At 66.4% G+C, this 42,099-nt stretch carries 44 protein-coding genes; 20 read left to right on the top strand and 24 right to left on the bottom strand.

Features of this window, described 5'->3' with window-relative positions; genetic code table 11:
- The coding region (locus tag P3H15_RS42920) for an acyl-CoA dehydrogenase family protein (protein WP_276142864.1) at positions 1 to 92 on the top strand (92 nt) is incomplete at its 5' end.
- Between the two features lie 145 nt (positions 93 to 237).
- Here the strand turns inward: P3H15_RS42920 and P3H15_RS42915 are convergent.
- From P3H15_RS42915 to P3H15_RS42885, 7 genes are all read right to left on the bottom strand, one after another.
- On the bottom strand, positions 238 to 567 hold the full coding sequence (locus P3H15_RS42915) for a VOC family protein (protein WP_276142861.1): 330 nt from the start codon (positions 565 to 567) through the stop codon (positions 238 to 240).
- A 116-nt stretch (positions 568 to 683) separates the two neighbouring features.
- Positions 684 to 1,385, bottom strand: coding sequence for a thioesterase II family protein (locus P3H15_RS42910; protein WP_276142860.1), 702 nt, complete (start codon positions 1,383 to 1,385; stop codon positions 684 to 686).
- Between the two features lie 141 nt (positions 1,386 to 1,526).
- Positions 1,527 to 1,907, bottom strand: coding sequence for a VOC family protein (locus tag P3H15_RS42905; protein ID WP_276142863.1), 381 nt, complete (start codon positions 1,905 to 1,907; stop codon positions 1,527 to 1,529).
- Positions 1,908 to 1,923: 16 nt separating this feature from the next.
- Positions 1,924 to 2,682, bottom strand: a complete 759-nt coding sequence (locus P3H15_RS42900) for an ArsR family transcriptional regulator (protein WP_276142859.1) — start codon at positions 2,680 to 2,682, stop codon at positions 1,924 to 1,926.
- A gap of 55 nt (positions 2,683 to 2,737) precedes the next feature.
- Positions 2,738 to 3,622 carry an aldo/keto reductase gene (locus P3H15_RS42895; RefSeq protein WP_276142858.1) on the bottom strand — a complete coding sequence of 295 codons (885 nt, stop codon included), beginning with the start codon at positions 3,620 to 3,622 and terminating at the stop codon, positions 2,738 to 2,740.
- Positions 3,619 to 5,085 (bottom strand): MFS transporter, encoded by a 1,467-nt coding sequence (locus P3H15_RS42890; protein WP_276142857.1) that lies wholly within the window; start codon positions 5,083 to 5,085, stop codon positions 3,619 to 3,621. Before P3H15_RS42890 ends, P3H15_RS42895 begins: the two co-directional genes overlap by 4 nt.
- The gene (locus tag P3H15_RS42885; protein ID WP_276142856.1) at positions 5,082 to 6,131 is read right to left on the bottom strand and encodes an alcohol dehydrogenase catalytic domain-containing protein; all 1,050 of its coding nucleotides are present in this window, start codon (positions 6,129 to 6,131) and stop codon (positions 5,082 to 5,084) included. Before P3H15_RS42885 ends, P3H15_RS42890 begins: the two co-directional genes overlap by 4 nt.
- 101 nt (positions 6,132 to 6,232) lie before the next feature.
- On the opposite strand from P3H15_RS42885, the gene P3H15_RS42880 reads away from it, so the two are divergent.
- On the top strand, positions 6,233 to 7,132 hold the full coding sequence (locus P3H15_RS42880; protein ID WP_276142855.1) for a helix-turn-helix transcriptional regulator: 900 nt from the start codon (positions 6,233 to 6,235) through the stop codon (positions 7,130 to 7,132).
- Between the two features lie 67 nt (positions 7,133 to 7,199).
- Here P3H15_RS42880 and P3H15_RS42875 read toward each other — a convergent pair whose 3' ends face one another.
- On the bottom strand, positions 7,200 to 8,027 hold the full coding sequence (locus P3H15_RS42875; RefSeq protein WP_276142854.1) for an LLM class flavin-dependent oxidoreductase: 828 nt from the start codon (positions 8,025 to 8,027) through the stop codon (positions 7,200 to 7,202).
- Between the two features lie 173 nt (positions 8,028 to 8,200).
- On the opposite strand from P3H15_RS42875, the gene P3H15_RS42870 reads away from it, so the two are divergent.
- Positions 8,201 to 8,902 carry an MspA family porin gene (locus tag P3H15_RS42870; RefSeq protein WP_276142853.1) on the top strand — a complete coding sequence of 234 codons (702 nt, stop codon included), beginning with the start codon at positions 8,201 to 8,203 and terminating at the stop codon, positions 8,900 to 8,902.
- A gap of 419 nt (positions 8,903 to 9,321) precedes the next feature.
- Here P3H15_RS42870 and P3H15_RS42865 read toward each other — a convergent pair whose 3' ends face one another.
- The gene (locus tag P3H15_RS42865; RefSeq protein ID WP_072943351.1) at positions 9,322 to 9,759 is read right to left on the bottom strand and encodes a carboxymuconolactone decarboxylase family protein; all 438 of its coding nucleotides are present in this window, start codon (positions 9,757 to 9,759) and stop codon (positions 9,322 to 9,324) included.
- Positions 9,760 to 9,791: 32 nt separating this feature from the next.
- Positions 9,792 to 10,430 (bottom strand): HD domain-containing protein, encoded by a 639-nt coding sequence (locus P3H15_RS42860; protein ID WP_276142852.1) that lies wholly within the window; start codon positions 10,428 to 10,430, stop codon positions 9,792 to 9,794.
- 130 nt (positions 10,431 to 10,560) lie between these two features.
- On the opposite strand from P3H15_RS42860, the gene P3H15_RS42855 reads away from it, so the two are divergent.
- On the top strand, positions 10,561 to 11,541 hold the full coding sequence (locus tag P3H15_RS42855) for a GlxA family transcriptional regulator (protein ID WP_276142851.1): 981 nt from the start codon (positions 10,561 to 10,563) through the stop codon (positions 11,539 to 11,541).
- Between the two features lie 48 nt (positions 11,542 to 11,589).
- On the opposite strand, the gene P3H15_RS42850 is transcribed toward P3H15_RS42855, so the two are convergent.
- Positions 11,590 to 11,841, bottom strand: coding sequence for a hypothetical protein (locus P3H15_RS42850; protein ID WP_276142850.1), 252 nt, complete (start codon positions 11,839 to 11,841; stop codon positions 11,590 to 11,592).
- Between the two features lie 266 nt (positions 11,842 to 12,107).
- Here P3H15_RS42850 and P3H15_RS42845 point away from each other — a divergent pair, with 266 nt between their 5' ends.
- From P3H15_RS42845 to P3H15_RS42830, 4 genes are all read left to right on the top strand, one after another.
- Positions 12,108 to 12,239 carry a hypothetical protein gene (locus P3H15_RS42845; protein WP_276142849.1) on the top strand — a complete coding sequence of 44 codons (132 nt, stop codon included), beginning with the start codon at positions 12,108 to 12,110 and terminating at the stop codon, positions 12,237 to 12,239.
- A gap of 164 nt (positions 12,240 to 12,403) precedes the next feature.
- Positions 12,404 to 12,784: a hypothetical protein gene (locus tag P3H15_RS42840; protein ID WP_276142848.1), complete on the top strand. Its 381-nt coding sequence runs from the start codon at positions 12,404 to 12,406 to the stop codon at positions 12,782 to 12,784.
- Between the two features lie 169 nt (positions 12,785 to 12,953).
- On the top strand, positions 12,954 to 14,429 hold the full coding sequence (locus P3H15_RS42835; RefSeq protein WP_276142847.1) for an MFS transporter: 1,476 nt from the start codon (positions 12,954 to 12,956) through the stop codon (positions 14,427 to 14,429).
- An 8-nt stretch (positions 14,430 to 14,437) separates the two neighbouring features.
- Positions 14,438 to 15,070, top strand: a complete 633-nt coding sequence (locus P3H15_RS42830; protein WP_276142846.1) for a TetR/AcrR family transcriptional regulator — start codon at positions 14,438 to 14,440, stop codon at positions 15,068 to 15,070.
- Between the two features lie 21 nt (positions 15,071 to 15,091).
- Here the strand turns inward: P3H15_RS42830 and P3H15_RS42825 are convergent, their stop codons facing one another.
- The 6 genes from P3H15_RS42825 to P3H15_RS42800 all read right to left on the bottom strand — a co-directional run bounded on the left by P3H15_RS42825 (position 15,092) and on the right by P3H15_RS42800 (position 19,891).
- Positions 15,092 to 16,393, bottom strand: a complete 1,302-nt coding sequence (locus P3H15_RS42825) for a S9 family peptidase (protein ID WP_276142845.1) — start codon at positions 16,391 to 16,393, stop codon at positions 15,092 to 15,094.
- Positions 16,394 to 16,515: 122 nt separating this feature from the next.
- Positions 16,516 to 17,001: an SRPBCC domain-containing protein gene (locus P3H15_RS42820; RefSeq protein ID WP_276142844.1), complete on the bottom strand. Its 486-nt coding sequence runs from the start codon at positions 16,999 to 17,001 to the stop codon at positions 16,516 to 16,518.
- A 3-nt stretch (positions 17,002 to 17,004) separates the two neighbouring features.
- Positions 17,005 to 17,346, bottom strand: a complete 342-nt coding sequence (locus P3H15_RS42815; protein ID WP_276142843.1) for a helix-turn-helix transcriptional regulator — start codon at positions 17,344 to 17,346, stop codon at positions 17,005 to 17,007.
- Between the two features lie 393 nt (positions 17,347 to 17,739).
- Positions 17,740 to 18,018, bottom strand: coding sequence for a hypothetical protein (locus P3H15_RS42810; protein WP_276142842.1), 279 nt, complete (start codon positions 18,016 to 18,018; stop codon positions 17,740 to 17,742).
- A 171-nt stretch (positions 18,019 to 18,189) separates the two neighbouring features.
- Positions 18,190 to 18,330 (bottom strand): hypothetical protein, encoded by a 141-nt coding sequence (locus P3H15_RS42805; RefSeq protein ID WP_276142841.1) that lies wholly within the window; start codon positions 18,328 to 18,330, stop codon positions 18,190 to 18,192.
- Positions 18,331 to 18,868: 538 nt separating this feature from the next.
- Positions 18,869 to 19,891 (bottom strand): AraC family transcriptional regulator, encoded by a 1,023-nt coding sequence (locus tag P3H15_RS42800; RefSeq protein ID WP_276142840.1) that lies wholly within the window; start codon positions 19,889 to 19,891, stop codon positions 18,869 to 18,871.
- Positions 19,892 to 20,096: 205 nt separating this feature from the next.
- Between P3H15_RS42800 and P3H15_RS42795 the strand changes: the two genes are divergently transcribed.
- From P3H15_RS42795 to P3H15_RS42780, 4 genes are read left to right on the top strand one after another with little or no spacing between them, the layout of a single operon-like run.
- Complete coding sequence (locus P3H15_RS42795) at positions 20,097 to 21,704, top strand: bifunctional 3-(3-hydroxy-phenyl)propionate/3-hydroxycinnamic acid hydroxylase (RefSeq protein ID WP_276142839.1); 1,608 nt, start codon at positions 20,097 to 20,099, stop codon at positions 21,702 to 21,704.
- Positions 21,701 to 22,804, top strand: coding sequence for an alpha/beta hydrolase (locus P3H15_RS42790; protein ID WP_276142838.1), 1,104 nt, complete (start codon positions 21,701 to 21,703; stop codon positions 22,802 to 22,804). Before P3H15_RS42795 ends, P3H15_RS42790 begins: the two co-directional genes overlap by 4 nt.
- The gene (locus P3H15_RS42785; protein WP_276142837.1) at positions 22,794 to 23,885 is read left to right on the top strand and encodes a maleylacetate reductase; all 1,092 of its coding nucleotides are present in this window, start codon (positions 22,794 to 22,796) and stop codon (positions 23,883 to 23,885) included. Before P3H15_RS42790 ends, P3H15_RS42785 begins: the two co-directional genes overlap by 11 nt.
- Positions 23,882 to 24,808 (top strand): dioxygenase, encoded by a 927-nt coding sequence (locus tag P3H15_RS42780; RefSeq protein WP_276142836.1) that lies wholly within the window; start codon positions 23,882 to 23,884, stop codon positions 24,806 to 24,808. The genes P3H15_RS42785 and P3H15_RS42780 overlap by 4 nt, the downstream gene beginning before the upstream one ends.
- Here the strand turns inward: P3H15_RS42780 and P3H15_RS42775 are convergent.
- Positions 24,805 to 25,401, bottom strand: a complete 597-nt coding sequence (locus tag P3H15_RS42775; RefSeq protein WP_346348844.1) for a histone-like nucleoid-structuring protein Lsr2 — start codon at positions 25,399 to 25,401, stop codon at positions 24,805 to 24,807. The two genes, P3H15_RS42780 and P3H15_RS42775, sit on opposite strands and share 4 nt — an antisense overlap.
- Before the next feature lie 246 nt (positions 25,402 to 25,647).
- Here P3H15_RS42775 and P3H15_RS42770 point away from each other — a divergent pair, with 246 nt between their 5' ends.
- A complete protein-coding gene (locus P3H15_RS42770; RefSeq protein WP_276142835.1) occupies positions 25,648 to 26,559 on the top strand; it encodes a MurR/RpiR family transcriptional regulator in 912 nt (303 codons plus the stop codon).
- Between the two features lie 79 nt (positions 26,560 to 26,638).
- Here P3H15_RS42770 and P3H15_RS42765 read toward each other — a convergent pair whose 3' ends face one another.
- On the bottom strand, positions 26,639 to 28,054 hold the full coding sequence (locus P3H15_RS42765; protein WP_276142834.1) for an amino acid permease: 1,416 nt from the start codon (positions 28,052 to 28,054) through the stop codon (positions 26,639 to 26,641).
- A gap of 453 nt (positions 28,055 to 28,507) precedes the next feature.
- On the opposite strand from P3H15_RS42765, the gene P3H15_RS42760 reads away from it, so the two are divergent.
- From P3H15_RS42760 to P3H15_RS42740, 5 genes are all read left to right on the top strand, one after another.
- The gene (locus P3H15_RS42760) at positions 28,508 to 29,281 is read left to right on the top strand and encodes an enoyl-CoA hydratase/isomerase family protein (protein ID WP_276142833.1); all 774 of its coding nucleotides are present in this window, start codon (positions 28,508 to 28,510) and stop codon (positions 29,279 to 29,281) included.
- A 2-nt stretch (positions 29,282 to 29,283) separates the two neighbouring features.
- Positions 29,284 to 31,470, top strand: coding sequence for an acetate--CoA ligase family protein (locus P3H15_RS42755; RefSeq protein ID WP_276142832.1), 2,187 nt, complete (start codon positions 29,284 to 29,286; stop codon positions 31,468 to 31,470).
- Positions 31,467 to 32,267 carry a crotonase/enoyl-CoA hydratase family protein gene (locus P3H15_RS42750; protein WP_276142831.1) on the top strand — a complete coding sequence of 267 codons (801 nt, stop codon included), beginning with the start codon at positions 31,467 to 31,469 and terminating at the stop codon, positions 32,265 to 32,267. Before P3H15_RS42755 ends, P3H15_RS42750 begins: the two co-directional genes overlap by 4 nt.
- A complete protein-coding gene (locus P3H15_RS42745) occupies positions 32,264 to 33,385 on the top strand; it encodes a C45 family peptidase (protein ID WP_276142829.1) in 1,122 nt (373 codons plus the stop codon). Before P3H15_RS42750 ends, P3H15_RS42745 begins: the two co-directional genes overlap by 4 nt.
- Before the next feature lie 110 nt (positions 33,386 to 33,495).
- Entirely contained in the window at positions 33,496 to 34,692 is a 1,197-nt protein-coding gene (locus P3H15_RS42740; RefSeq protein ID WP_276142828.1) for an MFS transporter, read from the top strand.
- Between the two features lie 542 nt (positions 34,693 to 35,234).
- Here P3H15_RS42740 and P3H15_RS42735 read toward each other — a convergent pair.
- From P3H15_RS42735 to P3H15_RS42720, 4 genes are all read right to left on the bottom strand, one after another.
- Entirely contained in the window at positions 35,235 to 35,360 is a 126-nt protein-coding gene (locus tag P3H15_RS42735) for a hypothetical protein (RefSeq protein ID WP_276142827.1), read from the bottom strand.
- A gap of 536 nt (positions 35,361 to 35,896) precedes the next feature.
- A complete protein-coding gene (locus tag P3H15_RS42730) occupies positions 35,897 to 36,244 on the bottom strand; it encodes a hypothetical protein (protein ID WP_276142826.1) in 348 nt (115 codons plus the stop codon).
- Between the two features lie 811 nt (positions 36,245 to 37,055).
- On the bottom strand, positions 37,056 to 37,271 hold the full coding sequence (locus P3H15_RS42725; protein ID WP_276142825.1) for a hypothetical protein: 216 nt from the start codon (positions 37,269 to 37,271) through the stop codon (positions 37,056 to 37,058).
- Positions 37,272 to 37,827: 556 nt separating this feature from the next.
- Complete coding sequence (locus P3H15_RS42720; protein ID WP_276142824.1) at positions 37,828 to 38,103, bottom strand: hypothetical protein; 276 nt, start codon at positions 38,101 to 38,103, stop codon at positions 37,828 to 37,830.
- A gap of 43 nt (positions 38,104 to 38,146) precedes the next feature.
- On the opposite strand from P3H15_RS42720, the gene P3H15_RS42715 reads away from it, so the two are divergent.
- Positions 38,147 to 39,346 (top strand): Fic family protein, encoded by a 1,200-nt coding sequence (locus P3H15_RS42715; RefSeq protein ID WP_276142823.1) that lies wholly within the window; start codon positions 38,147 to 38,149, stop codon positions 39,344 to 39,346.
- A 461-nt stretch (positions 39,347 to 39,807) separates the two neighbouring features.
- Positions 39,808 to 41,058 carry a pitrilysin family protein gene (locus P3H15_RS42710; protein WP_276142822.1) on the top strand — a complete coding sequence of 417 codons (1,251 nt, stop codon included), beginning with the start codon at positions 39,808 to 39,810 and terminating at the stop codon, positions 41,056 to 41,058.
- Between the two features lie 280 nt (positions 41,059 to 41,338).
- Here the strand turns inward: P3H15_RS42710 and P3H15_RS42705 are convergent, their stop codons facing one another.
- A complete protein-coding gene (locus P3H15_RS42705) occupies positions 41,339 to 41,821 on the bottom strand; it encodes a cupin domain-containing protein (protein WP_072943200.1) in 483 nt (160 codons plus the stop codon).
- Between the last annotated feature and the right edge of the window lie 278 nt (positions 41,822 to 42,099).

Below are 42,099 nucleotides of genomic sequence, written 5' to 3'. Positions count from 1 at the left end.
GGCGTGATGCCCGGTTGACGAAGATTTTCGAGGGCACCAGCGAGATCCAGATGCGCATCATCGCCGACGAACTACTGGGCGCCGCAAGGTAATCGTGGTGCGGGATCTGGTTCCCTCGTGCTGTACCTGCGTCGACTGAGCGAACGCCGTGCCCACCAGCCGATTCGGGCATCCCCATGCTCCAGCGATGACGGCCGGGACCGCCGAATACGGTGACGGTCCCGGCCACGCCGACTGCTACTTGCCGCGCAGACCGATCGAGTTGCCGTCGGCGTCGGCAAGCACGCACACTCGCGCCTCCGGGGCGACCTGGCGCGGGGCGCTCCGCTCGGTCGCACCCGCCGCGAGCAGGGTCGCACGGGCCGCATCGAGATCCTCGACATCGGCGAAGGCCACCGGTCCCCCGCCTTCTTCGCCTGGATTGAGGGCGACCTCGAAGCCGTCGACGTTGTATCCGACGTAGTAGGGCTGGTCGGTGTGCGGTTCGCCGAGCAGCGCGGTGTAGACCGCCTTCGCGGCGTCCAGGTCGGACACCGGAATCACCAGGCTGCGGATCGTGGCACTCATACTCGTCTCCTCAGGGTCCGGCGGCCGCGTCGGCGACCGCTCGGTGTCCACGCTAAGGGCAGTCCTGGGACCGGCGCTTCTTTATTCCTGATCGGTCTGCTACCTGTTCGTCCGGCTCAGTTGAACCGCGAGCCGACCAGGGAAGCGATCTCGTTCGCGTGATCATCGATATAGAAATGGCCGCCGGAGAATTCGCAGGTGTCGAAGGTCCCGGTCGTGAATTCGCTCCAGAGCCGGATGTCGGTGTCGGTCACCGACGGGTCGGCGTCGCCGCGAAGGGCAACGATCGGACATGACACGTCCGGCCCGGACTGGTACCTGTAGGTCTCCACGGCCTTGTAGTCGTTACGGACGCTGGGCAGCACCAGCTCTGCAAGGTCGGGGTTCTCGACCAGTATCTGCACCACATTCGAGTCCGCACCCCCGAGCCGGCGCATGTCGTCGAGCAAGGCCTGATCGCTTGCCAAGTGCAACGCCGTCGGCTGGACGACACTCGGTGCTGTTCGACCAGAGACGAACAATGCTGCGAGCGCCTGACCTCGCTGCTCGAAACGCCGCGCCGCCTCGAACGCAATCGTGGCACCCATGCTGTGACCGAATACTCCAAGGCGCCTGCCCGCGGGCGGAGTCGACTCGCGCACAACTTGCTCCGCGATAGCGCCGACGTCGGACATCATCTCCTCGCTGAGGCGATCCTGCCGACCCGGATACTGCACCGCCAGCAACTCGATCCGCGGGAACAGTGCTTCGGCCAACTTCCGATAGGCGCTCGCTGTACCACCACCATGCGGAAAGCACAGCAGCACCCCGGATGCCATCGGGGATTCCTGGAAACACCTGATCCACATCTTCACTCACCACTCCCCGTTGTCGAGATCACGGTGGACGGCGTTCACGGTAGCGCGTCGCCTCGTGCGCTATCGGCGAGACGTCGCCGGGCAGCCGATGTCGCCGGCTCCTCAGGCGACGGGCTGGAACAGTTCGATCAGGTTGCCTGCCGGGTCGGCGATCAGGATCTGACGCCCGCCCGGACCGGTGACCACATCGCCGCGAAACGCGACACCGGCACCACGCAGGCGGGCGCTTTCGGCGTCGAGGTCGCCGACGATGAGGTGAATGCGGTTTCTCCCCGGACCGGCATTGTCGGCCGGGGTTGCGCGAGCCCCCGAACTGGCCGGCCCCGACAGCAGGAGCCTCAGCGAGCCGCGGATCACGTCGGCGAAGGCCGGGGCAGGATTCGTGTGCAGGGTGAAGCCGAGGTGGCGGGTGTAGAAGTCGATGGCTGCGGGCACATCGTCCACCAGGTAGCGGACGCTGACGTAGTCGTCGTTTGAGGTCATCATCGCAAGCTCCTTTTCACGTTTCGGCGGTGAGGTTCGGCACCAGGTACCGGATGCGGGTGTCGATGTCGGCTGCGGTCGCCAGGAAGGCCGGGTAGGTGTCCTCGTCGGTGCCGCCTGCTTCCGACGGGTCGGGGATGCTCCAGTGGATCCAGCGCGTGCCCTCACCGAACTCCGGACAGACTTCACGGGCCTTGTCGCACAGGGTGATTACCGCGTCGAAGCGGCGGTCTGCGAGTGCGTCGAGGTGGCGGGGATCCTGGCCGGAGATGTCGATCCCGAACTCTTCTCGCAGCACCCGCACCGCATTCGGGTGCATTATCGGCCCAGGGCGGGTGCCGGCACTGAGTGCCTCGACCCGGCCGTCGGTGCGCTGCCGCAGCAGAGCTTCCGCGATCACGGAACGAGCACTGTTACCGGTACACACGAACAGCACCGACGCAGGTGCCTGCGAATCGAACTGCGGGGCAGTGGGAATCAACCCGAGCGCCGGGTGCAGCGCGGCGCCCGCGCCGGTCAGCATCTCGGCACAGGAGTCCAGATCCAGGTGGTAGTAGCTGTCGCGGCCGTCGAAGCTGCTGCGGGTAGCCCTCACCAGCCCGCCGTCGCGCAGCAGGCGCAGGTGGTAGGAGATGAGGTTCTGCGACTCACCCAGCAGAGTCACCATCTCCCGGACCCGGTAATCGCCGCCGGACAGCGCTGCCAGCAGCTGCCACCGCAACGGATGAGCGGCCAGCTTCACGAACGCCGGGACGGGTTGACGCACCAACACCACAACACCAGACTACCACCGGATACATCAAATGAGTTTGATGTATCCGGTGGATTCCTCAGGCTTCGGAAATTTCGAGACCGAATGTCTCGCGAGTGATGCGGTCGGGCTCCGGCCCGCCACGCACACCGGTGTCGAGAGCGTCGATCGCGGCGAGTTGGTCCTCGGTGAGATCGAAGTCGAAGACGTCGAAGTTCTCGGTGATACGCGACGGGGTGACCGACTTCGGAATCACCTGGCGGCCCTGCTGCAGGTGCCACCGCAGCATCGTCTGGGCCGGCGACTTGCCGTGCGCCGCTGCGATGCTCTTGATGGTGGGGTCGTCGAGAGTGGAGCCGTGGGAACCGTCGCGGTAGAAGGTGATACCACCGATCGGCGACCATGCCTGGGACACGATGCCGTGTTCGGCGTTGGCGGTGAGCACGTCGGATTGCCGGAAGTACGGGTGCACCTCGATTTGGTTGATCGCCGGCACCACCGATGTTTCGTCACGCAGTCGCGCGAGGTGGTCGGGCATGAAGTTGCTGACACCGATGGCACGGACGCGGCCGTCCGCGAGCAGCGTCTCGAGTGCCTTGTAGGCCTCGATGGTGAGCGTGAACTCGCCGGGCAGCGCCTGGTGCAGTATCAGCAGGTCGATTTGGCCGACTCCGAGTTTGCGGGCGCTCTTGTCGAAGGCGTGCAGAGTCGCGTCGTAGCCGTAATCGGTAATCCAGATCTTGGTCTCGATGAAGACGTCCGCGCGATCGACACCCGACCGGCGTATCGCTTCGCCGACCTCGCGTTCGTTCTGATAGGCAGCAGCGGTGTCGATGTGCCGGTATCCGGTTTGCAGCGCCGCCTCGACCGCGGCAATCGTGGCATCGGGCGGCGTCTGGAACACACCGAAACCCAGTGCCGGCATGGTTGTTTCATTGTTCAGTGTCAGTAGTGGGATGGTCATGCTTCAACCTTGGGGTCGGTCACCGGATGCTGAGTGTGTTTGTCGGACGAGGTGCCCGGGCCGGCAGCGCGGTGTCGTGCGGCGGGCACGATCACCGTGAGCACGACGGCCAGCGCGAGCACGAGCAGAATGGCGCTGCCGGTGAGGGCGGCGCCGACGTGGTCGGTCACCGCTGCCGGCCGGTCGAGGGCGCCGCCTACGTTGGCCGAGATTGCGACGAGGATGCCCAGACCGAGTGCCATCCCGAGTTGGTGGGCCGTGTTGACCAGTCCGGAGGCCGCGCCGGCGTCCGCCGAGTCCACACCGGCGACTCCTGCGTTCGTCAGCGGCCCGAACGCCAGGCCCTGCCCGGCGCCCACCAGGATCATCGGCAGCGCAACGTCTGCGAGATATGCATCGAGTGCGCCGATGCGGCTCAGCCATGCCATGCCGGCCAGCGTCAGCGCCGTCCCGGTAGCGAGCAGAATCCCGTTCGACAGCCGGGCGCTCAGCCGGGGCACCGCGAGTGCGACGGCGAAGTTGACGAGGGTCATCGGCAGAAACCCGAGGCCGGCTTGCAGTGGGGAGAAGCCGAACCCGTCCTGGAGCAATTGGGTGGTGAAGTAGAAGAAACCGATCATCGCCCCGAGGTAGAGCAGCCGAGCGGTGTAGGCGCCGCTGCGTTCGCGACTGCGGAACAACCGCAGGGGCAGGATCGGCTGCCGCACCCGCCCCTCGTGGACGATCAGCGCGACCAGCAGGACCACCCCGACCACCAGAGCAGTCTGCACCCGGGCCGATCCCCATCCGGCGTCGGCGGATTCGATGATCCCGAAGATGACGGCGCCCATGCCCAGTGTGGCGGCGAGCGCACCGATCACATCGAACTGCCCGGTTTGCCGTGGTGTTTCCACGAGCACCGTGCCGGACCACGCTATCAACGCGACCGCGATCGGGACGTTGACCAGGAACGCCGCTCGCCAGGAGATCCACTCGGTGAGCGCACCCCCGACGAGGAGACCGAGGCTGGCACCGATACCGGCCGTTGCGGCGTACCAGGCGATCGCTCGATTGCGGGCCTCGCCGTCGAAATAGGTCGTAATCAACGCCAACGAGATCGGTGCGACGATCGCCGCACCGATTCCCTGCACCGCGCGGGAGGCGATCATCCACCATCCCGCCGGCGCCAGCCCGACGAGCAAGGAAGCGGCACCGAAGAGCGCGAGCCCGATCCTGAACAGTCGGCGCCGCCCGACGATGTCCCCCGCGCGGGCGGCCAACAGCAGCAAGCCGCCGAAGCCCAAGGTGTAACCGTCCTGCACCCACGACAACGCCGCCGGCGACAGGTCGAGTCCGGATCGGATGCTCGGCAACCCGGTGAAGATCACCGAATTATCCAGCAACACCATGAAATAGCTGGCCAGGATGATTCCCAGAATCGCGGACGGCGCAGCGGGAGCCCGACCGGAAACCCGGGCCGTCACGGCCGGACCGCGACCTTGAGCGCCTCGCGGGCGTCCATCGCGGCGTAACCCAGCGGTGTCTGATCCAGGCCGACGGTCCGGTCGAACACCCTCCCCGGCTGCACTGTGCCGTCCAGGACTGCCGGAAGTAGGTGCTCGATATACGCGCGGACCGGCGCCGGACCACCGGTCAGCGTGACATTCGGTCCGAACAGACTCCCGAACCCGACCGGTGCGTCCTCATACTGAGGCACCCCCACCCGACTGATCACTCCGCCCGCGCGGACGACGCCCACCGCCTGGTCGTAGGCGGGCCGGTGACCGACCGCCTCGAGGACGATCGCGCTGCCCAGTCCGCCGGTCAGCTCGCGAACCCTCGCGATCCCCTCCTCGCCGCGCTCGGCGACCACATCGGTTGCACCGAACTCGCGACCGAGGTCGGTCCGCACCTGGTGCCGACCCATCAACACGATCTGCTCGGCGCCGAGTTGGCGAGCCGACAGCACCGCCAGCAATCCCACCGCCCCGTCACCGATCACGGTCACGACACTGCCCTCGCCGACGCCTCCGCGGACCGCAGCATGCCAGCCGGTGCCGTACACATCCGACAACGTCAACAAGGAGTCGAGCAGCGCATCGTCGTCGTCCTCGCCGACCGGCGCCGTGACCAGCGTGCCGTCGGCCAGCGGCACGCGGACTGCTTCGGCCTGACCACCCGCCGTACCCAGCGCGGCGTCGTTCCAGAACCCGCCGCGCACGCACGAGGTCTGCAGACCCTGGGCACAGAACACACAGGTGCCACACGACACCGCGAACGGCGCGATGACGAAGTCACCGACCCGCACCGTCCTCACGTCCGCACCGACCGCTTCGACGACACCGATGAACTCGTGCCCCATCGACGTGCCCGCAGGGTCGACAGCCATGGAGTGGTAGGGATGCAGGTCACTGCCACAGACGCAGGCCCGCACGATCCGTACGAGAGCGTCGGTGGACGATTGGATGGTGTGATCAGGGACATCGATGACGCGGACATCGCCCGCTCCGAACATGTACGTCGCTTTCATGCCTTCCAGTCGACCTCTATTCCGGTCGTCCGGGGAGTCACGGACGTTCCGGGTACTGCCAGTACCTCCCACACCCAGCGGTTACTCCCTACCGTGGACTCATGAGCTCGATCGACCTGCGCACCGAAATCCGCGAATTCCTCAGCACGCGGCGCGCACGCATCACCCCCGAGCAGAGCGGACTCCCCGTCTACGGAGGTAACCGCCGAGTCAAAGGCCTGCGCCGCGAAGAGGTGGCCATGCTCGCCGGTGTCTCAGTCGACTACTACGTCCGCATGGAACGCGGCAACCTTTCCGGTGCTTCCGACAGCGTTCTGGATTCCCTCGCCGGCGCCCTGCAACTCGACGACGCCGAACGCGACCACCTCCTCGCGCTCGCCCGCCAATCGCGAGCAAGCAGCACCCGTCGCCCCCGCACCCAGCCGATGACGGTTCGCCCGGCGATCCAGCAAATACTCGACGCCACCACCGACGCACCGGCGTGGATCCGCAACGGCCGCCACGACATCCTCGCGATGAACGACCTCGCCCGGGCCCTGTACTCCCCCGTGCTCGCAGACCCTCGCCGTCCGGCCAACACCACCCGATTCGTCTACCTCCATCCCCGGGAAGCCGAAGAGTTCTTCGTCGACTACGACACGATCGCCAAGGACGCCGCCGCCATGCTCCGACTCGAAGCGGGACGCAACCCCCACGACAAAGCGCTCATCGCTCTGGTCGGGGAACTGTCCACCCAGAGCGAACTGTTCCGGCAACGCTGGGCATCACAAGACGTGCGCTTCCACCGCAGCGGTCGAAAACGACTGCGCCACCCTGCCGTCGGTCAACTCGACCTCGACTTCGAAGCACTCGAGCTGCCCTCCGAACCTGGCCTCCAACTCAACATCTACACCGCCGCCGCCGGCACACCCACCGCCGACGCCCTCAAGCTCCTCGCGTCCTGGGCCGCCAGCCAGGACGTACTCGACACCGAGCAAGACACTTCACACCGTCCCCGGTGACCCCGAAACACCGGGTGACCACCGCCGACATCGACACACGCGCATCGCAGACCCCCACCCCAGGTCTCTACCGACCCGGGACGCGAGGTGGGCCGGCCCGCAGACGGTCCCGCATCTGCCCGGCGCGCCCACCGAACGGGTACAGACTCTCCAGCCACCACGTCGCACCTGCCCCCACCCACTCCGATACCGCGGCAACATCATCGGGACCGGACGTCGAGCCGCTGGCTACGTATGCGAAATCGTTCTCCCGCCCGATCGCGACCCGGATCGCACGGAGATCATCGGTGGTGATCAGCCCCGTTTCGTCGTCGGCCTTGCGGGGAACGACGCCGTCGAAGCGAGCCGCCCGATCGAACGGGGCCCGGTTCGGCCAGTGACCTCCGACCCAGATCGGGATCGCGCCGTTCACCGGCGTCGGGAGCATCGGCGGACATTGCACGTGGTAATACCTGCCGTCGAAGTCGACCGGCCGTCCAGTGAACAATGCCGTCAGGACGGCCAACGACTCGTCGAGGACCTCACCGCGGGCAGTCAGTCGCTCCCCGAAGACTGCGAAGTCGTAGTCGGCGCCCAAACCAACCCCCAGGAGCGCGCGTCCACCCGAGAGGTGGTCGACGGTGAGGACCTGACGAGCCACGATCTGCGGGCGACGACGCGCGAGCGGCGTCACCACCGTCCCCAGCAACACGTGCGAGGTCGCGGTCGCCGCGGCGGCCAGGCACGTCCACGCGTCAGCGATGGGTGGCGTGCCACCCCAGGCAGGGTTCCACGTCACGTGATCCCACAGGAAGAAGCCGTCCCAGCCCGCCTCATCGGCCTCGGCGGCCATCTCGACAACCGTCAACGGGTCTGACCACTCCATGAACGGTGGCAGCGTCACTCCATAACGCATGAGGTCAACCTACCGAGACGATGCTCCAATCGCACGGGCCGCCGAGCGTGCAGCTCTCGGACGCAGGAACTTCGTCGTGAACTTCTGATCAATACCGAGATTCTGTGCGCCCCCGTGGCTACGCTTCGCATACTTCTTCATCTCTGATTTGAAGCACTCTGAATGGGGTCGGCATGACGGACATCAGCACATCTCGCGTTGGGTACAAGAGATTCACTCGCGCTGTCGCGGTCGCGGGCATCGCAGCGCTCGCCATGGTCATGGGTAATGGCACGGCGTCGGCCGGCGTGGACAATTCCAGCTCGGTCGTCGACGCCGCCGGTAACCGGATCGAGGTCTTGCAGGGCGACACCTCGTACCAGGTGGTACCGCCACTCGACGGCGTACCCACCAGCGTGGAGTTCTTCCACAACGGCTATGCCGGGGTCAACATCACCGGACCGGACGCGGCGTCCTTCAAGGGCACACAACTCACCGTCGGTTACCAGATCGGTTACCCGATCGCGTTGGCAGGCGCAACGATCGTTCTGAACACACCCGGTCTCGGGTTTGCTATCGGCTCGAGCAACGGCATCGATCTCGGGCTCGTCCCGGACCTCACTCTGGGGCTGAACGCGGGCACCAGCGCAACACTCGCCGGCGACATCATTCCGTCGCAGGAACTCGACATCGATCTCGAGCCGGGCGGAATCACCACCGTCCCGATCCTGGAGGGCCAGGAGTTCGACGGACCGGCGGCCTCGGTGAGGATGCAGGGAGTGCATGGCTCCATCTCCGGCGCTCTCGGTGCGGTCACGATCCGTCCGTACGCCATGGCAGTCACCGCGGACGGTGACACGGTCATGACTTACGGTGTGCCGCAGAAGCTCAACTGAGTCCACCGGCACGAACGACGATGTGCAGGCCGACGCGACCCAGTCGCGTCGGCCTGTCCTTGCGCGGACCGTCCGCACAGTGCATGACTGAGACATGTTTGGAAAGCACAGAATTCGTCGCTGTTCGGCCGCTGCATGCGAGTAACATTCACTGTGTGCTGCAAGTTCGATGCAACCGATCCAGCGGCATGTCGGCCCCCGCTCACTGCCCCAAAAGCGGTGGCGGGGGCGCGTCGCACGGACTTCCCCTCACCGTATCGGTGGTGCATCATGCCGTGATGGCCGCCCCATGGGTATGACCGCGACGGCGAGCAGGAGGTAAAGGATCACGAAGAGGCGCAGCAGACCCCCGAAGATCCACAACCAGAGTTGCCCGAGCCAACCGACACCGCCCCGTCGCCGGACGGTATCGCGCGCCTCTACGGCGCAACCGGATAGTGGCTGCTGACCGCGACCCGGTTCCAGGCGTTCATCACCGTCGCGAGCCAGCTGATCGCGGACACCTGCTCGTCAGTGAGCGAGCCGTCGTCCCAGGTGCGCCGTTCCGGAACGGCGAGAGCGGTGACCTGTTCGGCGAGAGCGAGCGCGGCACGCTCCTGGTCGCTGAAGTACTGCGCCTCCCACCACGCCGCGACGACCGCGAGTCGATCCGTCGTCTCCCCCTTGGCCAGGGCATCGCGGGTGTGCATGCGAAGGCAGAAGGCACAGCCGTTGAGTTGGGAGACGCGAATCTTCACCAACTCCACCAGGAGCGGGTCCACTCCCGCCGTTTCCAGGGCAGCCTTCACGTCCGCGTCCAGCTTCATCAGACTCTTGTATACGGACGGGTGTTGCTTGCTGAGATTCACGCCGGTCATGATGTTCCCTTCGAGTAGGCGGTGCGTGCCGGTCATGCAGGCCAGGCCGAGTCCATGATCCGCTCCACCATGCTCACGCGGCGGAAACCCGGGACGAAATGTTCGAGCACGTCGGCATTGACGGTGCCGTAGGTCGTGTCCGGCCGGTAACTGAGCCCGTCGACGAAGGCACGCAGAAACTCGTTCTTGAAATCGCCTCGCGGATGAACAGCGGTGATCTCCTCCACCTGCCCCGGATCCAGCCGGTCCAAACCCAACCCGACCACATCGGTGAGGACACCGAAGTTGGTGGCAGCGACCTCGTCCCCCATCCGGCCCGGAATCCCCGGCGTGGTGTGCAACACGATCGCCGTCCAGACCACCTCGGTAGCAGCACCCGAGAATCCCCGCTCGAGCAGGAACTGGCGAGCATGATCTGCTCCGTCGAGCTCGAACCGCTGCTCGACATCCGAGAACGGACGCAGCAGACCCGTGTCATGAAACAGCGCAGACAGGTACAGCAGCTCCGGGTCCGGCCGCAGGTCGAGCTCGCGGGCCCGGAGCGTGCTGAAGAGGAACACCCGCCGCGAGTGATGGAAGATCAACGGGTTCGTCGTCTCCCGAATGAGGCGTGTCGCCTCCACCGCCGCCGCCGTCTCGGGAATTTCCACTCCTGCGATGATCTCGGACATGGGCCCTGCCCTTCCAGATGTCGATGTTGTAGAACGGACGGTGTGCCCGTCCCCTTACGATGCCGAGCGTCCCGGGCCGGCGCCGCCCGGACCCGGCCATGAAGCACCCGAATCCGGACAGGCGGTAAGCGTGGACACCAGCCCCCACCCGCATCGGGTCGCGATCCTCGTCTACGACGGCGTGAAACTGCTCGACGTCGCCGGCCCCGCCGAGGTGTTCGCCGAAGCGAATCGCTGCGGCGCCGACTACCGGATCGTGCTGCTGTCACCGACCGGCGCCGACGTGGCCTCGTCGATCGGCATCCACCTCTCCGTCGACGGCGACGCCGAATCGGCACCCGCCCCCGACACCTTCCTCGTTGCCGGCGGCGACATCTACCCACGAACCGCCATCGCCCGCGACCTGATCGACGCCACGAACACTCTCGCCACGCGAGCCGCCCGGGTCGGGTCCATCTGCACCGGGGCGTTCGTCCTCGCCGCGGCCGGACTGCTGGACGGCAAACGCGCCACAACACACTGGAAAGTCGCACACCAACTCGCCGCCCGGCACCCGACGACGCACGTCGAACCCGATTCGATCTACGTTCGCGACGGCACCACCTACACCTCCGCCGGTGTCAGCGCCGGCATCGACCTGGCACTGGCACTGGTCGAGGAAGACCACGGCCCCGAGCTGACCCGCGACGTAGCCCGACACCTGGTGGTCTACCTGCAGCGAGCCGGCGGACAATCACAATTCTCCGCCCCACTCCAGGGCCCGCCACCACGAACACCGGCCCTGCGCCGCATCGTGGACCTGGTGACGGCGGACCCCGCCGGGGACCACTCCCTCACCGAACTCGCCACACACCTCAACGTCAGTGCCCGACACCTCACACGCCTGTTCCGAGCCGAACTGTCCACCACCCCGGCCCGTTACGTCGAACTGATCCGCTTCGATCTGGCAAAGGCCCTCCTCGACCAGGGACACAACGCAACACAGGCAGCATCACTCGCCGGATTCCCCAGTTACGAAAGTCTGCGACGAGTCTTCGTGCGAGAGCTGTCGATGTCACCGACCGTCTACCAACGCCGATTCGGCACCGCACATCGCGCCGACGCGGAGTAACTCGACGCCGGCGTGAGGTGGTTGCAGCCGGGCACGGGACTGTCGTGGCTACGTGTGCACGACCGCACTTCCCGGCCACAGGGTCGCCGCAACCTTCTCGGCCAGATCCTCGCGATCGCTGTAACCTCGGAGAAAGGCGGCGGAATAGCTGCCGAAGCAGATGGTGGCCAGGGTGTGGGAGTCGATGTCCTCGCGTACCTCGCCGCGATTTCGGAGATCGTCGAGCACGCATTCGACCAGATCGACTGCATCGGATGCGATGTCTCCCAACGTCATACTCGAGTACCCGTCGACGACCATCGTCGGCCACCTGGTCGGCTACCTGCTACCCATCGATCCGGACAGCGACGCACGGTCAGTGAGTTTGCAAGGGCATGGCGCGCACGCCACTCTGCGCCGGCTCGATCCCGCCTTGCCCTCCAACGCCATCGTCCTGGCAGACGCATCAGACAACAGCCACCCCGCCGGAAAGGGAAGCCTCGGTGTATCTCGACTTCGTACGAGATCGTGGTTGCTGAACACTTTTCTGCTCTGGCTCGCCTTCGGCGCGAATCTGGCGGCGTTCTATGCCATCCGGAGCCGGCTTCCGCCAATCGTCGACTCCCTGGGACTTCTTCGCGATGGCGATGATCCTCGTCGTCGCCGGCTTCTGCGTGCTGGCCCTCGACCGGCGCGTGCGGGCTGTTCGACAGCCGTAGCACCGAACCGCCGTCCTCCGAGGAACCACCCCGAGGGGTGAATTTCGACACCGTACAGGGTGGCGGGATGACCACCCTGTCGGTGTTACCACCGGCCCGCTCCCGGAGCAGAGTTGGTGTCGTTCGCAAGACGCGGACTTCACCCACCAGGCAGGAGTAACACAATGACCTCGATCAAGACCCGCACCGCAGTCGCAGCCGCCGCAGGCGTCGCCGTAGGACTGGGGGTGTTGATGGCACAAGGTGCCACCGCTGGTGCCGCACCCGCCGACGGGGTCGCTCCACCCGCGGTTTCCCCGTACACCGTCCAGGTACGAGACCGCATCGGATGCGCCGACGCCTGGCCCATGGTCTCCTGCGACGCCCCCGACGAGGACCGGCCCCCGCAGGTCACCTTGGTCGAGCCCGGCACCACGCTGACCCAGCCGGGCGGCACCGACCTCTTCGGATCCTCGAGCGCCCAGTTCCACCCGGCGAACTACCCCCTCGAGCCCGACGACGGCGTGATCTCCCACCCGCTCGATCCCGACATGCCGTGGATGTGAACCCAATATCGTGGAGTGGTTGGCGACGACAGCGGGGAAAGTTTGGCCGGCCATGACTCCACCTCGTCGGACGCAAAGGTCCCAACTGACCGGGATCACGCACCCGCACCGTGTCGAATGATAGATTCCCAATATGCGGAGTGAACGCTCCGCTTCGTTGGGAGTATTCATGAAAACCGCTTCGCCGCGGACGCACTATCAATTGACATTTGCCGTTCTCACTATCGGAGTCGGCGCCTTCGCCCTTCTGCAGTCACTGGTGATTCCGGTGCTGCCCACCCTCGAGTCGGCACTGGGCACTACTCAGGCCGACGTCACGTGGGTGTTGACCGCCTACCTGTTGTCGGCGTCGATCTTCACCCCGGTCATGGGACGGCTCGGCGACATGCACGGCAAGAAGCGCGTGTTCGTCGTTGCACTCACCGCGCTGGCGGTGGGGTCCCTGCTCGCCGCCCTCGCCACATCTCTGCCGGTGATGATCGCGGCCCGGGTGATCCAGGGCATCGGTGGCGGTGTCCTGCCCTTGGCGTTCGGCATCATCCGCGATGAGTTCCCCGAGGAGAAGGTGGCGGGTGCTGTCGGCATCATCGCCGCACTCACCGCTGTCGGCGCAGGTCTCGGCATCGTCCTCGCCGGTCCCATCGTGACGGTGCTGAGCTACCACTGGCTGTTCTGGATTCCGCTGATCATGGTCGTGCTCGCGGGGGTGGCCGCGCAGATCCTGATCCCCGACTCCCCCGTGCACACTGCCGGCAAGATCAACTGGCTCACCGCACTGCTGCTCTCGGGGTGGCTGGTCGCGCTCCTGCTCGGTGTGAGTCAGGCGCCCGCATGGGGTTGGGGCTCACCGATCGTCGTCGGGCTTCTGGTGGCTGCCGCGATCGTCGTCGTGACTTGGGTGGTCGCCGAAGCGCGATCCGCCAACCCGCTGATCGACATGCGGATGATGCGGATCCGCAGCGTCTGGGCGGCCAACCTGCTGGCTCTGCTGATGGGCGTCGGCATGTATGCCGCATTCGGCTTCCTGCCGCAGTTCCTGCAGACGCCCACGTCCGCCGGATACGGCTTCGGCGCCTCGGTCACCGAGTCGGGGCTGATGCTGCTGCCCCTGAGCGTGGGAATGTTCCTGCTCGGACTCGCCTCCGGCCGCCTGGCGGCTCGGCTGGGTTCGAAAGTCCTGCTCATCGCAGGGTCGATCGTGGGTGCGATCGGCTACTTCGTGGTGGCGTTCGCGCATGACACCGAAATCGACATCTACGTCGCCACGTCATTGATCGGGATCGGCTTCGGACTGGCTTTCTCGGCGATGTCGAATGTCGTCGTCGCAGCGGTACCACCCGAACAGACCGGTGTCGCCAGCGGTATGAACGCGAACATCCGCACGATCGGCGGCTCTGTGGGCGCTGCACTCATGGCCAGCATCGTCACCGCGGGGGCGTCCTCCGCGGGAGTTCCGCCGGAATCCGGCTACACCCATGGATTCGTCATGCTGGGCACAGCAGTGGGCCTCGGCGCCGTTGCGGCCATGTTCATCCCGGCGATGAAGCGGGACAAGACCACGCATCTCGAGGAGTCGGCCGCACTGCGGCACCCGGAACTCGCGATGGTCGCGGGCGGCACTCTGGTGGGCGACGAATCCGAATGAAGTCCGACATGAGGGTTCGGGGAAGCGAAAGGGCGCTGCGCCGCGACGCCGCGGAGAATCGGCAGCGGCTACTCGACGCGGCAGCGACCGTGTTCAGCGAGCGCGGCCTGGATGTGGGCGTCGACGAGATCGCCCGGGTCGCCGGCGTCGGGATCGGCACCCTCTACCGCCGGTTCCCCACCAAGGATGCATTGGTCAGTGAGCTCGTCCGCCAGGTATACGACGACTTCCTGGCCCTTGCCGACGAAGCGCTGTCCGCACCGGACGGCGAAGGCCTCGAGCAGGTTCTGTACGGTACCGGTGCCATCTTGGCGTCGAACCGAGGATGTTTGTCCCGTATGTGGAACGACGACGAGACCACGATGCTGCGGGACGAGTACCGACGGATCCTGTTCGAACTCCTGGCGCGAGCCAAGCAACACGGGCGCATCCGCGAGGATGCCGCCGACGCCGACCTGGATCTCATCTTCTGGTCCGTGCGCGGCGTCGTCGCGACAACCCGCGGCGTCACCGACACAGGGTGGCGCCGGGCCATGGCGATCATGATCGCGGGACTGCGGCCCGGCGCGGACACTCTCGACGAGAGCCCGATGAGCGCCCAGCACGTCGCACAGATCATCGACAACATGTCGCCCCGATAAGTACGGCGGATCCCAGCCGCTTCAGGCACGGCGCAGGTGGCCGGCGGTCCAGTCGGCCACCAGCGACAGGACTTCCGGATCCACGGCGTCGCGCACGAGTCGCCGGTAGGCGCGCAGCGACGGCGGGTCCGTGTCACGTCGGATCAGATGCGTCAGGTCCGGAACCCGGACGGAGTCGACGTGGCCGGGCACGAGTTCGGCGATCGCCGCGAGATCAGCCGGGTCCACCTGCACGTCCTTGGCTCCCGTGATCGCAAGGACCGGCGCGCGGTTCTCCCGCAACAGCGGTTTCGGATCGAAGTCGAGAAACTCTCGGAACCAGCGCGCATTCACCCGGCGACCACCCATCCGCGCGGTGTCGGTGGTGGTCCGGGACAGCTTCTCGAGCGCCGCGCGTTGCCTTTCCTTCACATCGATGTGCAGTGCCCGCAGGACCGCCCGCACCGGAGCAGGCAGGCCGTCGACGGCCTTGTCCGACTGCCAGTGCAGCACCTGCCGACCCGTCACCGCCGGACACGCGAGAAGCACCACTGCCGCCGGGTCGACCCCCCGATCTGCTCCCAGCGCCACTGCGAGGCAGGCACCCTCGCTGTGCCCGATGACCGCGATCGAATTGCGTCCGAATCCCCCTGTCGCGCGCAACCAGTCGACGGCGGCAGCGGCGTCCGCGAAGTTGTCCGACAGGCCGGCCGACAGGTAGTCGCCGCCCGAGTGCGCGACCCCGCGCTTGTCGTATCGCAGCGAGGCGACACCCTTCTCGGCCAACGCGTCCGCGAGGGCACGGCTCACACCGATCGGGAGCTTTGCGTGGTCGCCGTCGCGATCGAGTCGGCCGGACCCGGTGAGGATCACCGCCGCCGGCCCGCCCTCGGCACCCGCCGGAACCGTCACAGTGCCGGTCAGTACGGTGCCGTCGCCGGACCGGAACCCCACCTCGCGTTCGGACACACCGGCACGCCCGGGATCGAGCACGTCACGGATCTGCGACGCGACGCGAACGGCATAAGGCACGGTCACGATCAGTTCGTCGAACTCCGCTCCCGAGCCCCGTCCGAGGGTGCGCACGCGAATCGCCGGGACACCCGCCCGCGCCGCGACGAACGAGCGCACTCCCCTGCCGCGCCAGGTCCCGATGCACAGACGCCGCGGAATTCCCAGACCCGGCGCCCGCACACCCCGGATGTTCGCGAACGGGTCGGCGATCACCTCGGCGCCTCGAATCAGCGGCATGGGGACGGCGACGTCGCCGTGCAATCCGGCGAATTTTTCGAACCTGGACAATGCGAGACGTACCTCGCTCGCGCTCACGCGGATCTCGGCCATCGAACGCCCTCCCGTCGGTGCTGCCCCATGACGATCTCATCACTGCGTGACCGCATCCCGCACCGGTTTGGAGGCGCCGCCTCGCACACGGACGGCGAGGCGGCGTCGATGAACCGGCAGCCTCAACCCCTGATGAGATCGTCGATCTGGCCGATCGCCTGCGAGGCCCCCTCGACCACGCCCATGTCGAGCACCTGCTGGAGACCTTCGGCGGTGGCATAGGTACTGACGTAGGTAGCGACGGTGCTGCCGCCTTTGTCCTCGAAGGAGAACTCGTTGGTGGACACCGGCATCGATTCGATCGGAGTGAAATCAGCATCGGCGAATCCGTCGGTGAAGGTGAAGCCGTTCGGTTCGTCGACGGAGACGATGTTCCAGTAGCCCGCATGCTTGTCACCCTCGGGGCCGGTCATGAAGTACGTGACCCGACCGCCGGGGGCGAACTCGTGGTCGACGACCGTCGCCGGGTACGTCGGCGGGCCCCAGATCTTCTCGAGCTGGCGGGGATCGGCATAGATCTGCCAGATCCGCGCTCGGGGTGCGGCGAACTCGGCGGTGATGGTCAGGGTCAATGCATCGGTGTCGTGGCTGACATTGGTGACAGGCATCGTTCAGTCCTTCCATTGCTGTTCCGTTGCGATCAGTTCATCGATGCGGGCGATCCGTCCACGCCACACCTGTTCCAACTCGGCGAGCATGGACGACACCGCGCGCACTGCTTCCACATCGCCCGTGGCGAGTTGTTCACGGCCGCTGCGTCGCTTGACGAGTAAGCCGGACTTCTGGAGGACGGCGACGTGCTTCTGGACGGCGGCGAAACTCATGTCGTACTTCGCTGCCAGTGCCGAGACGGAATGCTCTCCGGCCAGCACGCGACGCATGATGTCGCGCCGCGTTCGGTCGGAAAGCGCGTGGAACAGGGCGTCGGCCCGGTCCTCATCCGTCTCTGACACACCCAAAACATACAACCAATTGGTTGTATGAGCAAGACCGCAACTCCCCCGACCCCAGGAGGAGCCCATCGCCCGACACGGAAATATCTGTGTGGCATAGATCACATCTCTGCGATGCGGCCCGCCGGTGGATCTACCATTTCCTCGCGACGGTACACACCCAGTGCACCGCGCCGATGCACTCTTCGCCCGCCAAATCCATAAGCGCCGAGGGTGATTGGCGCAGTCCGTTGCGCTGAGATCCACCGACCGCACGAGCGCGGCGGGGACCGAAGCGGCGTCTTTCCATACGTCACGGCGAGGCCCGGTCAGAGCGGAAATCCACTCCGACCGGGCCGCTTCGGTTCACCCGACCGATCACCGCATTCACAGACGGACCGGCGCCAGCCGTCCTCACCCGACGCAGATCAGCACACCCACGACCACCACCGCGACCAGCGAGGCGCCGCCGCAGATCAGCCACGCCTGGGTGGCGAGTTGCCGCCACTGATCGCACCGGCCGGTCATTTCTGCGACTGCGACCGATCGCCCCTCATTCACATCGGACGCAGGTGGCCCCGACAGACGGCGGGCCTTCGCATCCGCACGTGCCGCCACACCGAACGACACGGGAACCACCAGCAGCGCAACCACCAGCAGGCCCACCATCGCGCCCAAACCCGTCCCGAACATTCCCAATTCCTTCCACACCAGACGACGCCCGCCACAGGTGCCGCACGTCTGTCACCGCCCACCCGCACCCACGGGCACAACCAATCCCCCTACAGGTACATCGCCACACGGCCGCCCGATGTTGCACCCTCGGACCGCCGGCACTCGCGAAGGACAGAAGTCACCGCCGGCCTACACGCCCGGTACCGGGAAATTCCACATCGCCACGACGATCACGCCCATGACCAGTCCGGCGCACAGAACGGTGCCAACGACACTGACACGCAACGCATCCACTAGATCGGCCCCCGATTTCTTGCTGATCCGTGCCATGACAACTCTTTCTTTCACATGCAGGGGTTCTGACTGCCACGTCGGTGACGGTGCACCACATACACTCACCCGAGTTCGCCACCGGCACAACGGCCGATATACCTACACCCATACCCCTGCCGGGCCCCGAGAAGTGTCAGCACCACAACTCGCACCCGCACGCCGGACTTCTCCGCAGAATTACATGTGTTTCATGTCACATGTTTACGTTTCGCCTTGGTTGCCGGATAACCGACTTCGGAATTGCACCTACCGGTCGGTAATTCAGGCAGCCGGAAGATTATGCAATGGCATAGGTCACACTCTATGGACTTCCACGCTGCGTCTCACGAAAATCACTGATACGCCGCTCGTCACGACGTGCAGGCTGTCCGTGTAGCGCCCCTGCCAGCTGATTCCCATCGTTGGCGGGGGCTGCGCCTGGCTGCACCACGAACCCGCACAACCCCCACCTCACCCCACTGCGGACCGTACAGCCGTGCATTGCAGCACAATTCAGCCCGGCATCGCGAGAAGCCTACATCCACTGTTCCACACATCAATGGGTGATCGCGCGGAGCCTTGTGGCAGAAGGGGTTTCGCCGTATCGCCGCCGGTATGCGGCCGCGAAGCGGGAAAGGTGAACGAAGCCCCACCGGTAGGCGATGTCTGTCACCGACCCCGTGTCCGGCCCGTTCGCTGCGAGAAGATCCTCCCGGACCCGGGCCAGTCGAAGCGACTCGAGATAGCGGCTCGGTGACGTGCCCAGATCCTCCTGGAAGGCGCGTTGCAGCGACCGCACGCTGACACCGACGTGCTGGGCGACGTCACCGATCGTCACCGACTCGGTGAGGTGTTGTTCGTAGTACTCCACGGCGCGGGCGAGTGCGCGGCGGGCGAGCCGAGGCTGATCGTGGTCGTGGAGGACTGCCGAGTAGGTGTGTGGCTGTGCGAGGAGCAGACCGGTGAGCAGCATGTCCTGCACGCTCGCAGCGGCGAGTGGGTGGGCGGTGAGTCCACTCTCCGCGTCGAGGTCGCGGATCACTACCTGCAGTGACGACATCCAGGTGGACAGTTGGGGCGTCGTCAGATCCACGGACAGATCGAAGATCACCGGCCCGGGAGCGGATCGTCCGATCAGGCACTCCAGTCGACGGTCGAGGGCGTGTTGTTCGATGCGCAGATGCATCTGCCGGTAGGACGCGTCCATCTGCATCCGGGCGCGCATCCTCGGCGACAGCAGTGCAGCGTGGGCAGGCCCGACGTGTGCGCGAGCGTCGTTGCAGGTGATCTGGTTGGTGCCCTCCACTGCGAGCATCAGGTCGTAGTAGTCGAGGTGTTCGAGGATGTCGACGTCGATACCGACGCCTTGTTCCAGATAGACCAGTTGCAGATCGCCGAGCGACGCCGCGCGCACCCGGCCCCGGAACGGCGCCGTGTCGACCGCGTCGATGCGGCGGATGCGGTGTTCGCTGAGCAGGCTGGAGGCCTGGTGGCGGAACTCGTCGACGCTGGCGGTGTCGAGTGTGTCGTGGCGCGCCAGTGGGCCCGGCAACGCGGAGGCGTGTCCTGGATCGTGCATATCGAATTGGTGAATGCCCACGTCAACCTCGTCCGATCGAGCGCCCGGTCAGTCCGATGGTATCCCCGGCGGGCACCGGGACCGCCGCCGCCGGAAGTTCGTGGCGTGATGCGGCTACCTCTGGCGCGTTGCGGATAGCGACCTGGATCACACCCTCGTAGCTTCATCGCATCGGGCAGAAAGCCCCAGGTAGCAAGGAGTTGTGGTGTCCCCAGATTTCGATGTCGCGGTGGTCGGATACGGGCCGACCGGTCTTGTGCTCTCGTCGCTTCTCGGTCGCGCGGGCCACCGAGTGGTGGTGTTCGAGCGGTGGCCGGATCTGTACGGTCTCCCGCGCCTGACTCACATCGACGGCGAGACCGCGCGGATCGTTCAGGCCGCCGGCGATATCGAGTTCGCGCTGCGTGATGCGTCCCCGAAGCAGGTGTACGAATGGCGCGGATGCGACGGCGAATTGCTGCTCGAGGTGGACTGGTCCGGGCGGTCCAGTGGGTTCGAGGCCCATTACTCGATGTACCAGCCGGATATCGAGTCGGCGATCGATCAGCGCGTCCGGTCGTACCCGAACGTCGAGGTCAACCAGGGGGTCGGTGTCGTCGCCGTCGAGCAGGAGCCCGACCAGGTGACGCTCGTGGTCCGGCCGTGGAAGCGGGACCGGGACGAGCAGTGGGCCAGCGGATCCGAGGACCGGACCGTGACGGCGAGGTATGTGGTGGGCGCGGACGGTGCCAACAGCTTCGTGCGCAACGCGCTGGGCGTCGAACGCTCGGATTTACATGTCGAGGACCGCTGGTTGAACATCGACACCGAGTGTCTCCGTCCGCTCGGCCCCGAGTTCGAGGTCACTCGGCAGTACTGCGATCCGGCGCACCCGAACATGTTCATGCCGATCGGACGCAGCCGACAGCGATTCGAGGTCGCGGTGTTGCCGGGCGACGATCCAGAGGAGATGGAGTCCACGGAATTCGCGTGGTCGTGGTTCCGTGAGCGGCACGGCCTGGGACCGGACGACATCCGGATCTTGCGGCAGATCGTCTACACCTTCTCCGCCCGCACCGCCGACAGCTGGCGCAGCGGCCGGGTACTGCTCGCCGGCGATGCCGCGCACACGATGCCGCCGTACATGGGCCAGGGCGCGTGCTCCGGGATGCGCGACGGGATCACGCTGGCATGGAAATTGGATCTGGTGTTGTCCGGGCGGGCGGGCCACGGTCTGCTCGATACCTACGAGACCGAACGCCGTCCCCACGTCGAGGTCATCCAGCGGTGCGCTGTCGAACTCGGCCGGGTCGCGAATCTGAAGGATCCCGAGGCTGCGGCCGCCCGCGATGCCGCGTTCCGGCGCGGCGACGTTCCGCCGATGCCACCGTTTCCCATCGTCACGACCGGGGTCATCGCCACCCGGGAGGACGGGACTCCGCAGTCGTTGGCAGGGACGTTGTCACCGCAAGGCGTCATCGCGGTCGGAGACCGAGTGGGCCGATTCGACGATGTACTCGGGTGGGGCTTCGTCGTTGTCACGACAACCGATCCCCACGCGGTGCTCGATGCCGACCACCTGGCCTTCTTGAATTCGCTCGGCGCCGTCCTCGCAACCACCGAGCCGGGCAGCCCGCATTCGTTCACCGACGTCGACGGGACCTACACCGACTACCTGGCCGCGCACGGAATGGAGGCCTTCCTCGCGCGCCCCGATTTCCACCTCTACGGCGCGGGAACGATGCACGAGCTTCGCGGACTCGTCGATGGCCTGCGTGCCGCGTTGGGAACCGTAGGAGTGCCGACCCGCCGACCCGAAGGAGCCGCACTGTGACCGACACCGTCATCGAGACAGCGCTCTCGGCGGAGAATGCGGCGCACCGTCGCGCGATGCCGGCTACCCGGTTGCTCGACGGCGGCATGCTCCACGCCGACGTCATCCTTCTCGAGCAGGCGATCGTCGCCGGTGACCGCTGGGATGTGGCCGCCGAGCGCCTGGGTGAGCACCGGGTGGAGTTGGCCGAGTGCGCGCTGGGGTCGGGGCACGCGGTGACCGCCCGGCGCCAGTTCCGGGCCGCGGCCGCCGCCTTCGTGTTCGCGCAGATGGCGATCAATTCGGACACCGACCGCAAACGGGAGCTGTACGACAGATTCGGCGCCGCGGTCGCCGCGGCAGCCGCGGTGGTTCCGTCATCGATGCGGAAGGTCGAATTGCCGTTCGAACGTGGCTCGTTGGTCGGCTGGCATGTACAGCCTGCGGGCACTCCGGTGGGCACGGTGGTGGTGTTCGGCGGCCAGAGCGGGTGGGGTGCGACGTATCTGCGCTATGCCGACGCGCTCGCCGAACGTGGAGTGGCGACCATACTGGCCGAGGGCCCCGGGCAGGGCGAGACGCGGCTGCGGCACGGAATCTACCTGGACGTCGATGTGGCCGACGCGTACGGACACTTCGTTCGCTACGCGACCGAGCAGTCCGGTGGCCCGGTCGGCGTGTGGGGCAACAGTGTCGGTGGACTGTTCGCGGCACTGACTGCCGCCCGCAATCCCGCCGTCCGCGCATGCTGTGTCAACGGTTCGTTCGCCGCGCCCCGGTTGCTCCCGTTCCGCGCCTTCGCCGAGCAGGCCGCCGCCATGTTGGGCACCGCCGACGAGTCCGCGATCAACGCGAACTTCGCCCGCCTACGCTTCGACCCGGACAAGGAGTCGATCCGGTGCCCGCTGCTGGTGCTGCACGGAGGCGCCGACCCCCTCGTGACCATGGAGGACCAGCAACCGTTCCTCGACGGAGCGACGGGCGACGACGTGGTCCTGCGGGTGTGGGACGACGGCGAACACACTCTCTACAACCACGCCGACGAGCGCAACGACGTCGTTGCCGACTGGTTCGCGGACCGACTCTCACTGAGCGAAGGGGAGACGCACCATGCGTTTTGAACACGAAACCCTGCCGCAGCGTGTCTGTTTCGCCACGGGTGAGGCGCGGGCGATGCTCGCCGGCGAGGTGGCCCGGCTGCACGCGTCCCGGGTGATGGTGATCGCCTCGGTGGCCGAGGCCGGGCGCGCCGAACAGGTCGTCGCCGACCTGCCGGTCGTGCATCGCCACGACGAGGTGGTGATGCACGTGCCGGTGCCGGTGGCCGAGCGGGCCCGGGCAGCGGCCGTCACCCACGACGTCGACGTCGTGGTCTGCGTCGGTGGCGGGTCGGCCACCGGGCTCGCGAAAGCGGTGGCGTTGACCACGGGACTGCCGATCGTGGCGGTCCCGACCACCTACGCCGGCTCGGAAGCGACCAACGTGTGGGGGCTGACCGAGGCATCGCGCAAGACCACCGGCGTCGACGACCGTGTGCTGCCGGTGTCAGTGATCTACGACGCCGAACTGACACTGTCGCTCCCGGTGGAGCTGTCCATTGCCTCGGGTTTGAACGGGCTCGCGCATTGCATCGACTCGATGTGGGCTCCCCGTGCCGACCCGATCAACGGCGCGCTGGCCGTGGAGGGCATTCGGGCACTGGCCGCCGGGTTACCCGCGATCGCGACCGACCCGCACAATGTCCTCGGCCGTGAACAGGCCCTGTACGGGGCCTACCTCTCCGCGGCTGCCTTCGCCTCGGCCGGCTCAGGGCTGCATCACAAGATCTGCCACGTTCTCGGCGGTGCATTCGACCTCCCGCATGCCCAGACCCACGCCATCGTGCTGCCCTACGTTCTCGCGTTCAACGCCGCATCGGCCGCGGGAGCCGAACGTCGTATTGCCACCGCTCTCGAGGCGTCCACAGCTGTCGATGGACTCGAGCGGCTGCGGCAGCAACTCGGCGCTCCGACAGCACTGCACGACTATGGATTCCGCTCTGGCGATATCGACCGAGCCGTCGAGATGATCCTGCCGGCCGTGCCGAGATCCAACCCCCGCCGCGTGACGGCCGAGGAACTGCGGCGCCTTCTCGGCGCGGCACAGCGCGGATCCGATCCGAGAACGATGACCACGAACCTGAACACACGGAGCCGATCATGACCGAGCAGCCCTCAACTGCGATTGATTCCGCCACCGCACAGAGTGACGATCAGCAAGCAGTCGAGGCCGAACTCGTTGCACGAGTGGTCGCCTCGTTTGCCGGCACCGCAGATCCGCGACTGCGGCAGCTCATGCAGTCCCTGGTGAAGTATCTGCACGGTTTCATCCGGGAGGTCCGGTTGACCGAGGCCGAATGGAACACCGCCATCGCGTTTCTCACCGAGTGCGGGAACATCACCGATGACACGCGGCAGGAGTTCGTCCTCCTCTCCGACGTGCTGGGCGCCTCCATGCAGACGATCGCGGTGAACAATCAGGCCTACCGGAATGCCACCGAGGCGACCGTGTTCGGTCCGTTCTTCGTCGACGACACACCCGAAATCCCCTGTGGTGGTGACATCGCCGGCGGTGCGACCGGACAACCGTGCTGGATCGAGGGCACCGTCACCGACACCGACGGCCGTCCCGTCCCCCATGCCCGCATCGAGGTGTGGGAATGCGACGAGGACGGCTACTACGACGTCCAGTACGACGATCACCGGATCGCCGGCCGGGCCCACCTGTTCTCCGACGACACCGGACGGTACCGATTCTGGGGGCTGACGCCGGTCCCGTACCCGATCCCGCACGACGGTCCGGTCGGCCGGATGCTCGAGGCCACCGGCCGCTCCCCCCTGCGGGCAGCGCACCTGCACTTCATGGTCTCCGCACCGCAACAGCGGACGCTGGTCACCCACATCTTCGTTGCCGGCGATCCGCAGATCGACATCGGAGACTCCGTCTTCGGCGTCAAGGATTCGCTGATCACCCACTTCGAGCAGCAACCCGCCGGCACACCCACCCCGGATGGACGCGAACTGAATGACCGTAGCTGGGCCAGAACCAATTTCGATATCGTGCTGGCTCCCGAGACTCGGGCCTAACGCTCGGGGTGGGCGTCGGTGTAGGCCTCCCAGACTTCGGCGCGTAGTCGTCCGCGGTCGGAGACGGGGACGCCGTGTTCGCGGGCCCAGGCTCGGACCTCGGCAGTGGACGGTGGAGGCGCCTCAGCACTCCCCTCATCTGCGGTAGAAGCGTCGGCGACGGACGCGTCGGCGACCGGTTCCTCGTCGTCGGTGTCGTCGTCTCTGTCGGTCTCCACGTCATCGGCGGGGACATCCTCGACCTGGCCCACGGCGCCCTCGACCAGGCCCGCGGTGTCCTCGGCCAGGTCTTCGCCGGTCCTGAGGATCCCGTCACCGCTGTGTGGGAGCAGACGGTCGATGTCGACGTCGCTCCGGGCGGTGCCGGCGGTCACGGCCGCCACCTTCACTGCGTCGAGGAGTTGACCGCGCACCGATTCGTCGAGGGCGGCGAACTCGGGCGATGCCTCCAGCAGCGTTGCAGCGCGGTCGACCATCTCCAGCGGGCTGCCGGCGAGGCGTCCGGCACCCGCCGCGGCAAGCTTCGTGTGGCGGGCTCGGCCCAGCCAATATCCCACGATCACCGCGATCGCGACCTGCATTCTGGTCATCATCGTCGACTCCCACGGATGGATTTGACCGTGCGGCCTCCTGAGCCGACTACCCTGGACCGCCTGCACTCAATCGCCCGGGAGCGGTGGTGCACGAGTCACGTCAGACGCATACGAACCGCTTCGAAACGAACACCCGAAGAGTGCAACGGCAATTGCAGTAGCACGTCTTGAAGCAAGTTCCCAACTATTACGATGGCGTTAGCTCGTCAGTGATCAACCACAGATTTCGAGGAGAAGAGGGCGCGCATGGCCACGAAGTCCAAGTCGGCGGGTCCTGCGACCTTCGAGGAATTGCTCACCGAGATTCGTCAGCGCGAGGGCAAGTTGTCGCCGTCGCACAAGAAGCTCGCCGAGCGGGTGATGTCCGACCCCGAGGCGGTGGCGTTCATGACCATCTCGGAGCTCGCGGCCGCGGTCGGCGTCAACGAGGCCACCGTCGTACGGTTCGCGACGGGACTGGGACTCAAGGGATACCCCGGGCTGACGCGCCTGTGCCGCGAACGCCTCCAGGAGCAGGCGCAGCTGCTGCGTCGGTTCGACAACCTCGAGCACATGGCTGCGGAGGGAGCAGGACTGCTGGAACAGACCGTCGCGCTCGACCAGGCCAACATAGCCCGCACGTTCGCCCGGATCGAGGGTTCCACCTGGGATTCAGCGGTCGAGCATCTCGCCCGCGCGCCGCGTGTGCACGTCATGGGGTTGCGCAAGTGCCACGCGCCGGCGTATCTGCTCGGATACTTGCTGCGCATGCTGCGCGAGGACGTGGAGACAGTCAACGCCAGCGTCGGTTCGCTGACCGACGACCTGCGTCGGGTCCGCGAGGGCGACTGCTTCGTGGCGATGTCCATCCACCGCTACAGCGTCGATACCGTCCGGGCCGCCGAGTGGGCGCGGCACAGTGGCGCACACGTCATCGCGTTCACCGACAATGCCAGCTCTCCGCTTGCCGCGTCGGCGAACGACACCTTCTACATCGACGCGTCGAGCGCCTCGGTGTTGCGGTCGATGACAGCGTTCACGTCGCTGGCGCAGGCCATGTCCGGCGGCGTCGCACAGCTTCTCGGACACCGGGTGCGCGAAACCCTCCTCGAGGAGGAGAAGCTCTTGAGCAGCTTCAGCGTGTACGTCACCGATGCCGCGACAGGCAAGCACCACTAGCCGATCCACGCCCGGTCCGCACACAGGAGAGTGGGGTGCACCCCGATCGGGTGCACCCCACTCTCTTTGTGCGCGAGGGCTACTGCCGGCGGGTTTCGGCCAACGTGGTGTTGCTGTTGCCGGCGGGAACGGTGGTGCGTCGCTGATGAATCAGGCCCGCAGCGACGGCCAGCGCGGTGACGATCGCGGTCAGCACCAAGGGCGTTCGAGTGGCGGGAGTGAACGCCATACCGGCGACGATGGCGACCAGGACGACGCCGACCACGTACGACAGGTACGGGAAACCCCACATCTTGACCGGGAGCGCAGCGTTCTCCTCCGCCGCCTTCTTGCGGCGACCGACGATCTGGGTGCCGCAGATGCACAGGTAGACCACCACGGCGACGGCGCCGGACGAGCTGAGCAGGAAGGTGAACACGGCGCCGGTCGGCAGGAAGTAGTTCGCGACGACCGCGAGAAAACCGGCGCTGGAGGCCGCGAGCACCGCCTTCACGGGAACTCCGGACTTGCCGGTCCGAGCGAGCACTCGGGGTCCTTCCCCGCGGCTTGCCAGCGAGAAGAGCATCCGGGAGGAGGAGTAGATGCCCGAGTTCAGGCAGGACAGCACCGCAGTGAGGACCACGAGGTTCATGATGGTGTGCGCGCCGGGCAGGCCGAGGAGGTTCAGCACGGCGGTGTACGGACTCTTGGTGACCTCGGCGGTGTCCCACGGCAGCAGAGTGACGACGACGAGGATGGAGCCGACGTAGAAGATCAGGATTCGCCAGGCGACGCTGCGCATGCTCTTGCGGACCGCCCTGACCGGATCCTTCGCCTCACCTGCGGCGATGGTGACCAGTTCGGTGCCGAAGTACGAGAAGAACACCGTCAGGGTGGCGATCAGCAGCGGGGTGAGACCGTTCGGGAACAATCCACCGTGCCCGAGCAGGTTCGAGGTGCCGGGAGAATCGAAGTGCGGCAGGACGCCGAGGATTGCGGCGACGCCGACACCGATGAACAGCACGATCGCCGTCACCTTGATCATCGCGAACCAGAATTCGAATCGCGCGAAGGACGTGACCGCCGCCAGATTCACCCCGGTCAGCGCCGTCATGAAGATCAGTGCGTACAACCAGGTGGGCACGGCGGGGATCAGTTGGTTCGCGATCGCGGCGCCGGCGACCGCCTCGAAGGCGACTGTCACGCACCAGTGATACGCGTAGAGCCACCCGACGGAAAGCCCGGCCCACGAACCGAGTTCGCGGGATGCGTAGGTCGAGAACGAACCGGTCTCGGGACTCGCGGTGGCCAGTTCGGCGAGCATCCGCATCACCAGGATGATGAGGAGCCCGGTGAACAGGTAGACCAGGACTATGCCCGGGCCTGCGGAGGAGATCGCCTTGCCGCTGCCGACGAACAGACCGGCACCGATGACGCCGCCGATGCCGATCATCGTGAGCTGACGAGTGTTGATGGAGTGCTCGAGAGTTTCCGAGCTGGAAATCGAGGTTGGCACGATGCCTTCTTCCGTGTAACGCGGATGTGACCCAGGTAACTGTGTGTCAGCCATGAAACACGTCATCGCCGCGGTATGCAAGTCAATTTGCACCCTGTCTACTAGATGCAATTTCAGGTCGCGTTCGCAGAAATGCGCCCCCACCAGCCCGAACACCGAACGGTCAGGTCGCGGATGACACACGAAATGAAGTTCGCCGCGAAGGCGATTGCCCGCGCCACGACCCGAATCACCAGGCGCCACAACGGGAGACGGGATCGCAACCGGCTTGTCACGCTGTAGAATTGCACTTTCACATCATCATGCAATTCTACTTGCATATACTCCGGCGATGCGGTTGTATGGATGACAGAAGCCCTTCCCGGAAGCACCGCGATCGGCAGCACCCCTGCGGCCACACCATCAGCGGGACAACGCATTACAACCAGATCGACGAGAAAGTGACGTGAGACGATGACGACCGTCCTGGCAACCCGTTCGGGTTCGACCGCGACCCTGGCCCTGAACCGCCCCGACCGCCTCAACGCGGTGAGCGAGGAGCTGTACCAGACGCTGATCGACGAGCTGGTCGCGGCGGATACCGATCCGGACGTGCGCGCGGTCGTGATCACCGGCACCGGCCGCGCGTTCTGTGTCGGCGCCGATTTGAAGGCCCACAAGTCCGGCACCCGCAGCCGGGAAGAGCAGGCCCACTACCTCGACCTCGGTCAGAGAGTCTGCGAGCAGATTCAGACGATGGACACCCCGGTGGTTGCCGCGGTCAACGGATACGCACTCGGTGCCGGCGCGGAAATGGCGGTCAGCGCCGACTTCCTCGTCGTCGCCGAGGACGCCCAGATGGGCTTTCCCGAGGTCGGCATCGGCACCTTCGTCGGCGGGGGCGTCACCAACCGGCTCCCGCGCCTCGTCGGACTGCGGCGGGCCACCGACATGCTGATCCTCGGCGAACGCTTCACCGGCGCCCAGGCGCTGGAGTGGGGACTGGCGCACTCGGCCGTCGTCGCGGACGAGCTACTGGACGCGGCGTATGCGCTCGCCGACACCCTTGCCGGGAAGGCCCCACTCTCGCTCGCCCGGATGAAGGCGGCGCTGCGGCGTAACGACCCCCTCGACATCGTCCTCGAGACCGAGCCGCAGGAGTTGCTGGCGCTGATGAGCACACAGGACTGGGCCGAAGGTGTGGCCGCATTCGCCGAGCGCCGCACCCCGATCTTCGAGGGAAAGTAGCGATGACAACGATGGCTCAGCCCTCCCCCGCCCCGGTCGCTCCTGCCCCGCCCGCCGGAACCCGCACTGCGCTCCAGCGCCTCTTCGATCCTCGCTCCATCGCGATCGTCGGCGCCTCGACCAGCCCGACCAAGCGCGGCTTCCAGGCCGTGCGCGCGCTGCAGCAGGCCGGGTACGAGCACCCGGTGTACCCGGTCAACCCGAATGCAACCGAGATCCTCGGACTCGAGGTCGTCCCCTCGATCGACGGACTGCCCTACGGCGTCGACGTCGCCCTCATCGCCCTGCCCGGCGCCGCCGTACCCGACGCCGTGCGCGAGTGCGCGGCGGTCGGCATCGCCGGAGCGGTGGTGCTGGCCAACGGATTCAAGGAAACCGGAGACTCCGGGGCCGACCTCGACGCCGACCTCGCGCGAGCGATCGCCGAGACCGGTGTGCGGGTGATCGGTCCCAACACCTCCGGGATGCTCAACGTCTCCACCGGCGCGAACCTGGTGGGCCTGCAGGACGTGCCCAAGGGCCCGATCAGCGTGGTCACCCAGAGCGGAAACATGCTGCTGTCCCTGGTCAACGACAACCGCGCTCTGAAAGGTCCCGGCTTCCACGCCTACGTCGGTCTCGGCAACCAGGCCGACGTCCGCTACGACGAATGTGTCACCGAACTCGCCCGCGACACCGGCACCGGTGCCGTCGCCATCCACTCGGAGGGTTTCGCGGACGGCCGGGCGTTCCTGGTCGCCGCGGCGAGCGCGGTGCGGGAGAAGCCGGTGGTGGTACTGCGCGGCGGCCGCTCCGAGGTCGGGCAGCGCACCGCGCTCTCTCATACCGGGTCGATCGCTGGTTCGGACGCTGTCGCCACCGCGGTGCTGCGCCAGGCCGGTGCGGAATTGGTAGACCGCTCGGACGAACTGGCCGTCGTGGCAGGAGCAATGTCCACCACCGCGCCGATCGCGTCCGGCCGCAAGGTTGCAATCCTGTCCGACGGCGGCGGCCACGCCACCCTGGCCGCCGACGCACTGACCGCGCGCGGAATCGAACTCGCGCAGATCGGTGACCGGACCCAGCGGGTCCTGCGTGATCTGCTCGGCGGGCCGGCGTCGGTGGTCAACCCCGTCGACGTGGCCGGGGCCACCGACGCCGATCCCGCGGTGTTCGCCGACGCGGTGGACGCCCTGATGCGCGACCCAGCGGTCGGATTGGTGCTGATCGTGGGACTGTACGGCGGTTATCACCTGCGGTTCGACGCCAGCCTGACAGACGTCGAGGACGCCACCGCCGACCGGCTCCTCGAGCTGACCACCGCCCACCGGGTTCCCCTGCTGGTGCAGAGTTGTTACGCCGGGGACACTGTCTCCAACCACGACCGCCTGCGCGCCGGTGGGGTCCCGGTGATCAGTTCCATCGATCACGCCGTCCGGGTGGTCGCCGCACTGGACCGGCGCGGACGACGCCTAGCCACCGCGTCACAACGTTCGCCCCTCACCCTGCCCGCCCCCGCACCTCGTGCTGCGGTGGGAACGGGAATTCTGGACGAGCCGACCGCCCGCGCCTTCGTCGAGGACGCCGGGATCGACATCGGCGGATGGACCTTCGCCCGCACCGTCGACGAGGTCGTCACCGCGGTCGTCGCATGTGGGCGGCCGTGTGCACTGAAAATCGTCTCGCCGCAGGTGATCCACAAGTCCGACGTCGGCGGCGTGAAACTGAACGTCGTCGGCGCCACCGCCGCGGAGAATGCACAGGCGATCATCGACGCGGTCACCGAGAACGTGCGCGGCGCGGTGATCGACGGCATCGTCGTCACCCCGATGGCCGATCAGGGCGTCGAACTCCTCGTCGGCGCCACCCACGACCCGATCTTCGGCCCGGTGGTGGCATTCGGCAGCGGTGGTGTGATGGTCGAAGCCCTCGAGGACGTCACCTTCCGCGCGGCGCCGTTCACCGAGATCGAAGCCCACGAAATGATCGACGAGACCATCGCCTCCCGCATGCTCGACGGCTACCGCCACCTTCCGGTGGTCGACCGGACGGCGCTGGCCAGGTTCCTCGTCCGCGTCGGTGACATCGTCGCAGCGCACCCGGAGATCAGCGAACTCGATCTCAACCCCGTCATCGCCTCGAACACCGGGATCGTCCCCGTGGACGTGCGGATCGTCCTGTCCGACACTCTTTCTGGAGCACACGCATGAGCGACCCCCTGCTGACCGACCGCACCGGCGACACCGTCGTCTGGACCCTCGACAACCCCGAGGCCCGGAATCCCATCTCCGAGGCCGACACCATCGACGCGCTCGAGGAGGCCGTCACCGCGGTCAACCGCGACCCCAGCGTGCGGGTGGCGATCCTCACCGGCGCCGGCTCCGCGTTCTCCTCCGGCGGCAACGTCAAACACATGCGCGACAAGGAAGGCATGTTCGGCGGGTCTCCCGCCGAACTCCGCCAAGGCTATCGGCACGGCATCCAGCGCATCCCGAAAGCGCTGTACCACTGCGAGATCCCGACGATCGCCGCCGTGAACGGGGCAGCCATCGGCGCCGGCTGCGACCTGGCAATGATGTGTGACCTGCGGATCGCCTCGACCACCGCGCAGTTCGCCGAAAGCTTCGTCAAGGTCGGCATCATTCCCGGCGACGGAGGCGCCTGGCTGCTGCCCCGTGCCATCGGCATGGCCCGGGCCAGTGAGATGGCCTTCACGGGTGAGGCGATCGACGCGCAGACCGCACTCGAGTGGGGCATGATCTCCGCGGTCACCGAGCCCGAGCACCTTCTGACCGCCGCACACGAACTCGCGTCCCGGGTGTCGGCAAACCCACCGCACGTGCTTCGGATGACCAAGCGGCTGCTGCGCGAAGGGCAGCACCAGAGCCTCGAGAGCATCCTCGAGCTGTCGGCGGCCATGCAGGCTGTTGCGCATCACACCGAAGACCACCACGAGGCTGTCGGGGCCATGCTCGAACGGCGAGCCCCGCAGTTCAGCGGCCGATGAACGCCCGTATCGACGAGACCACGGTCGCCGGACTGCGATGGGTGGTGGTGACGGGTGAACGCATCGCCGCGTTCACCCTGCTGGGTGAGTACGCCCGCGCCTCGATCACCACCGTGCAGAACCAGTTACCCGAACGCGAAGGCCTGCACGCCTTCACCCGCAGTGGTCGCGGACGACGCATCCTGGCCGACGTGGCGACGGCCACCGAACAGGCGTACCCGCACCTCACCGCCGAGCTGCGTGCGCTCGCGGCCGGCGCCACGCTGCCCTACGAGGATTTGCTGCTGGCCAATCTGCGCGGCGACCTCGGTGTCGACGACGGCACCGGTTGCACGGACCTCGCCTGGCGCGGCACATCGTCGTTCATCGCGCACAACGAGGACGGCGCCCCCGCCCTCGACGGACACTTCATGCTCCTGACCCTGCACATCGACGGTGACCTGCCGGTCACCGTGCAGTGGTATCCCGGGTTCCTGCCTTCCAACACACTCGCCGCCAACGCCGCCGGACTGGTGTGGGGCATCAACCACATCCAGGTCACCACTCCGATCGCCGCCCCCGGCCGCCATTTCGTCGCCCGCCGACTGCAGCAGTGCACCACCTTCACCGACGCCGTCGACTTTCTGCGCACCCACCCCAGCGCCGGCGGCTTCGCCTACACGATCGGCGATACCCACACCGGTCGCGCCGCCCTCGTCGAAACCGCCGCGGGGCGTCACGCCGTCCGTGAACTCTCATCCGACAGAGCATTCGAATGGCACACCAACCACATCCGGTTCATGCCCGACCCACCGGACCGGGCGCCGTCGGGAGCCGCCACCGCCAATCTCGGGCAGCGCGACGAAAGTCTTGCTCGGGGCAGGGTCCTCGAAAACATCACCCCGGCCGTCGAACCCGGCGTCGACTGGTTCGACCGAGTTCTGGCCGGATCCCCCGTTCCCACCGGCGTCCACCGCACCGCCGCGGGCGACGACCCCCTCGCCACCCTGTGCACCACCGTGACCAACCTGACCGACCGAACCATCTTCATCCGCAGCCGACACGACCGAACAGCGACACTCTCGCTGGCCGACTTCGTCGCGGGACCGCCCTCCGCTGAACGATCGGCGACCGAGTGACGTAACGCGCAGGACTTCGCCCGATGTAGCCGCTGCTACATTTTCCTGGTGACGAGTGAGGGAACCGGAGCGCGCTGGCTGACGGAACCCGCCGCCGACAGCGAACGGCCATGACCGGCGCCGCGTCACCGGCCGCGCGGTGGCGGATGTGGCCGCTGTACGCGGCCGGTTTCACCACGGCCTTCGGGGCGCATGCCGTCGCGGCGAACCTCGCCTTCGACCTCGAGGACCCGGCCGGCTCCCTCCTGTATCTCGGTCTGCTGCTGGCGCTGTACGACGGCGCCGAGGTAGTGCTCAAACCCGTGTTCGGGACACTCGCCGACCGGATCGGTGCCCGACCGGTCCTGCTCGGAGGCCTCATCGGATTCGCCGCGGCCTCCGCCCTGTTCGTCGTGGTGGGCGACTCGGACTGGCTGTGGTCGGCCCGGCTCGGGCAGGGCGCCGCCGCGTCCGCGTTCTCCCCGGCCGCGAGTGCGCTGGTCGCGCGGATGACGCCGAAAGCCGGGCACGGCACCGCATTCGGAACATACGGCTTCTACAAGAGCCTCGGCTACACACTCGGCCCACTGCTGGGCGGCGTGCTGGTGTGGCTCGGCGGCCTCACACTGCTGTTCGCGGTGATGACCGCCCTCGCGCTCACCATCGCGGCATGGGCGGCGCGCGTGGTGCCCGCGCTGCCACCCCTGCCGCGCGATCGACAGACCGTCCTGGACCTGGCACGCCGTCTGACGGATCGGGCGTTTCTCCGGCCCACCGTCGCACTCGCGTTCGCAACCTCGGCGCTGTCGGTGGGAGTGGGATTCCTGCCGGTCGCCGGTGCCGCCGCCGGGCTCGGCTCGGTCGCGACCGGCGCTGCCGTGTCCGTCCTCGCCGCCTGCGCCGCCCTCGTGCAGCCGCGAGCCGGGCGGGCACTGGACGCAGGTCGCATCTCGGCCGGCACCGGAACGGCTCTGGGCCTGCTGATCACCGCCACCGGACTCGGGTGTGCAATGCTCCCCGGCCTGCTCGGTGTGCTGCTCTCAGCAGTGGTCATCGGCACCGGGACGGGACTGATCACCCCGCTGGCTTTTGCGTCGCTGGCCGGCTCGACTCCCGACGAAAGGATGGGACAGACCATGGGTGCCGCCGAACTCGGACGCGAACTCGGCGACGCAGGAGGACCTCTACTCGTCGGAGGCGTCGCCGCGGTCGCCACACTCACCGCCGGGTTCGGCGCCATCGCCGCGCTCACCCTCGTCGTCGGCGCCGGGACCGCGGCCGCACCGCTCCGCCGCCATCTCGGCGTCGTCTCGCCGGACGACGAGTGACAGCAACGACAACAACTGGTCGGTCTCGGCTCAGCGATGGCCCAGATCGATTGAGACAAATGGCAATCGTCAGGTTTGGTTCGAGTTCAACTTGTGCTTGATGCAGAGCTGCTGGGCCAAAGCCCGTTTCCCGCCGTTGCCGCACCGTGGTGAGGCTGATCACCGGGGTGATCGGCGAGGGCTTCGACAGCGGCGGCCACGAAGAACGGCGGGAACGACAGCTTCATACCTATCGTCTCGGCGGTCCGCGAGCACCAGGCGACCATCGAGACCGAGATTGGTGACCTTCTTCCATAAGATCTTGGCGATATCTCCCGCAGATCGAGCTAGCGGCCGGATCAGTCGTGGAGGGCGAGCGGGTGGTCGTCCCCAAAACGCGGCGACGACTTCACATGCACGCATTTGTTCCTCCACCTCGATAGGTACTGCGGGTTGGACCCGGACCCGAAATTGCACGGCCCAGTGGGACACCTCGATTCGTCCCATTCGGACACGATGATGCGAAAAGTGTCGAACGTGTCGTCCGGGTGCACGTATTCGCCTTACCGGCGAGTCACGACGTCGAGGCCACCGTTTCCCGACGGCCCCAGTACCGGCCGGAACGTGGGAGCAGTGCGCCAGCTGTCGGTGATCTGTCCGACGATGCGGATGGTGAGTCCGACCGCCACCAGCAGATGTTCTCGTAGGCGTCTATTCCGCCTGCCGCGTACGTCGATGGATTCGTCACGCAGATATGCCGTCAGCTCCGCGCCGTCGAAATCCAACGCACAGCACAAATCAATCGCGCATTGCTGTGCATGGTGCATCGAAGCGCCCGGCAATACAGGTATCAGGTCTCCTTTGGGGCGAATTCACCTTCCCGCAGGAGGATTCGACCGTCTCGTGATGTCGAGAACCGAGCGTGGATTACGATCGTCATTGCGAGAGAGGGAAGACTGCACCCCGAACAACAGTCCACGCAGTTCCACGCGAGCGGCTGGCCGTACACCTACGCTTCCCCCATCAACGCAGCACGAATATGCGATCTGCTAGCCAGTGATCACGGAAGTTACGTGCGATACGACCTCACATTGGATGAACCGTGGGAGTCAGTAGCCGAACGGGCCCTGATGATTCGCGAAACCTCCCTTCGCCCCACCCGGGCTGGCGGCTCGCCGGCCGCTGTGCCGACCTCACACCACCGCAACGGCGAAACCGGCACACGTCACTTCGGCGAACCCGCGTCCTTCTGGCGGCGTCGATGAAACCGCTCACGCTGCTCATCGAGCAAGATCACACCACGGCGCCGGACGCGATGATCTTCACGAGCAATCAGCAGTCGCACCGAGGTGGTCCGTCGCTCGAGGTCCGCCGCGCACCTTGCCGCGTTCTCATCGTTGAGCAGGCACGCCGCTGCACGGTCGCAGCCGATCAGGATCTGCTCGTAGGTAAGCCGTATCGGCTCCTGTTCGTCGAGCCGCGACACCGCCAAGTCTTCAATCAGTTGTAGCGGAAGCCGCGCCAGCCGATAGTTCACGCGTAGGAGGGCCATGGATAGGGAGCCGAGTGTCACCCGCGGAATCGTAGGCTCGCCAAAGGCACTTGCACAGAGTCTTAGGTCCCGTTGATGTCCGTGCATTCCGGGGAGCGCTCATGCCGAGTTTGGCTGTCGTATCGATCACCATGCCACATCGAATCGACCTCGACGCTCACCGGCCAGGCGGGTCTCGGCGCCGATCACACTGAGCCCCAGACGGTCCCCCACGCGAAAGTCCCATCTCCAGGCCGAATGGAACACGCTGCAACGACTCGGTATTACGTCACTCGACCAGGAATGTCAGCGATTCACATTCTGGTTCGCCCCTCCATCCGGATCTCGCCACCCGGCGCATCGCGGAAAGTAGCGGTCGTGCCCTCGGACAGATGAACAACGAGTGCGAAGCCCGTCTCTCTGCGCAGGTCGCTGCTCGGCGTCCGCGTTACGCCACAGGCGGGTATTCGTTCGGCCCCGCATAACGCTTGACCAACTCAATCCCTGCGCACAGTGAGCCGATCCAGCACTGGCGGCGGTCAATGTCGGCGATCCCGTGTTTCACCGGAGGGTTTCGCGCGTTCTGAACATGGACAGTTGCCTAGTGGCGCTCCCGACAGCAATGCGGTACAAACGAAGCCCTGCAACTAGATTGCGATCCAAGTCACTCCTCATCATTACCGGAGGAGACAAACAAACCCCGCAGGCGGCCTGCCAATCAGACCCCGATTCTACCGCCGCCTGCATCGATCCCTTGCGAATGGAGCATGGAATGCATCCCTCGCTACCCATGAAACAGTGGAGACGCGGCGGTAAGGAACGCTTCACCCATCCAGACTGCGGTGCGGTTGCCTCATTTTCTTGTAGCCATGCCCGCCTGGATGGTCACCAACTCACTGGGCGCCACCGCAGCGATCGTCGCCGCGACATTCGCCGGCCTCATCGCGGCACCGGTGATGCTTCGACCCTCTCCATGATTCGCGCCCCACGCCCGGGTCGACCACATCCCGTCGACGTCCCAGAAATCGTAAAGGCTCGGTAGCCATATGCCCTGGACTGTTGTGGTCATCGCCGTCACGTTGATTGTGGTGGTCGCCTCCCTCAGCGCAGCGCTCGCCGCGGATGCGATGTCGCACCGTCACAGCAATGAACCCGAACAGTCAAGTATCAGTGAATTCAGGACTGCCCCCGCGCCGTCCATCAGGATCCACACTCCCCACTGGCGCCGCACCGCTGTGCAGGCGTGGACAATCTGTGGTGTCGCCTCGGTGATTGCGATTGCAATCGTTGGATTGCTGACGTCAGCTCGATGAGGGCAGGCCCTCATCGCGGTGCCAGCACTGGCACCGTGCCGCCTCTCGACCACCCGTAGATGCAAGCGCGTGCAGGCACCCTACGGCCAAAGGATCGCACCAGAATCACCAGAGACGCAAAAGACGACGGCGTCCCACAGCGGCGCCGGCGAACGAATCGATGCCCGACGCGTCTCGTCGGGACAACCCGAGCACAACAAACTGCCCGTCGTTGCAGCGCACGAGAGCCTGCACGACTCAGTCGCAACAACTATGACTGTGCCCCGTCACGCCCAACTCGGTGGCCACCGCCGACACCGACATCTCACCCACCTACTTCTGGGCGTCAGACAGGCCCACCACGGCTCCGGTGCCGTCGTGCGCCGGGGCCCCCGGGACCACGGCATCGCAAAACGGCCGCCAGATCGCCCCGTGGGCACGCGCAATCGCCGTCAGATTCACCTCGGCGTCCACCTGGATCGCGCCCTCGTTGTCGACCCACATATCCAAATCCCGGGTCAACGGCACCACATCGAACCATCGGCACCAGGTGGCGGCGCTGCGAACGACCTTCCACACCAGGCGGCGAGCCGTCATCGAGTACACCACCCATACCATTGGATAAGTTACTAACCAATAGTATGGTCCGGGTATGACATCGGTTGATGACGGACAGCGGTGGCCGCCCGTCGCGCATGAGGAGCATCCCTGGGTCAGTACCACCGGCGACTACGGATCTCGACGCGAACGTCGCCTCACCGCCGGCCCCTATCGCGCGGCGGTGCCGCCGTTCATCGCGAACCGGACCATCTCACTGAACGACGAACTGCAGGCACTGACGGAGGAAGCGGCGACCGAACTCACCCGCTTCGACGCCGAGGTCGGCCACATCACCGCCCCGTTCGCATCCATTCTGCTCCGCACCGAGAGTGCATCGAGCTCAGAGATCGAGAACCTCACCAGCGGGGCACGCCAGATCGCGCTGGCCGAACTCGGTGAGTACGCCTCCCGCAACGCCCGCCTGATCGTCGGAAACGTCCGGGCCATGCAGGCCGCATTGGAGTTGTCCGACCGCATCGACGCCGACGCGATCCTGCAGATGCACCGGGCACTGCTCGAACACGGCGATCCGAACATCGCCGGCCGATGGCGGCAACAGCAGGTCTGGATCGGCGGCGGAAACCTCGGCCCACACACCGCGCAATTCGTCCCCCCACACCATGACCGCGTTCCCGAACTGATCGACGACCTGATCGCCTTCGCCAACCGCGTCGACGTACCCGTGGTCGCCCAAATAGCGGTCGCACACGCACAGTTCGAAACCATCCACCCGTTCCCTGACGGCAACGGACGCGTCGGTCGCGCCCTGATTCAGGCGATGCTGCGCGGCGGACAGCTCACCCGCAGCGTCGCCGTCCCGGTGTCCGCAGGCCTCCTGCCCGACACCGCCACCTATTTCCAAGCCCTCGACGAGTACCGGTCGGGCAACCTCGAGCCGATCATGCTGTCGATCGCGGAAGCATCATTCGCCGCCATCGCCAACGGCCGCACCCTCGTTCGAGACCTGGAAACGGTTCGAGCCGACTGGCGCACCCGGGTGACGGCGCGACGAGACGCGGCGGTACACCGCCTCGCCGACCTCCTCCTTCGCCAACCGGCCGTCGATAGCAAACTCGTAACCTCCACGCTGCGGGTCACCGGCGCCAACGCGCAAATCGCTATCGACCGCCTGGTCGACGCCGGAATACTCACCCAGATCACCGACGGACGACGCAACCGGATCTGGCAAGCCAAGGACGTCGTCCATGTCCTCGACGAATTCGCCGCCCGCGCCAAACGCCGCCGAGGATGAATGCGGTGGGTTCTCACTCCCGACAGTGGAATCAGAGCACCGCCCCACTACTACGCCGATCCAATACACGATCCCCTGAGAGTGCGTCTCATGTGGAGGGCTTCTTGTAGCAGGTGAGTGCGGCGGCGAGGCGAGGAAGCCGGCAAAGTGTTCGCCATGGCGCTCGTAGCGGACGGTCATACGTCGGTGGCCGGTGAGCCAGGCAGATGGGGTCGGCCCCGCGGCGAGGTGTCTGGTGAGGCAGATCCTTTCCGCGCGGCCTCCCGCCGAACCGGACTTGATGGTTTCCCGATCATCCGGCTCTCCGGTAATGGATCCGAATACGCAGATCAGTAGCGCCGGTCGGGATGAGTGCTGCCACCGCCATGGGTGGACCTTTCTGGTGGGGCCGTGTGGTGGCAGCATCCCGAAGGTGACCAATGCCCCGGCGGGGTCGATCCCGAGTGCCTAGACTGCTACGGATGGCTCGAATTGTCTCCGAGACTCTCGACAACGGCCTACCCCTGCATCGGATTCGCGTCGATGGCACGCGGGCAACCACCATCCTGATCGCCTTCGACGCGGGCGCACGCGCCGAGCGGCGCGATGAGAATGGAATGGCACATTTCCTCGAGCACGTGGTGTTCAAGGGCGGCGAGAAATACGAAGATCACCGCACCATCAACCGCACCGCGGAGCACTTGGGCGCTCGGACGAACGCGGCGACTTCCCACGACCTCGTCGCGTTTCACATCACAGTTCGCGCGGAGGCGGCACCGCAGGCCATCGACCTGGTGACCGACTTCGTCGCCCGACCCCGGCTCGACGACAACCATCTCGACAAGGAGCGCGGCGTGGTCGCCCAGGAGATCGCCCGCTACCTCGACCAGCCCGCCTACGTCGCGAATCGAATGAGCGCTCTCGCAACTTTCGGCGACCACCCGCTCGGCCGTCCCGTCCTCGGCCGAGTAGAACACCTGCCCACCTTCACGCGTGCGGCGCTTCTGTCGTTCCGGCAACGCCGCTGGGCTGGGTGTCGCGGCAGCGCATTCATCGTTGGCAATACCGACCACGTCTCCGACGATGGCGAAACATCCGACCTGTTCGAACGGTTCCCCACGCTCGAAGAGCCGGAGCCCTACGAATCGGCACCCGATTTTCTGCCGCGGACGCTGGTCGAGCGGCGTGACACCAATCAGTCCCATTTGCGAATGAGTTACCGCCTCGACTACGACGTCACCGATGCCAAGGCACGGGCCGCGGCGAGGATCTGCGCGATCATTCTCGGCGGCTCACCGAGCTCCAGATTCAACGACGAGATCCGCGAACAGCGGGGGCTGTGCTACTCGATTTCGGCGGGCATCCGCGCGTGTGCCGACGTCGCGGTGCTGAACCTCGCCGCCGGCCTCGCGTCCGCGAATTGTGTCGAGGCATACACGCGAATGCGCGAGATCGTCGCCGAACTGTGTGCCCGGGGACCGACCGATGAGGAAGTCGCACGAGCACGCGCGGTCGCTGCCGGGCGTCGGGTGCTGGCGTTCGAGGACACCTACACGGTGGCGCTGCACGCGGCACACCAGGCGATCGTCCACCATGGCGATCTCGATCCGGACGCCCTCATCGCCGACCTGGACGCGGTCACCCTCGATGACGTACACGACATCGCCAGTGCCATCGATCAGGACAAGCCGTCCGTTGCCTGCCTCGGTCCGCACGACGCAGAGGAATTTTGAGCTGCGCGCAGTCATCGCGGCAGCGATCGCGCCCACACCGCCGAGGTACAGCACGGCGGCGCGAGCGTTGTCCACGCGCTTCTCGGATATGGAGTTGGGATAACGTCCGGTGTCGACGAGCAAGCAGGACCTTGCCCCGGCCAGATCGACGCGTTCACCCGGGTCTGGATCCGGCGAGCTTCACGAGGACGCGCAGGCGCGCCGGGCGTCGTACCAGGCGATCGTCCACCATGGCGAACCGACCCAACGACCGATGCGGACCCCGAACTTACCGAGGGGCTTACGTGACGGAGTTACCCGGCGCCGGGTGGACGGGGTCGATCCAGGGCACATGCTCGGGGTCGGGCACGCCCTCGATGTTCAGGTTTACCACCACCGGTTCCTGGCCGCTGCGCGCCACCACACACTCCAACGGCTCGTCGTCGAGGGCGTTGATCTCCTGGTGCGGCACGTAGGGTGGCACGAAGATGAACCCGCCGGGCCCGACCTCCGCGGTGTACTCCAAGCGCTCGCCCCACCGCATTGCGGCCCGACCGCGGACGACGTAGATCACGCTCTCCAGCTCACCGTGGTGGTGGGCGCCGGTGCGGGCGCCGGGACGGATCGTGACCGTGCCCGCCCAGATCTTGTCGGCGCCGGCTCGGTCGTGGGTGATGGCGGCGGCCCGGTGCATGCCCGGCGTCTGCGGTGTGTTGGGGTCGAGCGAATCGGGCGGGATAACTCGTACCCCGTTGCTGCGCCAGTCGGGGGTCTCGCTGTTCATGGCTTTCGGTCCTCCCTTCCGATCCTGCCGCGCCCCCGGCTCTGGAACAAGCCTTCACCTGATTCGACGGGCAGTCGCAACCCCGATGGGTTCCCGCACAGGCGTTGGCGTACGTGGATCGCCGCAGCCGAACTCGGCGGGGTGGTCCATCCGTGCCCGTTCGGGCAGGGTGGGGCGAGCCCGTTGCGGACATCCCGGTCATCGCGTCTGCGAGTGCGTGGATCTCGAACGCAACCCGCACATCGTCGACGCCGTCCTCACGGTCGCAGACCCGCATG

Origin of the sequence: Rhodococcus sp. T2V, from assembly GCF_029269925.1 — a bacterium.
Lineage (GTDB): Bacteria > Actinomycetota > Actinomycetes > Mycobacteriales > Mycobacteriaceae > Rhodococcus_F > Rhodococcus_F koreensis.
Note: the sequence above shows the minus strand (reverse complement) of the source record. Positions and strands in the feature narration are given on the sequence as shown.

Excerpts from the sequence above, each read along its gene's own strand:
- P3H15_RS42915 (WP_276142861.1), bottom strand. The coding sequence starts at position 567 with ATGAGTGCCACGATCCGCAGCCTGGTGATTCCGGTGTCCGACCTGGAC.
- P3H15_RS42910 (WP_276142860.1), bottom strand. The coding sequence starts at position 1,385 with ATGGCATCCGGGGTGCTGCTGTGCTTTCCGCATGGTGGTGGTACAGCG.
- P3H15_RS42905 (WP_276142863.1), bottom strand. The coding sequence starts at position 1,907 with ATGACCTCAAACGACGACTACGTCAGCGTCCGCTACCTGGTGGACGAT.
- P3H15_RS42895 (WP_276142858.1), bottom strand. The coding sequence starts at position 3,622 with ATGACCATCCCACTACTGACACTGAACAATGAAACAACCATGCCGGCA.
- P3H15_RS42885 (WP_276142856.1), bottom strand. The coding sequence starts at position 6,131 with ATGAAAGCGACGTACATGTTCGGAGCGGGCGATGTCCGCGTCATCGAT.
- P3H15_RS42880 (WP_276142855.1), top strand. The coding sequence starts at position 6,233 with ATGAGCTCGATCGACCTGCGCACCGAAATCCGCGAATTCCTCAGCACG.
- P3H15_RS42875 (WP_276142854.1), bottom strand. The coding sequence starts at position 8,027 with ATGCGTTATGGAGTGACGCTGCCACCGTTCATGGAGTGGTCAGACCCG.
- P3H15_RS42870 (WP_276142853.1), top strand. The coding sequence starts at position 8,201 with ATGACGGACATCAGCACATCTCGCGTTGGGTACAAGAGATTCACTCGC.
- P3H15_RS42865 (WP_072943351.1), bottom strand. The coding sequence starts at position 9,759 with ATGACCGGCGTGAATCTCAGCAAGCAACACCCGTCCGTATACAAGAGT.
- P3H15_RS42860 (WP_276142852.1), bottom strand. The coding sequence starts at position 10,430 with ATGTCCGAGATCATCGCAGGAGTGGAAATTCCCGAGACGGCGGCGGCG.
- P3H15_RS42850 (WP_276142850.1), bottom strand. The coding sequence starts at position 11,841 with ATGGTCGTCGACGGGTACTCGAGTATGACGTTGGGAGACATCGCATCC.
- P3H15_RS42845 (WP_276142849.1), top strand. The coding sequence starts at position 12,108 with ATGCCATCCGGAGCCGGCTTCCGCCAATCGTCGACTCCCTGGGACTTC.
- P3H15_RS42840 (WP_276142848.1), top strand. The coding sequence starts at position 12,404 with ATGACCTCGATCAAGACCCGCACCGCAGTCGCAGCCGCCGCAGGCGTC.
- P3H15_RS42835 (WP_276142847.1), top strand. The coding sequence starts at position 12,954 with ATGAAAACCGCTTCGCCGCGGACGCACTATCAATTGACATTTGCCGTT.
- P3H15_RS42830 (WP_276142846.1), top strand. The coding sequence starts at position 14,438 with ATGAGGGTTCGGGGAAGCGAAAGGGCGCTGCGCCGCGACGCCGCGGAG.
- P3H15_RS42825 (WP_276142845.1), bottom strand. The coding sequence starts at position 16,393 with ATGGCCGAGATCCGCGTGAGCGCGAGCGAGGTACGTCTCGCATTGTCC.
- P3H15_RS42820 (WP_276142844.1), bottom strand. The coding sequence starts at position 17,001 with ATGCCTGTCACCAATGTCAGCCACGACACCGATGCATTGACCCTGACC.
- P3H15_RS42810 (WP_276142842.1), bottom strand. The coding sequence starts at position 18,018 with ATGTTCGGGACGGGTTTGGGCGCGATGGTGGGCCTGCTGGTGGTTGCG.
- P3H15_RS42805 (WP_276142841.1), bottom strand. The coding sequence starts at position 18,330 with ATGGCACGGATCAGCAAGAAATCGGGGGCCGATCTAGTGGATGCGTTG.
- P3H15_RS42800 (WP_276142840.1), bottom strand. The coding sequence starts at position 19,891 with ATGCACGATCCAGGACACGCCTCCGCGTTGCCGGGCCCACTGGCGCGC.
- P3H15_RS42785 (WP_276142837.1), top strand. The coding sequence starts at position 22,794 with ATGCGTTTTGAACACGAAACCCTGCCGCAGCGTGTCTGTTTCGCCACG.
- P3H15_RS42780 (WP_276142836.1), top strand. The coding sequence starts at position 23,882 with ATGACCGAGCAGCCCTCAACTGCGATTGATTCCGCCACCGCACAGAGT.
- P3H15_RS42775 (WP_346348844.1), bottom strand. The coding sequence starts at position 25,401 with ATGATGACCAGAATGCAGGTCGCGATCGCGGTGATCGTGGGATATTGG.
- P3H15_RS42770 (WP_276142835.1), top strand. The coding sequence starts at position 25,648 with ATGGCCACGAAGTCCAAGTCGGCGGGTCCTGCGACCTTCGAGGAATTG.
- P3H15_RS42760 (WP_276142833.1), top strand. The coding sequence starts at position 28,508 with ATGACGACCGTCCTGGCAACCCGTTCGGGTTCGACCGCGACCCTGGCC.
- P3H15_RS42755 (WP_276142832.1), top strand. The coding sequence starts at position 29,284 with ATGACAACGATGGCTCAGCCCTCCCCCGCCCCGGTCGCTCCTGCCCCG.
- P3H15_RS42750 (WP_276142831.1), top strand. The coding sequence starts at position 31,467 with ATGAGCGACCCCCTGCTGACCGACCGCACCGGCGACACCGTCGTCTGG.
- P3H15_RS42745 (WP_276142829.1), top strand. The coding sequence starts at position 32,264 with ATGAACGCCCGTATCGACGAGACCACGGTCGCCGGACTGCGATGGGTG.
- P3H15_RS42740 (WP_276142828.1), top strand. The coding sequence starts at position 33,496 with ATGACCGGCGCCGCGTCACCGGCCGCGCGGTGGCGGATGTGGCCGCTG.
- P3H15_RS42725 (WP_276142825.1), bottom strand. The coding sequence starts at position 37,271 with ATGACCACAACAGTCCAGGGCATATGGCTACCGAGCCTTTACGATTTC.
- P3H15_RS42715 (WP_276142823.1), top strand. The coding sequence starts at position 38,147 with ATGACATCGGTTGATGACGGACAGCGGTGGCCGCCCGTCGCGCATGAG.
- P3H15_RS42710 (WP_276142822.1), top strand. The coding sequence starts at position 39,808 with ATGGCTCGAATTGTCTCCGAGACTCTCGACAACGGCCTACCCCTGCAT.
- P3H15_RS42705 (WP_072943200.1), bottom strand. The coding sequence starts at position 41,821 with ATGAACAGCGAGACCCCCGACTGGCGCAGCAACGGGGTACGAGTTATC.